Source organism: Pseudoalteromonas sp. 5Ae-yellow, assembly GCF_014077565.1.
In the GTDB taxonomy this organism is placed as follows: Bacteria; Pseudomonadota; Gammaproteobacteria; order Enterobacterales; family Alteromonadaceae; genus Pseudoalteromonas.
Map to the genome: position 1 here is coordinate 1 of NZ_JACGWD010000033.1, position 44,541 is coordinate 44,541.

Annotated in this window: 29 protein-coding genes and 1 pseudogene; 13 read left to right on the plus strand and 17 right to left on the minus strand. The window is 38.7% G+C overall.

Annotated elements, in window-relative coordinates:
* Positions 1-315: 315 nt before the first annotated feature.
* Positions 316-2,505 (minus strand): malate synthase G, encoded by a 2,190-nt coding sequence (locus H4J63_RS10400; RefSeq protein WP_182196403.1) that lies wholly within the window; start codon positions 2,503-2,505, stop codon positions 316-318.
* 241 nt (positions 2,506-2,746) lie between these two features.
* Between H4J63_RS10400 and H4J63_RS10405 the strand changes: the two genes are divergently transcribed.
* Positions 2,747-4,348 carry an isocitrate lyase gene (locus H4J63_RS10405; protein WP_024591564.1) on the plus strand — a complete coding sequence of 534 codons (1,602 nt, stop codon included), beginning with the start codon at positions 2,747-2,749 and terminating at the stop codon, positions 4,346-4,348.
* An 817-nt stretch (positions 4,349-5,165) separates the two neighbouring features.
* On the opposite strand, the gene H4J63_RS10410 is transcribed toward H4J63_RS10405, so the two are convergent.
* From H4J63_RS10410 to H4J63_RS10425, 4 genes are all read right to left on the minus strand, one after another.
* Positions 5,166-7,184: a S9 family peptidase gene (locus tag H4J63_RS10410; protein ID WP_182196406.1), complete on the minus strand. Its 2,019-nt coding sequence runs from the start codon at positions 7,182-7,184 to the stop codon at positions 5,166-5,168.
* 153 nt (positions 7,185-7,337) lie between these two features.
* The gene (locus H4J63_RS10415; protein WP_024604653.1) at positions 7,338-8,072 is read right to left on the minus strand and encodes a 5-oxoprolinase subunit PxpA; all 735 of its coding nucleotides are present in this window, start codon (positions 8,070-8,072) and stop codon (positions 7,338-7,340) included.
* Position 8,073: 1 nt separating this feature from the next.
* Complete coding sequence (locus tag H4J63_RS10420) at positions 8,074-9,885, minus strand: glycoside hydrolase family 3 protein (protein WP_182196408.1); 1,812 nt, start codon at positions 9,883-9,885, stop codon at positions 8,074-8,076.
* 797 nt (positions 9,886-10,682) lie between these two features.
* Complete coding sequence (locus H4J63_RS10425) at positions 10,683-11,207, minus strand: hypothetical protein (protein WP_182196411.1); 525 nt, start codon at positions 11,205-11,207, stop codon at positions 10,683-10,685.
* Between the two features lie 149 nt (positions 11,208-11,356).
* On the opposite strand from H4J63_RS10425, the gene H4J63_RS10430 reads away from it, so the two are divergent.
* Entirely contained in the window at positions 11,357-15,376 is a 4,020-nt protein-coding gene (locus H4J63_RS10430; protein ID WP_182196414.1) for a rhombosortase-dependent M36 family metallopeptidase, read from the plus strand.
* A gap of 446 nt (positions 15,377-15,822) precedes the next feature.
* Entirely contained in the window at positions 15,823-17,346 is a 1,524-nt protein-coding gene (locus tag H4J63_RS10435; RefSeq protein ID WP_182196416.1) for a sensor domain-containing diguanylate cyclase, read from the plus strand.
* A gap of 687 nt (positions 17,347-18,033) precedes the next feature.
* Here the strand turns inward: H4J63_RS10435 and H4J63_RS10440 are convergent.
* Complete coding sequence (locus tag H4J63_RS10440) at positions 18,034-20,115, minus strand: TonB-dependent hemoglobin/transferrin/lactoferrin family receptor (RefSeq protein ID WP_182196419.1); 2,082 nt, start codon at positions 20,113-20,115, stop codon at positions 18,034-18,036.
* Between the two features lie 139 nt (positions 20,116-20,254).
* Between H4J63_RS10440 and H4J63_RS10445 the strand changes: the two genes are divergently transcribed.
* The 4 genes from H4J63_RS10445 to H4J63_RS10460 are packed head-to-tail and all read left to right on the plus strand — an operon-like array spanning position 20,255 to position 23,614.
* Positions 20,255-21,064 carry a hemin ABC transporter substrate-binding protein gene (locus tag H4J63_RS10445; protein WP_182196421.1) on the plus strand — a complete coding sequence of 270 codons (810 nt, stop codon included), beginning with the start codon at positions 20,255-20,257 and terminating at the stop codon, positions 21,062-21,064.
* Positions 21,061-22,113, plus strand: coding sequence for an iron ABC transporter permease (locus H4J63_RS10450; protein ID WP_182196424.1), 1,053 nt, complete (start codon positions 21,061-21,063; stop codon positions 22,111-22,113). Before H4J63_RS10445 ends, H4J63_RS10450 begins: the two co-directional genes overlap by 4 nt.
* Positions 22,110-22,898: a heme ABC transporter ATP-binding protein gene (locus H4J63_RS10455; RefSeq protein ID WP_182196427.1), complete on the plus strand. Its 789-nt coding sequence runs from the start codon at positions 22,110-22,112 to the stop codon at positions 22,896-22,898. Before H4J63_RS10450 ends, H4J63_RS10455 begins: the two co-directional genes overlap by 4 nt.
* Positions 22,895-23,614 carry a HugZ family protein gene (locus H4J63_RS10460; protein ID WP_182196429.1) on the plus strand — a complete coding sequence of 240 codons (720 nt, stop codon included), beginning with the start codon at positions 22,895-22,897 and terminating at the stop codon, positions 23,612-23,614. The genes H4J63_RS10455 and H4J63_RS10460 overlap by 4 nt, the downstream gene beginning before the upstream one ends.
* 66 nt (positions 23,615-23,680) lie before the next feature.
* Here H4J63_RS10460 and H4J63_RS10465 read toward each other — a convergent pair whose 3' ends face one another.
* Entirely contained in the window at positions 23,681-24,613 is a 933-nt protein-coding gene (locus H4J63_RS10465; protein ID WP_182196431.1) for a ChaN family lipoprotein, read from the minus strand.
* A 723-nt stretch (positions 24,614-25,336) separates the two neighbouring features.
* Between H4J63_RS10465 and H4J63_RS10470 the strand changes: the two genes are divergently transcribed.
* On the plus strand, positions 25,337-25,717 hold the full coding sequence (locus H4J63_RS10470; RefSeq protein ID WP_182196433.1) for a hypothetical protein: 381 nt from the start codon (positions 25,337-25,339) through the stop codon (positions 25,715-25,717).
* A gap of 226 nt (positions 25,718-25,943) precedes the next feature.
* Here H4J63_RS10470 and H4J63_RS10475 read toward each other — a convergent pair whose 3' ends face one another.
* A complete protein-coding gene (locus H4J63_RS10475) occupies positions 25,944-26,444 on the minus strand; it encodes a lactoylglutathione lyase family protein (RefSeq protein WP_007583656.1) in 501 nt (166 codons plus the stop codon).
* A 114-nt stretch (positions 26,445-26,558) separates the two neighbouring features.
* On the opposite strand from H4J63_RS10475, the gene H4J63_RS10480 reads away from it, so the two are divergent.
* On the plus strand, positions 26,559-27,434 hold the full coding sequence (locus H4J63_RS10480) for a LysR family transcriptional regulator (protein WP_182196435.1): 876 nt from the start codon (positions 26,559-26,561) through the stop codon (positions 27,432-27,434).
* Positions 27,435-27,495: 61 nt separating this feature from the next.
* Here the strand turns inward: H4J63_RS10480 and H4J63_RS10485 are convergent.
* A pseudogene (locus H4J63_RS10485) lies at positions 27,496-28,173 on the minus strand (haloacid dehalogenase type II).
* An 80-nt stretch (positions 28,174-28,253) separates the two neighbouring features.
* Positions 28,254-29,030: a class III extradiol ring-cleavage dioxygenase gene (locus H4J63_RS10490; protein WP_182196437.1), complete on the minus strand. Its 777-nt coding sequence runs from the start codon at positions 29,028-29,030 to the stop codon at positions 28,254-28,256.
* A gap of 105 nt (positions 29,031-29,135) precedes the next feature.
* On the opposite strand from H4J63_RS10490, the gene H4J63_RS10495 reads away from it, so the two are divergent.
* The gene (locus H4J63_RS10495; protein ID WP_024605185.1) at positions 29,136-30,041 is read left to right on the plus strand and encodes a LysR family transcriptional regulator; all 906 of its coding nucleotides are present in this window, start codon (positions 29,136-29,138) and stop codon (positions 30,039-30,041) included.
* A gap of 1 nt (position 30,042) precedes the next feature.
* The gene (locus tag H4J63_RS10500) at positions 30,043-30,201 is read left to right on the plus strand and encodes a LysR family transcriptional regulator (RefSeq protein WP_231619959.1); all 159 of its coding nucleotides are present in this window, start codon (positions 30,043-30,045) and stop codon (positions 30,199-30,201) included.
* 101 nt (positions 30,202-30,302) lie between these two features.
* Here H4J63_RS10500 and H4J63_RS10505 read toward each other — a convergent pair whose 3' ends face one another.
* The 6 genes from H4J63_RS10505 to H4J63_RS10530 form a co-directional block, all read right to left on the minus strand.
* A complete protein-coding gene (locus tag H4J63_RS10505; RefSeq protein WP_241764485.1) occupies positions 30,303-30,518 on the minus strand; it encodes a hypothetical protein in 216 nt (71 codons plus the stop codon).
* A gap of 234 nt (positions 30,519-30,752) precedes the next feature.
* Positions 30,753-30,944, minus strand: coding sequence for a DUF3185 family protein (locus H4J63_RS10510; protein WP_024605355.1), 192 nt, complete (start codon positions 30,942-30,944; stop codon positions 30,753-30,755).
* 51 nt (positions 30,945-30,995) lie between these two features.
* A complete protein-coding gene (gene rmuC / locus H4J63_RS10515) occupies positions 30,996-32,462 on the minus strand; it encodes a DNA recombination protein RmuC (RefSeq protein ID WP_182196439.1) in 1,467 nt (488 codons plus the stop codon).
* An 876-nt stretch (positions 32,463-33,338) separates the two neighbouring features.
* Positions 33,339-36,485: a DEAD/DEAH box helicase gene (locus H4J63_RS10520; RefSeq protein ID WP_182196440.1), complete on the minus strand. Its 3,147-nt coding sequence runs from the start codon at positions 36,483-36,485 to the stop codon at positions 33,339-33,341.
* Between the two features lie 426 nt (positions 36,486-36,911).
* Positions 36,912-37,874, minus strand: coding sequence for a transcriptional regulator (locus H4J63_RS10525; RefSeq protein ID WP_182196443.1), 963 nt, complete (start codon positions 37,872-37,874; stop codon positions 36,912-36,914).
* 15 nt (positions 37,875-37,889) lie between these two features.
* Complete coding sequence (locus H4J63_RS10530) at positions 37,890-39,128, minus strand: AAA family ATPase (protein ID WP_166376676.1); 1,239 nt, start codon at positions 39,126-39,128, stop codon at positions 37,890-37,892.
* Positions 39,129-39,901: 773 nt separating this feature from the next.
* Here H4J63_RS10530 and H4J63_RS10535 point away from each other — a divergent pair.
* The gene (locus H4J63_RS10535; RefSeq protein ID WP_024591590.1) at positions 39,902-41,116 is read left to right on the plus strand and encodes a hypothetical protein; all 1,215 of its coding nucleotides are present in this window, start codon (positions 39,902-39,904) and stop codon (positions 41,114-41,116) included.
* A gap of 69 nt (positions 41,117-41,185) precedes the next feature.
* On the opposite strand, the gene H4J63_RS10540 is transcribed toward H4J63_RS10535, so the two are convergent.
* Positions 41,186-42,061, minus strand: a complete 876-nt coding sequence (locus H4J63_RS10540) for a DNA replication terminus site-binding protein (protein WP_182196446.1) — start codon at positions 42,059-42,061, stop codon at positions 41,186-41,188.
* A 994-nt stretch (positions 42,062-43,055) separates the two neighbouring features.
* Here H4J63_RS10540 and H4J63_RS10545 point away from each other — a divergent pair.
* Positions 43,056-44,405: a class II 3-deoxy-7-phosphoheptulonate synthase gene (locus H4J63_RS10545; protein ID WP_182196448.1), complete on the plus strand. Its 1,350-nt coding sequence runs from the start codon at positions 43,056-43,058 to the stop codon at positions 44,403-44,405.
* The last annotated feature ends 136 nt before the right edge of the window (positions 44,406-44,541 follow it).

Below are 44,541 nucleotides of genomic sequence, written 5' to 3' on the forward strand. Positions count from 1 at the left end.
TCCATGTCCCGTCTGTTAACATTAATCTTGGCATGTAGGTTCGGTGTAAAGTTTTCTGGCGAATTCAATTATACCTTATCTTCATGCTGTTTGTTTTTCATACCACAAAGATCAACACGCCCTAGCTAAAAGATTTAAAAAGCGTGTTTTGTGTATGCAAAACACGCTTTTTTACGTTTGAATAAATGTTAGATATTCATGTGTATTATCTATATACCTTTAAAATGCCTTAAAAGTGATGTTATTCTAATTTTAGGCGATAAAAAACCAGCTTAAAAGCTGGTTTAGCACTTAATCTGAACTTTGCTTAAGCGGTTAAAGCGTATTCGTTTTTTGTGCTTTATATTTTATACGGTAGCTATGTAGTAGTGGTTCAGTGTAACCACTAGGTTGTGTTACACCCTCCAAAACCAGTGCAGTAGCAGCTTGAAACGCAATGCTGTTATTAAGGGTTTCTTCGTTTATTGCCATGGGTGTATACGCAGTGTCGTGCTCGTTTTGACCATCAACTACTTTGGCCATTTTAGCCATTGTTGATTTTATTTGCGCCTGTGAACACACGCCATTTAGCAACCAATTAGCCATATGCTGGCTTGAAATACGCAGTGTTGCTCTATCTTCCATTAGCCCGATATGGTTAATGTCGGGTACTTTTGAGCAACCAACGCCTTGATCAATCCAACGTACAACGTAACCTAAAATACCTTGTGCGTTGTTTTCTAGCTCACTTTGAATATCTTCTTTTGAAAGCGTTTTAGCATCTGTCATTAGCGGCGGTGTAAGCAGGTCATTAAGGCTCGCAATAGCACGTTTAGCTATACTTTGCTGCTCGGTAAATACGTTTATATCGTGATAATGCATTGCATGCAGAGTAGCGGCTGTAGGGGAGGGCACCCATGCTGTATTAGCGCCTGATTTAGGGTGAGCTTGTTTTTGCTCCATCATTAATGCCATTTTATCTGGCATTGGCCACATGCCTTTACCTATTTGTGCTTTATGACTTAAGCCACAAGCAAGGCCAATATCGACGTTGCGATCCTCATAAGCTTGTATCCATGATTGCTGCTTAATCTGTGCTTTTGGAAGCACAACGCCCGCTTGCATAGAGGTATGAATTTCATCGCCTGTGCGGTCTAAAAATCCAGTATTTATAAATACAACACGCTCTTTAGCTGCATAAATACAGGCTTTTAGGTTTACAGAAGTACGGCGTTCTTCATCCATAATACCCATTTTAAGCGTGTTTTTAGGTAAGCTTAGCGCTTCCTCTACTAAGCTAAATAAAGTGTTAGTAAACGCTACCTCTTCAGGGCCATGCATTTTTGGTTTTACTATATTAATACTTTGCGCGCTTGAGTTTTTTATACCTGTTTTTTTATTTAGGTCGTGCAGGGCAGCGGTAGCAGTAAACATCGCATCCATAATGCCTTCAAATACCGGTTGATTGTACACATCGGTAATAGCTGGGTTCGTCATTAAATGGCCAACGTTTCTAACAAACATCATGCTACGGCCTTTTAAAGTAACTGTGCCGCCATCGAGTGCGGTGTATGTTTTATCACTTTGCAGAGTGCGCTCTACGGTTTTATCGCCTTTTTTAAACGATTCAACTAGGTTACCTTGCATCAAACCAAGCCAATTTTTATAAACTTGTACTTTATCTTCTGCATCTACCGCAGCTACAGAATCTTCACAATCCATAATGGTTGTAAGCGCGGCCTCTAACACTACATCTTTTAAGCCTGCTTTATCTGCTTGGCCAATAATGTGGTGGTGATCTATATGTAGCTCTATGTGTAAATCATTGTTTTTTAATAACACTACGGTTGGGTTTTGTGCTTCACCTTGATAGCCAATAAGCTGAGATGGGTCAGCTAATGTGGTTTGAGAGCTATCACGTAACGTAATTAAAAGTGCGCCATCTACTACTGAATAATTAGTGCTTTCTATATGCGAGCCATCAGTTAACGGCAATGCTTTATCTAAAAACTGGCGAGCGTAGGCCATTACCTTAAAACCACGAACAGGATTGTAGGTATTGCCTTTTTCGGCTCCATCGTCTTCGCTTAACACATCTGTACCGTATAAGGCGTCGTATAACGAAACCCAACGTGCGTTAGCGGCATTAAGTGCAAAGCGTGCGTTACTTACAGGCACAACCAACTGAGGGCCTGCTGTAAGGGCTACTTCGGGTTCTACATTTTTGGTTTCAATTTCAAAGTTGGCAGGCTCTTTAACTAAATAGCCAATATCTTGCAAAAAGGCATGGTACTTAACGCTATCCCACGTTTTATTAGCAAGATGGTAGTCATCTATTTGCTGTTGAAGCAATTCTCGCTTTTCAAGCAGTGCCTTATTTGTAGGGGTAAGTGTTTGAACTATATGTGCAAAGCTTTGCCAAAATTGATGCTCACTTAAGTGAGTGCCTGGTAGTAATTGATTTTTAACAAAATCAGCGAGTTGTGTGTCTACGCTGAGTCCTGAATGTGTGAGAGTGTGGGACATAATTGCCTTCCTTAAACGGTCGCGATGTTGTTGTGTGCTTGTGCGTTAAGGCAACAATAACTCAAAAAGGCAATGTTGAGTGCTTTTTAGCCATTCACAAAATGTATAGCCACAATAACAACTATAAATTTACTAAATCTAGAAAAGGAGCCTAATGTTGAATCAAGCGAAACGGAGCACACACTCCTAGCCACTCTCACAACATTAAAATAATTTACACACTCGTTCGAAGGATTTTATTATGACAACATATCAACGCGAAACAGACACACTCTCTACTCTTTGCCAATCACAAGGCAGCGCATGGAAAGCTATTAACCCTGAATACGCAAGCCGTATGCGTTTACAAAACCGTTTTCGTACAGGGATTGAAATTGCGCAATACACAGCAGACGTTATGCGTGAAGATATGGCTGCATATGACGCCGACACAAGCCTGTACACCCAATCTTTAGGGTGTTGGCATGGCTTTACTGCCCAACAAATGATGATGGCTATTAAGCGCCATCAAAAAACAACTAAACGCAGCTATGTATACTTAAGTGGCTGGATGGTTGCAGCACTTCGCTCTGCATTCGGTCCGCTGCCAGATCAAAGTATGCACGAAAAAACATCAGTACCTGCATTAATTGAAGAAATTTACACATTTTTAAAGCAAGCTGATGCACGTGAACTAGACCACTTGTTTAACGACCTAGATGCAGCAAAAGCGAATGGCGGCGATGTTCAAGCTGTTATTGATAAAATAGACAACTTTGAAACTCATGTTGTGCCAATTATTGCTGATATTGACGCAGGTTTTGGTAACGAAGAAGCAACTTACTTACTGGCTAAAAAAATGATTGAAGCCGGTGCGTGTGCCATTCAAATAGAAAACCAAGTATCTGACGCCAAACAATGTGGTCACCAAGCGGGTAAAGTTACCGTTCCACACGAAGACTTTTTAGCAAAGATTAACGCAGTACGTTACGCCTTTTTAGAACTTGGTATTGATAACGGTATTATTGTGGCACGTACAGATTCATTAGGTGCAAGCCTTACTCAAAAAGTACCTGTGTCGCAAACACCAGGTGACTTAGCAAGCCAATACAATGCATTTTTAGAAACGACGCCAATTAACGGTGTTGATGACTTAAATGAAGGCGACACAGCAATGAAAATTAATGGCCAGTTATGTAAACCAACTCGCCTAGATAACGGTTTATTTCAATTCCGCGAAGGCACTGAAAAAGACCGCGTAGTACTAGATTGTATTACGAGCTTGCAGTCGGGCGCTGATTTACTGTGGATTGAAACAGAAAAACCTCATGTTAAGCAAATTGCAGAACTGGTAAATCGTGTTAAAGAACACGTGCCAAATGCAAAACTGGTATACAACAACTCGCCTTCGTTTAACTGGACGCTTAAGTTTCGTGAGCAAGTATATCAAGAGTGGGAAGAAGCAGGCCGTGACCTTAGTGCTTACCCAAGCTTTGGCGACAATAAAGGCCTTATGGCACCAGAAATGGATGCAACAGAACTTGCGCAAGCAGCCGATTTACTAGTGCAAAACTTCCAGCGCGATGGCGCACGTGAAGCAGGTATTTTCCATCACTTAATTACTCTGCCTACGTACCATACAGCTGCGCTGAGCACTGATATTTTATCAGAAGGTTATTTTGGCGATATGGGTATGCTGGCTTATGTACGTGATGTACAACGCCAAGAAATTCGCCGCGAGCAAGCTTCTGTTAAGCACCAAGACCTAGCAGGGTCTAACATGGGCGATACACACAAAGAATACTTCTCTGGTGATAACGCGCTAAAAGCCGGTGGTGAAGATAACACCATGAACCAATTTTAACTTCCTAACTAGATAGTGTTACTCAAGGGCCAATAGGCCCTTTTTTATTGCTTTAAGTAAAGTTAGAACATTGAAGCATAATTACAGATCAGACTTTAACTAGGGCGTGTTGATCTTTGTGGATTGAAATTTGTTCAATCTAGGGGCGATTAAATCGCGGCGCGAGGTTTGTAACCTAGTGGGCTAAGTAAAAACCGAGCAACAAAGAGTTTATCGCCCCTAGAAAGAACCCAAAGGGCAGCGCATGTTTGGTATTTATGCTACGTTATCGCCTATTCATGGGGAATAACCACACTACATAAGCTCCGCCTTGCCTAAAAACCAAACATACTGCTGCAAATTAACCCACCAAAGTTCAACACGCCCTTGCCAAATAATTTTGGATCACTATTTAACTACCTGAGTGAATTTACAGATCAGAGTTTAACTAACCTTTCATAAAACGGCATATTTGGGGTGATTTTGCTGTAAAAAGCGTTTACAACAACTTTAAAAGGCAGGTAAGTGACTGATTTTTGCTTTAATAGGCAAACTTAGCGAATTTATAAACCGATTTTTTACTAACTTCTCTGTGCTATAAAACAAAATTTTACTAACTGATAGGCTATAAACAGTGACTCAAACCGATTTTTTACCAACTCAAGTTACAAAAAATGCTATAAACCGAAATTTTACTAACTGAAGTTTTAGCTAAGTCCGATATTTAACTGTCACAGAAGTGTAAAGGGGGTTTACAGTTTGAATACTAAGGCGGTAAATACAAAAGCAACTTATTTGAAGTGGCTTTTATTTGAGCTATAAATTTATTACCCAGAGTTTATTTAGTGTGTTTATCAAACCACCATTGAATATAAGCTACTTTAGTCATTAAGTTTGATGGGCGAGCTGTAATACCATGCGATGCATTAGGAATGCGCACCATTGCAGTATCAACGCCTTGTAGTTTTAATGCCTGATAAAACTGCTCAGTTTCTGATATTGGTGTACGGTAGTCAGATTCGCCAGTGAGCAACATAGTAGGAGTTTTAACGTTTCCAACATAACTAATAGGCGAGCGCTTCATGTAATGCTCGATGTGATCCCACGGTTTACCCGGAAACCAGTAATCAGCAAAAAACGGGGAAAAATCGGCAGTTAGTACAAAGCTGATCCAATTAATAACAGGCTTAGCAACTACAGCCGCAGCAAAGCGATCGGTATGACCTACAATCCAAGCTGTTAGTACGCCACCGCCAGAGCCACCGGTTACAAACAATTTAGACTCGTCAATAAAGCCTTTCGCTATTAGCGCATCAACGCCAGTCATTAAGTCATCAAAATCGTTACTTGGATAATTATGATGAATAGTTTGTGCAAACTCTTTACCGTATGAATCACTACCACGTGGGTTCATGTATAAAACGACATTTCCTTTGGCTGCAAACAGCTGAATTTCAGCGCTAAAGTGTGGACCGTAATTAGCTACTGGACCGCCATGTATTTCTAGTATTAGCGGATATTTTTTGCTGCGGTCAAATTCTGGTGGGTAAGCAATCCATCCTTGAATAGGTAACTCATCGTGACTTGATTTAATCCAAATTTCTTCCACTTTAGCCAAAGCTTTGTCGCCCAATGCATCTGCATTAAGGGTAGTTAAACGCTGCGCGTTACCGCGTTTAATTGTTGCTATATCAGCAGGGCGCTGAGTATCGGCAAGGGTAAAGGCTACTTCGCCATCCTCGCTTACATCAAAGTCACCACCAGAATAAGGGCGACCAAAGGCAACACTGCCAATTTGAGTTGTTATTATTTTACGCTTGCCGCTGCGTGGTTGATAGGCGAGGGCGGTTTGACCTTTATCTGCATAGCTAAAGTATATGCCTTTGGAGTTTGCACTCCATTTTATTTGACCTACGCTACGATCAAAATTTGGCGTTAAGCTTGTTGTGTTACCTGTTTTTAAATCACGAATATAAAGCTGAGCGTTTTCGTAGTTAGTGCGTTTATCATCGTAACCTGTGTACGCTAAGTAACGACCATCGGGCGATACTTTAGGCTGCTCGTCAGGTCCGTTTCGGTCAGTAACTTTAGTTATATTTTGTGTGGCTAACTCGAGTTGATAGATTTCACTGTTTGTGGGTTTTAGCTGGTTGTTTGTGTGCCTGTTTGCAGAAAAATAAAGCGACTTACCATCGTTACTAAAACTTACATCGCCTGCGTTATCAAATTCATCATGAGTGAGTTGTTTGGCATTACCACCGTTAGCATCTATGGAAAATAATTGGCTAAAACCTTTTTGTGTGTAACCGCCACCATCTGAACGATAATAAACATCATCAATAAATTTAGCGGATTCTGCCCAGGTTGCGCCTTTTGGTTTGCCTGGTAAGCTCACTGGCGCTGAATTAGCGCTTGGAACAAACATGCTAAATATTAATTGGTTAGTATCAGGGCTCCATGTAATCGAACGTGGACTACTCGTTAAGTTACTAATTTTTGCCATAGCACCTGTTTTAAGCCATTTTATATATATTTGGCTGCTGCCATCGCGAGTTGATATAAACGCAAGGCGTTGACCATCAGGAGAGAGGACTGGCGAATAATCCATATGCACGCCAGAGGTTAGCGGTTGCATTTGTTTGGTTTTGTAATCAACAGACCAAATATTACCAACTTTGCGGTCGGTTTTTATATCCATGCGGTTACGCACAAAATAAACAGTTTTACCGTCTTCGGTTATATCTATTTGATTGGCATATTCTAAATTAAACACGTCTTGCAGTTGTAGTGTATTTGTTTCAGCGTAGGCTAAATTGCTACAACCTAAAACGAGGCTAAGTGTTAAAAGCTTTTTCATTTTTATCCCTGTTGTTACTTTTTTTAATTTTCTAAGTAGTTATATGTTAGGGATTATTAAATTAACAGTAGGATGCGATGAAGCTCTTATTTAACTCTATGAGTTAAAGCTGTAAAGGGGGTTTACAGCTTCTATTCGAGGTTGTATAAAAGTTTAGTTAGCTGAGTTGCACAGGGCTTTTATATCTTTTATAAGCACTATGCCATCAGCGTTGTCGCCATGTACACATAAGCTATGGGCGTTAAGCGTTAGTTTTTTTCCAGTTCGTGTTGTCACGCTACCATCGGATAAAAGCTGAGTTACTTGCTCTAGTAATGCAGCTTTGTTGTGAACACTGCCCTCAAGTGTTCGTGACACTAAATGCCCGTCGTCGGTGTACTGCCTGTCGGCAAATGCCTCGAGTATTAGATCAACCCCTGAGCTTTTAGCTATTTGAATGTGCTTATTGGCATTTTTAGTCGCTAAAACCATTAGTTTTAAATCTGTTGGGTAGTTGGCAATTGCATTTATAACGGTTTGTAATATTTTCTCATCAGCCATCATGTCGTTATAAAGTGCGCCGTGGGGTTTTACATAGCTAAGTGTTAAACCTTGTACTTTTGCCATGCCCTCAATAGCGGCTATTTGATAATGCAGGCAATTTGTAAGCTCTTTTTCGCTAAGTACCATTGAGCGCCTACCAAAGCCTTGCTTATCTGGGTAACTTGGGTGAGCACCAATTTGTACGTTATGTTGCTTGGCAAGTATAAGAGTGTTTGCCATTACGTTGGCATCACCTGCATGGAACCCACACGCAATATTAGCCATATCAATATGTGGCATAACGTCATCGTCTAGCCCCATTTTCCACGCGCCAAAGCTTTCGCCCAAATCACAATTGAGTTTCATATTAGTGCGCCTTTTGCGGTTTTATTGTGACAGGTAATACGCCGTTAGCCGGTGCTTCTCCTAGTAACACTTTTGCAAGTGCGGTAAAAGCAGGGCCAGATACAATATCGTTTTTATCTACATCAATATTATATGCGTAAGATGCAAGTACAGCATTTGCATAATTGCCAAATTTAGCAATGTCGTAAGGCGCTCTTAGGCTTATAAAAACAGTGCTTTTGTTTTCCTCTTTTGCCATATTTAATAATGACTCAAGTGCTTTTGGTTGCTCTGCATTATTAAGTGCAAAATTAGGATCGTCTTTTAAATCATCCATACCGCCAATTTCTACCGCACTTTGATTAGGCGTTGCATTGCCGGCTATAACTACATCAGCAGCGTGTATTTGTGTTTTAGCTTGTGCAGGGTTAAACCCTTGTAGGCTGCTACAGCTATAGTTTAGTTTTTGCTGGCTGATAGCTTCAATCGCTTGCTGCATTGCCATACATTTACGCGTGTCGGGCATAATAATATGAACATTACTTCCTGCTTTTAAATTAAGCGGCAAAGTACTGTTATTATTTTTAACCTGCGTTATTGCCTCTACAGCAAGCTGCGCTTCTATTTCGCGATGTGCTGCACTGCCGATTGTTTGCTTTGCATTTATGAGCGCGGTAATAGGGTCAAAATTAGTGCTTAATCTAAATTTATTTTTAAGCGTAATTATACGCATCGAAGATTGTGCTATTTCTTGCTCATCAAGTTGGTTTGATTTAACCGCTGCAACAAGCTCTTTAATAAGGTCATCGAGCTTGTTTAAATCATCCGGTGTTCTAATTTCAACGGGCATTAGGGCAATGTCAGCCCCAGCCGCAAACGTATTTATTACCGCTTGAGTTGGTGTGAAAAAGTTACTAATGCCAGCCATATCAAGCGCATCAGTTACTACAACACCTTGGTAATTAAGCTCACCACGTAAAATATCAGTAATGATTGCGCGCGACATTGTTGCCGGTTTTATCATCGTTTTGCCATTAACACTTATAAACGTTGTGCTATCGAGCGCTGGGTATTGAATATGCGCCGTCATTATCATGCCTGGGTTTTGCTTGGCGATAATGTGTTTAAAGGGTGCTAGGTCTTGCTCGTAAATAACTTCTTTTGCATGGTTTACTTTAGGCAAACCTGTATGGCTATCTACGTTTGTATCGCCGTGGCCCGGGAAGTGCTTTAACGAGGTAATAACACCGTTGTTCTCAAATCCTGCTACCTGTGCGGCGCCTAATTTACTCACTAATGCAGGGTTTTCACCAAACGAGCGTACATTAATAACAGGGTTATCGGGGTTCATGTTTACATCAACCGTGGGCGCGTAGTTTACATTGATACCTAGCGAGTTTAGCTCTTTAGCTATAACAGTTGCTGTTTTTGTCGCAAAGCTCGTACCGTGTTTTTTGTAGGTTGCGCCAATCGACATATTACCGGTAAATGATGTAGCAACATCGCGTGGTAACCGTGCTACACGTCCGCCTTCTTGATCTATTGATATAAATAGCGGCAGCTTACTACTGGATTTACTTGCAGCTGTTTGCAATTGGCTATTAAGCGTAATGGTTTGTTCTATTGATTGGGTATTTTCAGAAAATAAAATAACTCCACCAATATCGTATTTAGCAATAGCGGTAGCAAGCTCATTAGGTAACTCGGTCATTGGAGTTCGGCATTTATTACTTGCTCCTTGCTGACAGAAGTAGCGAAAGTCGAGTATTAACTTTTGCCCAAGTTTTTGTTCAAGAGAAAGCACGGGTTTAGCAAACGAGGATTGTAATGGCATTAAACACCCAGATAAAAAAATGATAGACGGTACAATACACTTATTTAGCAAAACACACTCCAAGGCTAAATAAAATAGATAAGTTTATGCAGCTTAACTACTTTTTAAAGTAACTGCAAAAGAAGGTTTTCTTTACAAAAACCATTAACGTATTGTAAAAATTGAAGAAAAATTATAGTTTTGAACTTAGTGAAAAGTTATATTTTTTCTGGCTTTATTGATATTAGGTAATAAATTTTTAATAGGGTGTAATTGCAGGCTTTATGCTCAATTATAGGTGCAAGTATTGAATGCCTAATACTTAGGATGGCATTCATTTTCGAAAGAATTATTAATAGCCTTAATCTTCGATTTCTTATTTTTTATTTAACGATTACAGCCTTTATTAGTACTTTAGTAAGTCGCTTTTATTCTACCTACCAAGCACAAAAGGAGCAGTTAAAAACTTACACTAAAAAATAATTATGCCTACGCTAATAAACTAGCATCAGCAACTTATACTCTTTAGAATCAGCAATGCAATAACCTGCCTATTCAACTAAAAATCATCTTGAAAAGACAATATTGTGGCGCATTTAGGTAGATAAGAATTTGTATTTTTTTACCTAATAAGAACAGCAAAGTGCGCAAAATAGCAGAGCGATTACGTCAAACCGTTGAGTCTATAAATACGTAAATTCCTATTGGCATTGCAACTTGGTCTGAGCATAGTAATGAAATAGACCAAGTTTACAAATGTGCTGACAAAGTACTTTACCATGTTAATAATATGGTAGTGATAAGTGCATTGTTGCTGATTAAAAGTGTGTTTCGATAGGTGAGTAATCAATTGCAACTTCTACATTGCTCACTGAGCTATAGTTGTTTAGATCTTTAGATAACCCTGCAATATCAACATCCTTTTCAACAAGTAATGTGTAATTGTGAGCTGTCGACTTAACTAACTCATAATTATTTTTTAACTCATCAGGCAAAGTATCGGTATTTAATGTAATGGTAAGAGTACCTGTTACTACACCTTTTTGCTTTAAGTTCTGATTATAAATAACGTCGCTTTTAAATAACTGCTCAGAGTTAAAAATAAGCTTATCACCAGATGAATTTATGCTTTTAGATGCTTTTTTCATAATACCTTGACTGCTTTCTTTTTTAGGGAAAATAGTGTCAGTTTTCTGGTTCTTAGATGGTTCTTTTATAATGATTTCTGCTGTTTTAGGTAGCGCCTGAGAGTTGTTAACCTCTGTTTTTTCACTGTTATTACATGCAGATAGTAATAAAGCTGCAATTATTGGCACTGAACTTGTAAAAATTATTTTTTGCATTCGTTTACCTTTGTTTACTTTTCTTTAGATTTAAAGCTATTCAGCTTTATTTAAGTCTGTATATTAACAGCTTAACCATGCGTTTACATAAAACAATCAATTTAAAAACATTAAGTGCTTAAACACAACAAACACAAACAGGTGGATACATGTCTCAATTTAAATTAACAACTATTGCCATAGTTGTAGCATCAACATTAGCAGCAGGTGAGCTAACGGCCGCTGAACAAACTCAATTTTATGATGTAAGTGCTACAAATGCAGTTACTCAGGGTACTTCTTTAGCTGCTGTTCAGCAGAGAACCTTAGCCGAACGCGCCACTGTATCGGGTCAAAAATCTATTTACGATGCACAAATGGGTAAAGCAACATTTTTATGGCAAGCAATAGGTCAGCGTAAGCCTGACATGGCTTTAATCGCAGCTGATAACCGTAATCAATATGCTGCTGACTTTTATATTGAAACTTTAACAGGTATTAGTAACCGTAAAGCAACAGCATCTTCTGCTGTTATGGTTGATTTATCAGAGCAAAAACGTGGTTCTATTAGTGCTAAATATAAACAACAAGTAAACGGTGTAGAAGTTTTTAACCGCGAATACAACTTGTTAATGGATAAAGAGTACAACCTAGTAGCAAGCTCGGGTTATTTTGCTGATACGTCGTCATCTAAAAATAAACTTGCTGCATTAACGGGTTTTGTAAGCTCTGAGCAAAGTATAAAAAAAGCATTTAGTGAATTAGCAAATATTGATGTCTCACTTCGTAAAATTGGTAATGAAGGTGGATATGCAAAATATGAAGCTAAATCATTAGATGATTCCAAAGTTGTTTTAGGTACACCACGTGCAAAAGAAGTGTTTTTTGAAGTTGCAGGCGAGCTTAAATCTGCTTACTACATTGAAGTAGAAGTAGCAGAAGTTGGCTCTTTAGAAAGTGACTACTTTAGTTATGTAGTAGATTCGAATAACAGCAAAGTATATTTTGCGAAAGATTTGAAATCTCATGCAGCTGACTTTAATTACCGTGTTTATGCTAACCAAGATGGCTACCCAATGGAAAGCCCGCACGGTGATGTAATCCCTGCAGATGCCCCAGGACAAGTAGACGAGACCGAAATTTTAGATGCGCCAATGGTATCTCTGTCTTACTACAGCAAACTAAGCACAATGGACCCATGGTTAGCAGACGATGCAACGACTACGTCTGGCAATAACGTATTTGCTTACGCAGATGTGGTTGCACCTCAAGACTTTAGTGAAGGTGACTTTACCGCTGAAACAACAGCAGACTTTACATTTGACTACCCTTATAAAGTAGATGAAGTTGCAAATAGTTTCGCAAACCGTAAAGCGGCTATTGTTAACTTGTTTTATATGAATAACTTTTTACATGATTTCTTCTATGACCATGGTTTTGATGAAACATCAAATGTAGCTCAGGTATCTAACTTTGATCGTGGCGGCGTAGAAGGAGACCCGATTGAAGCACAGGCTCAAGATAACTCAGGTCGTAATAACGCAAATATGTCTACACCAGCTGATGGTGCTAGCCCACGTATGCAAATGTACTTGTACAACAGTAAAGATGCCGTTGTTGGTGTAGATTTTGGTATTACAGTAACTTCACATGATTCTTTGGGCCTTCTAGCTTCTACAAAAGAATCTGGCTTTGGTAAATACCAATTTAGTGATGTAATTGCAGACGTTGTTCGTTTAGATGATGGAAATACAGCAGATTCAACAAGTGTTAATGATGGTTGTGAGCCAGCTATAAATGCGGCTGAACTAGCAGGGAAAATTGCAATTGTAGATCGTGGCTCATGTGCTTTTACGATTAAAGTAAAAAATGCACAAGATGCAGGTGCAATAGCAACTATCGTTGTTAATAATGACCCAGATACGGCAGAACCGGCACCAATGGGCGGTGAAGACGATACTGTAACCATTCCAAATATGGGTTTAAATTACGCTGATGGTCATGCAATGTATGACCTAATTGATGCTGGTGAAGTTGTTACTGTAGACATGTTTACTAAAGCAACATTAAAAGATGGTACGTTTGATAATGGTATTATTGCTCATGAATGGGGTCACTACATTAGTAACCGCTTAGTCGGTAATTCATCAGGCCTTATTAACTTCCAAGGCCGCGCAATGGGCGAAGGCTGGGGCGATTTCCACTCATTAATGTTTATCGCTAAAGAAAGCGATATAAATATTACAGGTAACGATAAGTTCCAAAAAGCATATGGTAGCGGCACATTTGTAGAAGACTTCTACTTCGGTATTCGTCGTCTTCCTTATTCAACTGATACAGATGTAAATGCATTGTCGTTCCGCCATATTACTGAAAATGCTGGTGCAGATATTGGTATATCACCAACAAGCGTGGCTTCTCCTCATGCTGCTGGCGAAATTTGGGCAACTGTATTATGGGAAAACTACGTAGCGCTTATCAACGAGCATGGCTTTAATGAAGCACAAACTCGAATGGCAGATTACTTAGTTGCAGGTTACAAATTAACACCTATAGCACCAACCTACACTGAAGCACGTGATGCTATTTTAGCTGCGGCCTATGCAGTAGACCCTGCTGATTACAAACTAATGGTGGGTGCATTTGCTAAACGTGGTATGGGTCTTGGCGCAGTATCGCCAGATCGTTTCAGTGAAGACCTTACTGGTGTAGTTGAATCGGATAAAACACAGCTTTCTAGCTATGCATTTGCAAGTGCTGACTTAAACAACATGTACAATGGTACAGAGCTTGGTTTTTGTACTAACGACAATATTTTAGATAAAGGCGAAACGAGTACGGTTAGCGTAACAATTACTAACCGTGGTAGTGAAGTACTTAGTGGTACAACAGCACAACTGACTGTTATAAGCGATCATGATGTAACATTTGAAAATGATGGTTTACTTACTTTTGGTGAAGTTCAACCGTACGAAGCAATAACTAGTAACGATATTAAAGTTACTTTGAACGAAGCGGGTACAGCTGAAACACTAGAAATTGAAGTCACATTCCCTGAAATTGAAACGGACGATGATATCGTTGAAGCACTTGATCAAACACTCACGTTTGAAGTAAATATGGGCTTTAAATCAGAAATGCCTGTTGGAGCTGTAGTTTCAGATGATATGGAAGTAGCAAGTTCATCACTATTAGATTTAAAAGAAAACGTAATGTTTGGTGGTGATTTAGCTGCTGGCACTCAAGTAATGGATAATAGTAGTAATATTGCATTCTTTGAACAAGGTGGCTTTGGGCTAGGCACACAAGCAATGCGCCTTGTAAATAATGGCTTCCAATCAGATGTAGCAGTAGAAAGTAAGGCGTTTGAAGTCGGTTACTCTGGCGACTTTGAAATTTCGTTTTGGCATTTCTATAGTATCGAGCAAGACTGGGATGGTGGTGTTGTAGAAGTTAGTGTTAATGGTGGTGACTGGGTTGATGCTACTGAAATTGGCGGCACATTTGATGTTGGCTATGACGCTGTTCTAACCGAAAACGATTCGCAAGAGCTTCAAGAGCGTGAAACCTTTACAGGTAATAACATTCAAGATAGCGGCACATATGGTAATTATGAAACTATCAACTTTGGCGATGCCCTAAACGGCAACTTAGTAAAAGTACGCTTTAGAATTTCATCAGATGGCGCAGTAAGTGATTTAGGTTGGTGGATTGATAACCTAACTATGTCTAACGTGCTATCTCCTGTATTTTCAGAGCTTGTAGCGGGTGATTCACTGGCATGTGATAACGCAGCTCCACTTGTTTTAGTCGAAAGCGCGGCGGAAATCACTGAATCTGCTACAGGAACAATTACTGCAACAGCTACCGATCGTAATGGTCAAACACTAACTTATACTTGGACTCAAGTTAGTGGTAGTACTGCGACCCTTTCTGGTGCTGATACAGCAACTTTAAGCTTTACACCTGCAGCAATTACTGCAGACGAAGAGCTTGTATTTGAAGTTGCAGTGAGCGATGGAGTAACCACGGTTACTCAGCAAAGCACTGTAATGGTTAAGAACGAAGCTGCTGAAATAACACCTGTGACAGAAACCAAATCTAGTAGTGGTGGTAGCTTTGGCTTTATTGCTTTATTACTTACTCCATTAGTATGGTTTAACAGACGCCGTAAAACAGTTAGTAAATAAGTTTAAATAACATACCGTCTTTAAACACATGACGGTTTTAATGAAAGGCCAGTCGCTTTTGCTTCTGGCCTTTTTATGTACTTAGTTTGGTGTTTTTAGTCCTGACCTCATATTAACTTTTTGATGGCTATACACATTGATTTATTGGTTACATTGACTTTTTATACACCGTTAACAACCTATATATCAAAGTTTAATAAACAACCTCGGCGCCACTAAGTCATATTGAGTTTTACTGATTTGAGGATAAAAATGCAATGCTGGAATATATTATTTATCACTCCATAGCATAGCGCTTAGTCACAGAATCAAACAAACCATCTTAACTAAAAACACTTAAATGGGTATAATAATTAGCTTCGTATAATACGCGCTGAATATTGTGCTTTGGGATGCAAGCTTTGCTATATAAATTATTACCTGCTTTAAATTTAAGATTTCTTATATTGCTACTCGCATTCTCTGCAGCACTAAGCACATTGGTAGGGAGTTTTTACTCTAGCTATCAGGTTCAAAAAGAGCAGTTAACATCATATACACTAAAAAGTAATTTAGCCTATGCACAAAAACTAGCCTCTGCTACTGATAACTTTTTAAAGTCTGCGCTTCAGCAGCTTGAATACTCAGCTAAAATTATTGAACAATCACCAAATAATTCTCAACTACTAAACGATGAAGCTATTCGTTTAAATCAGCAAACTGATAGTTTTAACTCTGTTGTTATTAATTTACATGGCGTAGTTGCTGCTACGTCACCTCGTTTAGAAAGTATAATAGGCCAACAAATACAATCACCTGGTGCAATAGAGGCGTTAAAAGAAAAACGCCCATTAATTAGTGAGCCTTATTTATCAGCAGCTAATAATTTAATTGTTTTTATATCGCACCCGTTGTTTGATTTTGAAGGTAAGTATTTAGGTTATATTGGAGGCTCTCTTTATTTAAAAGAGAAAAATATTTTAAATGAGCTTTTAGAACAACATTTCTACAAAGGTGGCTCATACCTTTTTGTTGTTAGCTCAAATAAGCGCATTTTATATCATCCAGAACCGTCAAGAATAGGTAACGTTGTTACTAATAACCATGTAATTGACGCGGTTACAAATGGCGAAATGGGTACTTCAACCGTTATTAATAGCCTAAATAAACCAATGCTCGCAGGCTACGCACCCATTACTTTATCTAATTGGGGAATAGTGGCGCAAAGACCATTAAAATCAACGCTTTCCTCTCTTGATACATTAACTATTGAAGTGGTTAAACAAACAATACCAATGGCATTAGTCACGTTTATTTTTATTGGTTTATTTGCACACTTTATAGCAAGGCCACTAAAACGCTTAGCCGATAACGCAAATACACTCGACGATCCAAAAAGCTTAGAAAAACTTAAAAGTGTGAAGTCGTGGTATTTCGAAAGTCAAAAACTAAAATTAGCAATGTTGAGAGAAGTAACTTTATTACAAGCTAAAATTGGTGTGTTACGCCATGACTCACAAACAGATCCCTTAACAGATACGCATAACAGAAGAAGCTTAAACGGCTTACTTAACCAGCTTATGCTAAAGCAAACCCCGTTCGCTATATTAGAAATTGATATCGACTTTTTTAAACGTGTTAACGATACTTTTGGGCATGACAAAGGTGACGAAACTTTAGTTTCGCTAACAAATATAATTAAAAAACTATCAAGAAGAGACGACATAGTATCGAGAATCGGCGGTGAAGAGTTTGTCCTTGTGTTACCTAATGAAGACAGCCAAAGCGCTTTTAAAATTGCAGAGCGCTTACGTAAAACAGTAGAATCAACAGAGATGGACACTATTGGCAACATCACTATCTCTATAGGTATTGCAACTTGGCCTGAGCATAGTACTGATATTGCCCAAGTATATAAATGTGCCGATAAGGCGCTATACCATGCTAAAGAGCATGGCCGTAACCAGTGCGTAGTGGCCAATATTAGCTAACCACAGCTTTGTTAAGTAATACTCTGTATTACCTTAAATTGATAAATACTTTACACAGAGTGCATGAGTTTATTAAGCCAGCCATCTTCTTTTGATGGCTTATAAATCATTACAATATCCTCACTGTAGTGACTGTTAACCCCCTTTACAGTTAATTTTGCAACCCTAAATCGTCAATAACAAAATTTGGTAAATACGCTAATGCCAAAGCAGTTTTACTACCAAACTAACTTTTTAAAACCCGTTATATGTTGAAAAATCACGACTAATAAAACACAAAAATGCATTTTCATTAGTAAAACTAACGCAGCAACAAGGCTTGGTAATTCATAAAATACAAAGTAAACCAAGCTATGACTCGTTAAGCTTAGTGCCGCTTACTAGGGGGAAGTATAACGGGTAATTAGAGTGCGACAGCGCAATAAATACAACGCTTGCAAGTAAGCTAACGGCATGTTTTAAAAACGCCCCCAGCTATTTAGAAACCCAAGACTTTGCGATTAATTAATTTATAAATAACGGCGATTTTGGCTTTAAAAGTGCTGTTTATATAAAGTGTTAATGGGCATTAAGTATGTAGAAGTGTACCTGAATATACTCACCATTAAGTAATTTGACTTAAGTAAATATGTGGCAGGCAAACGCTGCATACCCATGCAGCGTTTATTGCCATTTGTTTAGCCCTAATTAAAACTGATAGCTTACCCTTGCTGAAAAGTTACGCCCAGGTTGGGTGTATTGGCTAAAATCAGCACTTTGCGATTGACCTGCAATCAACTCAAAAGGTACATATTCTTTATCGAGCAAGTTAAGTACACCTACATTTAGCTGCCACGCTTGCCATTCGTAGTTTGCGTATAAATCAACAACGCCGTAGCCATGCCCTTGCGTAGTTTTATCATCGTTTGCATCAAGTACTACATCCGATTGCGATTTAGCTAAACGCAACGCAGCGGTCCAGTTAATATTACCCAGTTCTGTACTTAACAATATTGAGCCATTTAACGGGCTAATGCTGGTAAGTGGCTGATTGGTTTCTTTGTTTTCACCATCAACGTAAGCCACGTTTGCCTCTAGTAGTATATTTTCAGCTACATACATGGCAATTCCTGCTTCAACACCGCTTATTTGTGTTTCGCTAATATTTTGGTACTGATACAGCGTTTTGTTTACGCCAGGAATGTACGTTGGCTCAACACCCACTACGGCGGTTTCTATAAAGTCATCGTATGCTGCATAAAAAGCACTTAAATTTACACTAATATCGCTGCTTGCGTATCTAAGCCCAAGCTCAAACGAATCGCTGCTTTCAGGGTCTAAATCAGCGTTGGGGAGTATTTGATAAAACGGCTCTACACCGTGGCTTTGATAGGCTTGGTCGTGTGGTGGTATTTTAAAGCCTCGTACGTATTGCCCGTACCACGATAAGTTATCATCTACTTGGTAAATAACACCTAGCTTAGGCGAAAAGGCAGATTCGGTAATATCATCAAGCTGTGCATCGGCGTATAGCTCATCACTTTTAGCCTCTAGGGTGTAGTAATCATATCGCACACCTGCAATAACCGACCACGCGCTATTATTAAAAGAAATACTGTCTTGTACATAAGCGCCAATTAAAGAGGTATCAGCCCCTGGGAATGCTTTTTGTTTTTGATCGGTAAAATCAACGGTGCCATCAGCTAAAATACGTGTTTTAAAACGTGGGCGGGTGGTGTCGTATAAGTCTATATCAACTCCGTATACCACTTCGTGATCGGTGGTTTCTCCTTTAAGTCCTTTATTAAATACTGCTTTTAAACCTAAAATATTTTGCTCAAAACGGTAGTCGTTATAATCGGTGTAGGTGCTTGCACCACTAATTTGATCGCTTTGTTGCTCGTAACTACTGTAAGACACTTGGCCGTACCATTTATCAAACGCGGCTGTTGCTACCTCTGAATGATAATCAAGCGCCAGCGACCAACTCGTGTCGTCTTCTTCGGTTTCTTGAACGGCGGGAGTTATTACTTGCTCAATTGTTTGATTAAAGTAATCCAGGGTGTATTTAAGTGTGCGTTTTTCATCAAGCTGTTGCTCAAATTTAACTAATAAAGCATCCGACTTTGCATCGTAGCCGGGTAGGTTTTCGTCATAGTTTTGTACTTCTTCACTGTCGCGGTGGCTATAAACTGCGCTTACAGCAAAGTCGCCTAAGTCTTTTGCCGCAGTAATATCGGCGGCAACTTGATTACTTTGACCTTGATACCCCAGTGCCATTTTTACAAAGCTGTCGTTATTTTTTAAATAATCACTAGGGTCTTTAGTAGTTATAACAACAATGCCACCAAGTGCGTCAGAACCATATAAAGATGACGCAGCACCTTTGGCGACTTCTACTTGTTTTACACCTGCTACATCAAAGTAATTGCGGCCAACTAAATAGCCCCCTCCGCCTGCGTAACCATCGTTAGTGCGTCGGCCATCTTTTATAAATACAACGCGGTTACCGCCAACACCACGTATAGTAAGTGTTTGCGCGCCTGCGCCACTGCCTGTGGTTGCAATGCTTGAATCGTATTTAAACATGGTTTGTAAATCTACAGCTAGCTGGCGCTCTATGTCTTGCTCGGTAATAACAGTAACTGAGCCTGTAACATCTTTAAGCTTTTGTTCAAAGCGTGAGCCACTCACAACAATATGATCGTCAATTATGTTTTCGGCAATGGCAGTGCCCGAGCCGAGTAGTAAGGTTGCTATAGCAGTAAATCTAAACGCAGAGGGATTCATTTTAACTCCAAATGATAATAGTTATTATTTATGGCGGAGATGTTACAACTAAGGCAAAATGAGATCAATTAATTATAATAATCATTTTCATTTAGATTTAGCTGGTTATAATAGCCAAAAAATAAAACCGGAGTGTGTAATGAAATACCTATTTATATTGTTTGCTTTAATGGCCCAATCTGCACTTGCACAAGAGCGCGTTATTAGCGCTGGCGGCACCCTTACTGAAATAATTTATGCGTTAGGCAAACAAAATACCCTTGTAGCTGTTGATCAATCGAGCATGTACCCGCACCAAGCCACGCAATTACCGCAAGTGGGCTATTATCGCGATTTAGCTGCAGAAGGCGTACTTTCAATGCGTCCAACCACCTTGTTAGCGCTTGAAGGCGCAGGGCGAAGCCAAGCACTTAAGCAAATTGAGGCAACAGGGGTTAAGCTAATTCATTATAAAAAGCCGACCTCAGTTAACGAGCTACTTGAGCTAATAAAACGCTTAGGTGACGATTTAAACGCTAAGCAAAAAGCACAAACACTTATTACGCACATTACAAAATCATTACCTGAAAAAGCAAAAGCGCAAACACACAGCGCGCTATTTTTACTCTCAGCTAATGAGCGCGGGCTTGTTGCCGCCGGGCAAGAAACCGTCCCTAATTTATTATTTAGCTATGCAGGCATTACCAATATAGGCGCTACGCATTCAGGCTTTAAAGCACTTAATACTGAAGTACTGGCTGTAAATCAGCCCGACTTTTTAGTAGCCCCAGCCCATGTTGTACGCAGCCTTGGCGGTAAGCAGGCTTTTTGTGAGCAACCTACACTACGCTTATTAAAAGCGGCGCAAACCTGTAACTTACTTGTAATGGATAGCCTACTTTCGCTTGGCATGTCGCCACGTATTGTCACAGCAATTAATGAGCTTAACGAGTATAAAACCCACTTATGAACACCCTAACATTGAGCCGTTTTAAGCCTGTAACACTTAGCCAAACCCATAAATGGATGCTATTAGCCTCTGTGTGTATTTTTGCTTTGGCGCTACTTAGCATAGGGTACGGGCCAGCAGGGTGGGATTGGCGTTTAGCCATTGCTTGGCTTGCGCCCGAGCGCTTTAATCAGTTTGATGCGCTGCAAATAAATGTCGTAATGCAAATACGTTTGCCACGCTTTGTCCTTGCAGTGCTTGTAGGGTTGGTGCTTGCCCAAACAGGGGCGTCAACGCAAGCGCTGTGCCGCAACCCATTGGCCGACCCATCTATTATAGGCATTAGTGCGGGTGCGGCTATGGTTGCTGTGGCGTTTATAGCACTTAGCGCGCAGTTTAATTTTAACGCGCAGTTGTATTTACCTTATGCGTCGTTTTTAGGGGCGCTTGGTGTTACCTCGCTGGTATATTTTATTGCCAAGCAGCAAGGGCAAATTAATATCACCACACTTATATTGGTGGGGGTTGCTATTAACGCATTAGCATTTGCGGTTATTGGGCTACTGAGTTTTTTTGCCGATGACAGTGCATTACGATTAATAAATTACTGGACCATGGGCTCATTAGGCGGAGCAAGCTGGAGCACGATTATTCAAGCTGCGCCGTTACTGTTTATCAGCCTAATTGGCCTGTGGCGGTTAAAAAAGCCCATGAACTTACTCCTTATTGGCGAGTCACAAGCTCAGTACCTAGGGGTAGACACCAACAAGCTCAAACTATATGTAATTATACTTGTTGCACTAGGAGTAGGGGCGGTTGTGGCACTTACCGGCTTAATAGGGTTTGTTGGCTTGGTAGTCCCGCATATTGCCCGCTTAATGGTGGGGCCGCATTTACGTAATATGCTGCCGCTTTGTATGCTAATTGGCGTAGTGGTATTGCTACTTTCTGACTGGTTAGCACGTATTGTTATAATCCCTGCTGAGCTACCTATTGGCATTATTACTGCGCTTTTAGGTGCGCCATTGTTTATTTATTTAATCGTTAAAAATAAACGAGGTTGGTCATGATCGCATTTAACAACCTAAGTGTTGGCTTTGGTAACCATAACGTTTTAAACACCATTAATGGCAGTGCTAAACAAGGCCAACTTGTTGCACTACTTGGTGAAAATGGCGCAGGTAAATCTACTTTACTGCATACCTTAGCAGGTATGCATTCCTTTACAGGCAGTGTACTTTTTAATGCTAAGCCGCTGGCTGCTCATGCTAAAAAGCGCCTTGCCACACAGCGCGCAGTGATGATGCAAGCTAACCACGTAGGGTTTGATTTTACTGTATTTGAGCTTATTGCAATGGGCCGTTACCCGTATGTAGAGTCATTAAAAATGCAAAGCGAAAAAGTACATAAATACGCCGCTATTATGGATTTAAACCAGTATTTAAATCGCCGCGTAAGTGCGCTTTCGGGCGGGGAGCAACAACGCGTACATATGGCGCGTACTTTAGCGCAGCTAAACGCTTTTACACAATCGGCCGAGCCAAAACTAATGCTGCTCGACGAGCCTACATCAGCACTTGATATGCGCCATCAACATGCTTTGCTCAGCTGCGTTAAAGCGTTTGTAGAGCAGGGTAACAGCGCCATTATTGCAATACACGATCTAAATTTGGCCAGCCTTTATGCAACCGATGCTATTTTACTGCACAACAAAAAAGTGCTGCAAAGTGGGCCTATAAACACCGTATTAACTGAACAAAACTTACAACAAATTTACGCCATGAAACTGCACGTAAACCCTCATCCTTATAACGATGCACCCATGGTTTTTTCTCAACGTCAGGAGTTTTTATGAGAGAGCAAGCGTTAAACGATGCACGCACCTTGGTTTACAAAACCAATGCCGGTGTCATGTCGACCATTTCTAATAATTTACGCGGTTACCCGTTTGGCTCAGTAACCCCCTATATGTGCGACGAACAAGGCCGTGTTTACTTTTTTATTAGCGATATAGCCCAGCACACTAAAAACCTAAAGCACGACTCTCGTATGAGCCTTACTATTTTTGATGCCGCCGACTACGGCGATCAAAACGAGCACGGGCGAGTAACGCTTGTAGGCGATGGATCTATTGTGCCAAGTGAGCAAGCACACACTTTACTTGATAACTATATTTCCCTATACCCCGAAGCCGCTAGCTATCGCAACGCGCACGACTTTCAATTATGGCAATTAGACGTAGTGCGAGTGCGTTACATTGGCGGGTTTGGCAAAATATTTTGGCTTGAACAAACCGAGTGGCAAAACGAGGCAAAAGCCTGGGACGAAAGCCAACAGCAAAGCATGATTAACCATATGAATGAAGATCACCAAGATGCTATGTCGCTCATATTAATGCAGCACTACGGCGTAGCTGATAACACCCCAATAATGAGCGGCCTATTACCCACTGGTTTTTATATACAAAGCCAAAAGCGTAATTACTTTATTAATTTTAAAACCCAGTGCAACAGCCCGTTAGAGGTACGTAAAGCGCTGGTTACGTTAACCAATCAAGCCCGAAATAACTAAACTAAATACATGACGACATAGTTAACCTGAGCCCTGGTTAAGAGATTCACTAACTATGTCGTTATTTTATAAGCAAGCTGTTTGCTCGCCTCGTTTGGCTAACGCTTTAAAAGCGGCTTGCTGATGTTCTTTTTGCACATAACGGGGTGGCAAAGAGTTAACTTGCAACTGATACCCTGTTTGGTTAGCTTGCACACTTGTAACCGGCGATATCCACACAACATTTAGCTCTGGCGCTAAACGCTTAATAACGCGCGCTATACCTTCGCCATTTTTCACATGAAAATCGCCCGCTATATGCATTACCTGCACATCTTTATGATTATTTAAATAGTTAACGATAGACTCCCCCATTGTTTCATCCCAGGTAACTTGCGCAGCATAATAATTCTCGTTTTGACTCGGCGAGCCGTGGTGCATTGAGGTCATAAAGCGTTGTTTATAATCACTGGGAGACGTATCAATAGCGGCTGCAATGAAGCTCTGCTGTGTTTCATCAAGTTTATCTAGGTAACTTATGCCTTGCCTGCCAATACAGGTGACTATATTTTTAGGGGCATTTGCAGCTATTACATCGCTATTGTTCGTTTTTGCCAGCTCTACCAGCGCACGGTAATCACTTTTGTAGTTAGGCCACGCTTGGGTGTTATCAATTAAGTATTGCTCACCAATTTCACTCTTAACGTACTGGTTTAAAGTATGCTGATCCGCGCGGCTAAATTGCTCAAGCGACAGGGCTGAGCGTTTATTACTTTTGCTTAATTGCTCAAATAACTCAGCCTGAAATAAATGCACGCCCGGATGTGTATGCAATTCACCCACTAAAATCACATCGGCATTTAATAACTTGGGCTCTAATAATACAGAGCTAACAGGCTTTGCTTGTGCATTATAAAGCGCAGTGTAATAAAGCGATGGGCTTTTATTAGGCACCGTGACTGTTGTGCTACAACCACTCAAACCCGTAACTAACGCCAGAGTTAACATAGACTTTTTCATACACACCTTTAAAACACTTTAATGCAAATAATTATCAATATCATATACTTGTAATACCTATTAAGCCAGCCAAACTGCTGCTTACTTACATAATCAAGGAAATGAGCGAAACGCGCATTTATATGCCTTAACTTTGCTTGTAAATATTAAATAGCTTTTGATAGCAATGCCTTAGGTAATTTGTTAAAACTGTGTAAAGTAGAAAATGAGCGTGACATCGGCAGAAGTATGCTCGATTCGCGGCCTATAAAATTGTTAGATGTTAAATGGAGCTCTATGAAGCATCCACTTTTTAGTGAAAACATGGAAGATGGTTTTAGCCTATTCTTACTAAAATTTTCAGAATCAAGAAGCTGTCTCTTATTTGGTACCTCAGCTCTTTTGTTATTTATATTTGCAAGTCAAAACACCAGTTTTATGAGTTTCCTTAATGAACACTGGTTTGGTAACATTCTTAAGATTTTATGTGTAATTGGAGCTTTATTAAGTTGGTTTTCAGCACAAGCACATTCATATAAAAATGGGCACTTTAAACTAGTAGCTTCCATATTCTTACTTTGGCCCATTAGCTATATATACTTGTTTTATATACAGTTAACTAAAAAACTAACGTAAATATCAAATGAAAGAATTATAGTTGGCTGTTTTTTGTTCCTAAAACCATTTTGGTCAACTATATTTTTCCGCTTATGTAAGCGTTAGGCACTGGAGAAGGTTTAATAGATGGAACCAAATTATTCAGAATATTCTGTTACCGAATTGCAAGAAGCTATTACGTCTATTGATAGGGCTTTGTACCCTGAACGCTTTGAGCTATTAAAAGCCGAACTATTAAATAGAGACGAAGAAGAGCATAATGCTTCTCAATTAGTAAGTCTTTCATCAAAGGACTTACTTATTAAGCTCAGCAATACATTTTTTGTAATTCCGTTGATGATCTATATAGGAGTAGATGCACTTAATAGCGGTGAAATACTCCTTAAAGGAGGAGCTATATCAAAAAATGAAAACTTTATATTATTTACATTAAGCGTAATGTTTTGTTTTTTAATCTCAGCGGTACTGACATGTAGCCTGTTTGTGGATAAGAGCAAAAGTTCCTGACAAATACATTATGTTGTTCATAAATTCACTAGGACACAGTTCGATTGGTAGTGCTTTTCTGGAGGTTGATAATATTTTCAACTCAGGGAAAAACATGCTGCACAAGCTAAGCAAAAACAAGTTATAGAGAATAAGAAGACGGTGAAGTGTATTTAAAAACTCTATAACTGAAACAAAAAGGCCGCAGTAATAAATACTGCGGTCTTTGTTTTTAGCTAAGTGCTATTTAATAAGCGCCTGCGCTGTAAATAAGCTCGTAGCTGTGGCTGTAAATTTCAAGGATATTACCAAACGGGTCTTCCATGTAGATCATGCGGTACGGCTTTTCACCTGGGTAGTAATAACGAGGGGCTTGCATACGTTTTTTACCGCCAGCTTCTACAATACGCTCAGCTAAGCCTTCTACATCGGGGTCTTGAACACAAAAATGAAAGATGCCTGTTTTCCAGTATTCAAAATTGTCTTTTGGGTTTTCTTGGTTTTTAAATTCGAAAATTTCGACACCAATACGATCACCTGTAGATAGATGCGCAATTTTAAATTTTTCCCACTTTTCGCCAAATACTTCTGTGCACATTTCGCCAATTGGGCTTTTGTCTTCGGTAATTAAAGTGGGTTCCATTATTGTGTACCAACCCATAACCTTAGTATAAAACTCGACTGCTTTTTCAACGTCGGGAACCGAAATACCAATGTGCGAAAAACTACGTGGATATGTATGACTCATAATACTTCCTCTTTAACTTGTGACTTATCTTGTGACTAGTTGATGGAGTTAGTTTACGAATTGAACAATATTAAGTAAAATTATCATTAATCATCATTTTGAGTACGTTTTGTAATGATAAATCCAACATGGTTAAATACGTTTTGTACTTTGGTTGAGGTAAATCATTTTACCCAAACAGCTGAGCGCCTTTATATGACCCAATCTGGTGTAAGTCAGCACATTAAAAAGCTAGAGCAACAAGTTAACTGCGCTTTACTTGAGCGCCATGGTAAGCAGTTTTCGCTTACCCCTCAGGGCCAAAACTTATATCAGCAGGGCAGCCTACTTCTTAAAGATTGGCAATTTTTAGAACAACAATTAAAAGATGACTCGCCGTACAGCGGAGTGGTAAAGATTCAATCTCCAGGCAGTTGTGGTTTAAAGTTTTATAATCAATTATTAGCACTACAATCTGAGCATAAAGAACTAATTATTGATTACCGCTTTGCGCCCAATGTAAGTGTTGAACAAGCTGTAGCAAACCACAGTGCCGACATCGGTTTTTTAACTCAAGCTCCAACATTTAGCGAACTAACCAGCCATAAAATAAGCCAAGAGCCACTACTACTTGTAACGCCTGCAGGTATAAACATGCCTAATTGGCAAACCCTGTGTGAGCTAGGGTTTATTGCTCATCCCGATGCAAGCCATCATGCGCAGCTACTACTAAGCGAAAACTACAGTGAGTTTGAGCATATTGACCAAATAAGACGTACGGGATTTTCTAACCAAATTAGTTTAATACTAGAACCAGTAAGTTTAGGGTTGGGCTTTACGGTATTACCTGCTCATGCTGTTGGCGCATTCAATAAACCACAACTTATAAAAACACATCATTTAGAATGTCCGGTTAGTGAATCTATTTATGTGTGCCATCACCGAAATAGGCCAATGGCAAAACGTATGAATACAGTGATTGAGCTAATAAAGGCGGGAGTAAATAGTTAAAACGTAAACCCCCTTTACACCCACGGCACTTAATACCATAAGCAAAAGGGGGAACAGAAAATTAGTTAACGCTTTCTAATTTTGCTTTTAAATCGAGTAAGTCGGTTGCGATAGTATTTGGCTGTATTTCCCACGGATCGAAGATTGATTCTTTAGATCGTTGAATCCACGCCGCGCGCATACCGTGCGATATGGCACCGGTTACATCAAACGGGTTACTTGATACAAGCCACGTGTTTGCGCCTGTTGAATTGGTTTCGCGTAAAAAGTGACTATAAACCCCTGGATTTGGTTTAAAGGTTTTAATGTCGTCGGCACTTACTACCCCTTCAAAAAGTTCACTAATACCTGCGGTTTCTAATAAGGTATGAACTGCGTCGGCAGCGCCGTTTGAAAATGCAAACAAACGGTAATCCTTCGCTTTTAATTGCTCAAGGCCTGCTTTTACATCATCGAACGCAGGAAGCGTTTTATAAAGCTCTAGCAGTTGCCCCTTTTGATCTTCACTTAGCTCGGTTTTGTGCGCTAAGCAGGCGTAATCGAGTGCGTGTTTTGTACATAGCGAGAAAGGAATATAATTTTACATTAATCCACGTCTAAATGAATACTCTAATTGCTTTTCGCGCCATGTATTTGAAAATGCTTGGGCGTTATCGCCAATCATGTCGTCGAGTAAGGACAGTACGCCGTGAGTGTTTATTAGCGTACCGTATACGTCAAATGCAAGTGTAGTTGCCATGTTTGCTCCGCAATAAAATAAATTAAGTTGGTTTTAGAGTACTTGCTTACAGCTTAACTTAATTTGAACGAACGCTCAAATTAATAAAACTTATAAGCATCGAGTGCCAAAATATCCATTTCTATATTCTCATGTATTTTTTCGGCTTTACCGTCACTACTTCCAAGCGCTGCAAAAAGAGGTAAAAAGTGCTCCTGGGTAGGGTGATTAAATAAAGCATAGGGTGCTTCATTTAAATAGTTAAGTAACGCTTGGGTGTTTTGCGTTATTAACTTTTGCTCAACCCAATGGGTAAACTCATTAACCATTTGAACACGGTTAGGTGTAGCAGGGCTTTTAAATATTTCACGTAGATTGTGACTAATACCGCCTGAGGCAATAATTAATACGTTATCGCTGCGCAGTGGTGCAAGTAACTGCCCGTACTTATACATTGCCTGAGCGCCCAAACGCGTGTTAATAGACACCTGAACAATGGGAATATTAGCTGCTGGGTACATTAAGCGCAGCGGGATCCACACACCATGATCCCATCCTTGATCTGCATTTTGCACCGTTTTAATACCCGCTTTGTAAAAGTACTCACTAATAGTATTAGCAAGCTTAGGGTCTCCTGGTGCTGGGTATTGAATTTCATACAGAGGCTTGGGGAAGTTATAAAAGTCGTGAATAGTATGCGGCGCATCTCCTGATGTAATAACTATATCGTGCGCTTCATCAAAGTGGGCAGAAAACACCACAATAGCTCGTGGTTTACTAAGCGTTTGACCTATTGATGCAAGAAAATCTGACGTAGCCGATTGCTGTACAGCCATCATTGGCGAACCGTGAGATATAAATAAAGCAGGCTGAGTCATACTAAAACCTTAAACAAATAGACGTGTTATAAACACTATATAAGTTTCTAATTTGACGATAAATATGATACTTATTTATACATTATCAACAAAGTATTGTTAAAGATGGATAAACTCACCACCATGAAGACCTTTTTAGCCGTTGTGCAAGAAGGATCATTTTCAAAAGCGGCCGATAAACTCGATATTTCGCCGCAGTTAGTCAGCAAATATATTTCTGCGCTGGAAGATAATCTACGCACGCGTTTATTACACCGTACAACGCGAAAAGTAAGTGTTACAGAGGCTGGAAATCAGTATTATCAGCGTTGTCAGCAGGTGGTTATTGATATTGAAGACATGGAAAACTCACTCAATAACTTAAGCGAAAATGTATCGGGTTTGCTTAGTATTAGTGCGCCTATGTCGTTTGGTACTAAGCATTTAGCAGGTTTGTTGGTTGATTTTCAAAAGCAGTATCCAAATTTAAAGTTAGATTTACGGCTCACCGACCAATATGTAGATATAGTAGAGCAGGGTATTGATATTGCTCTACGTATTGGCGTATTAAAAAACTCAACGCTCATAGCTAAAAAAATTGCCCCTATACGTTTAGCTGTATTTGCGTCACCCGACTATTTAGAACGCCATGGCACGCCACAAACGCTTTTAGATTTACAGTCACATAATTATTTACGCTATTCCCACAGCGAACCCACAAAGCGATTATTTGGGGTTAATGAGTTAAAAAGCGAGCTAAAGCTTGAAAGTAACTTTGTGGCTAACAATGGTGATTTGCTACTAAATACAGCCATTGCGGGTGGTGGTATTGCTATGCAGCCTACATTTATAGCAGGGGAAGCACTGGCTCAAGGTAAAGTAGTGCGCATTTTAAAAGACTATGAACCCGAGCCAATGGGGCTTTACATGGTATACGCTAATAGGCAGTTTTTACCCAGTAAAGTACGTGCGTTTGTTGATTTTGCAAGTGGCTATTATGGCGATACACCTTACTGGGATTTAGGAGAGTGATATGTCGATAACTAATCAATTAACGTTATTTGTAGATGTAGTGCAACAAGGCTCATTTGCCAAAGCCGCAGCACTGCATGATATGGATAATTCGTCACTATCTAAGCAAATTAAAAAAAAGGACAAAACACCCAATTATTATGGAAGTAAAAATCCATAATAAAATAGGAATATAATTAAAATACAGATTCATATTACTGTGAGCGCGTTAAATTAATAACGCCCATTTACTGTAATGGGGGTTTACAGTAAATTTTTGCGTTATACATTTAGCTCTTTTAATTTATTCCAGACGCTCTCGCCGCCAGGGTGAAGCGCTGCATGGTACCGATACGCATAATATGTAATAGGTACGCAATGATGCTTTTGGCCAACTACAACTAAACTTTTCTCTTTTAGCTCTTTAGTAATGACATAGTTTGGTAACCAAGCAATGCCATTACCCTCTAAAGCCTGTATTTTTAAAAGCTCTGTCATCGACGATACAAATACTTTTTTAAGTTTAGAGCCCGATATTATAGAAGCGTTTATTATTAAAGGTTTGCCTTGCAATACACGACGTATTTGTCTCTTTCACAATGCCATTGCTGGCAGGCCTGTAAGAGTTTTATCTTGCTAAGTAACACTGTGCAGTGCAGACTATTACAACTAAATTCAACGTAGTTAGCGCTGAAAATAGCTGCTTAAATAGATCTATTATTCAAGTTCAGGTTACTTGAGCTTTTTAATACCAATTAACACACAGATGGTACCGCCAATAATACCCGCCCATGCTTCTATTGGTGTGCCGCCACTAAATGCACGGCTAAGCTGCGAAGCCGCCGCATCATACACGTCGTATCCCCACATAATTAAAGCGATACCTATAACGATTAAAACAATTCCTACAATCTTATTATTCATAAATATCCTTAAGGTTTAACTTACATAAACTAAATAAAAAATAAATCAGAGTTAATCTAACTCTAATTGGGCACGTTCTACGCTCTCACTAGGTAGCTCTTTTTGTACCGACACACCTAGCTCTTTAAACTCTGATGCTTGTTTAATTAAATTACCTTTACCACGGTATAGCTGCGAAAATGCTTTATCATAACTTTCTTTCGCTTTATCAAGCTGCTTACCTACGCCTTCCATACTCAATAAAAAACCATTGAGCTTGTTATAAAAACGCTCCGCTCGACTTGCCAGCTCTTTTGAATATTTGGTTTGCTCTTCAAAACGCCAAAGCTGTTTAACAATATTAAGGCTAGTAAGCAGGGTAGTGGGTGTAGCTACCAGTATATTTTTTTCGATTGCTTGTTGGTAAATATCGCTTTGATATTTGAGTGCTTCTACAAAAGCTGATTCTATTGGTACAAACATAACCACTACTTCTGGCGAGTTAATACCTGGTAAGCGGTCGTACGATTTACTCGCAAGTTCATTAATACGCGCTGTAACGGCGTTTACATGCTCTTTAATTGCTTGATTAGCATCTAGATCATTTTCAGCGTTCACGTAGCGTGTATAGGCATTTAATGAAGTTTTAGCATCAATAACTAAGTGGCGACCCTGTGGTAAGTACACAACTACATCAGGGCGCAAGCGGCCATCTTCAGTGTTAAACGACACTTCGCGCTTATAATCAACGCCTGCACGTAAGCCAGCACTATCTAATACGTTTTCGAGCATAAGCTCGCCCCAATTACCTTGGGTTTTCTTTTGCCCTTGTAGGGCGTTACTGAGCTTGTCGGCTTGATCTGTTATAGCTTGGCTTTTAGCTTGCAAATGCAGTAGCTCGGTTTTAAGTGCAGTCCGTTGTTTTATGTCTTCAATGTGCATTGATTCCATTTTTTCTCTAAAGCCTTTTAGCTCGCCTTGAACTGGTTTTAATAATTGCTCAATGCTTTCTTGATTTAAGGTTTTAAAGCTTTGTGATTTTTCTTCTAGAATTTTATTGGCTAGGTTTTCAAACTCTTTTTTGAGCGTATTTTTACTTTGCTCAATTTGCGCGAGTTGCTCGCTAAAGTTTTGCTGTTTTTGCTCAAGGGTAGTGCGCATATTATTATATTCAACATCGCGCTGATTATATTGTTCACGAAGCGCTGCAAGCTCGCCTTCGGCTTTACGCCAAAAGTGATTGTATTGAATGCTTTGTTTTTCTTGTTCGCTAAAACGCGTTTTAAAATGCTGGGCTTCATCGCGCTGCTCTTGGTGAGTATGTTCTAGCAGTTCATGATCTTCTAGCAAGGCGCTGTATTGCAGCTCTTTATTATCAAATTGGTTTTGTAACAGGGAAAGCTGTTGCTGCTGTTCGCTTATTTGTAGATGTAGCTTTTTGCGAAGCCGTGTTGACACAGCGCCGTAAAATAGGGCGCCTAAAGCAACACCAGCACCAGCGCTTAGCCAATCAATATTAGTGAGTACTTGAGTGAGCATAAAATAAACTTATAAAATTTAGAGACATGCCATCATAACCAATAACCAACAACAGAAGTAGGGGAGTTAAGAAATTACAGACATAAAAAAACCAGCTTAAAATAAGCTGGTCAAATATTACTAAGTTAAGTAATCAAAGGGATAAACAACATGTGCCCGAGCAAGCTGCAACTTAAATACATAATCACCAAAATAGCTAATATTATTAGGTGAGGCTATATAACAACAGGCATTAGAGTAGACCGGATAACAAAATAATTAATTCAAATTAATTTGCGGAAGATCATTTATTTTTATTCGGGTTGATTTAAACAAATCAAATTATGGGCATAAAAAAAGCCAGTTCAAAATGAACTGGCTCAATCATTACTAAAATTAGTAACTAAATAGGGGGAATCAACATGAAAACTTGTATTAACTGCAATTAATCAACAAGCATAATAGTAGACGCGTCTTTTTTAATTAAGTTCAAAAAAATAAAAAACTTTTAAAATAAGTGCTGAACGCTAAATTTTAGATATAAAAAAAGCCAACTCAAAATGGGCTGGCTCAATCATTACTAAAATTAGTAACTAAATAGGGAATCAACATGAAAACTTGTATTAACTGCAATTAATCAACAAGCATAATAGTAGACGCGTCTTTTTGAATTAAGTTCATAAAAAAATTAAAACTTTTAAAATAAGTGCTGCACGCTAAATTTTAGACATAAAAAAAGCCAACTCAAAATGGGCTGGCTCAATCATTACTAAAATTAGTAACTAAATGGGAAATCAACATGATGCTTGTGTTAACTGCAATTAATCAACAAGCATAATGATAGACGTCCGCTTTTTAATTAAGTTCATAAAAAGATCAAAACTTTTTAGATCTTTTTTAGTTTTTAATTAAAGACAACATTTGCTGCTCATCAAACTTTGTAAAGCTCATTGATTTATCAGTAAATAATGCATCAACAAGAGCTTGCTTGTCTTGCTGCATTTTAAATACTTTTTGCTCTATTGAGTTACTCATTATGAGCTTATAAACAAATACAGGATTAGTTTGACCAATACGGTAGGCTCTATCAGTCGCTTGCTTTTCTACTGCGGGATTCCACCATGGATCAAAATGAATAACAGTATCTGCTTGTGTTAAGTTAAGGCCTGTTCCACCGGCTTTTAAACTAATTAAAAACACGGATGTTTTACCACTGGTAAACTCGTCGATTACTTTATCTCGTTGACGCGTTTGCCCTGTAAGCATACTAAAGTTAATGTTTATTTCTTCAAGGCGTTGGGCTATTAAATCGAGTGCCGATGTAAACTGACTAAATATAATAATCTTACGACCTAGGCTTAGCATAAGCGGTAAGTGTGTTGTTAACCATTCAAGCTTAGCGGAGCCTGCTTGAGTATCTGGATCTATTAATTTAGGGTGGCAACAAATTTGCCTTAACTTTAAAAGCGCCTCTAAAAATGCAAGCTTACTTTTTTGTGCGCCTTGTTCGGCAAATAAGTCTATTAGCTTCTCTTCTAATGAACGTGTAATGCCTTGGTACATTTCTTTTTGCTTAGGCTCAAACTCAAATTCTTTAGTTAGCTCTGTTTTTTCGGGAAGCTCTTGCGCTACTTGTGCTTTAGTGCGGCGCATTATAAAGGGCATAATTAACGCTTTTAACTGCTCAGCTCTGTCCATATCAGCTTCACGCTCAATAGGCGTTTGAAAATGCTGCTTAAAGTGAGCTTGAGAACCAAGTAAAGATGGCATAGCAAAATCGAGTAACGATTTAAGCTCAAGTAAATTATTCTCGATTGGAGTACCACTTAAACAAAGTTTAAAGTCGGCATTTAAACGTTTCACTAATCGCGACACCTGTGCGGTATCGTTTTTAATGTATTGAGCTTCATCGAGAATTATATTTTCAAAATATAATGGCGAGTAATAAGCTATATCACGTTTTAACAATGGGTATGTAGTGAGTATGCATTGGGCTTGTGCTAAGTGTTGTAAAGGTTCGTTACGGTTTGATCCAAAAATAGTGGTAACTTTTAAACTTTTAGCAAACTTAGTAATTTCATTTTCCCAATTACTCACCAAGCTAGTTGGACATACAATTAGTGTAGGACCCGCTTGCGGACGATTAAACGTGCTCGCTAAAAACGCAATAACTTGCAGTGTTTTCCCAAGCCCCATGTCATCAGCTAAAATACCACCTAATTGATGACGCTTTAAAAAACTAAGCCAGTCAACACCTTGCTGTTGGTACTCACGAAGCGTTACCGAGTCATTCAAGCCATGTAAAGAAACCTTTGGCATTGCGGTATCGGTATTGTTTAGCTCTTGTAAGTATCGCTCAAGCGAGTCGTCATGCAACTCTACGTTTATGGCTGTGTGCTTTACAAGCTCAGGCAAGTACGAAAGCGGAATATTAAATTCGTCCCGTGTTTTTACAAACTCAAAACGCTCTTTAAATTCATCTAATAAGTTAATTGCAGACTTATTAATAACCCCAAACTCACGACCAAGCGGATAGTAGTAAAATAGTTCACTTTGGCGATTTAATGACTGATATAGCGGGTCAGTATTAGTAAACAACAGCGATGCTTTGGCATCACATAGCAATACTTTGCAATGCATTTGATGCCCTGCTGCGCGGTGTACATGTAAACTAACTTCACACTGCGGATTAGGACTCGTTACTTTACTTACACTTACTTGCCAACCGCGTTGCTTAAAGCCAGGGAATACTTCGTATATTAGCCAATGCAAATGGATTGAAGACTGCTTTGTAAATACCAGTTCACTTTGTAAACCCCCTTTACAAAATTCAAATCCTAAGTTAATTAGTTCGTTAGTTACAGTATTTTCAAATGCACTATTAATCGTACTTGCAGGTGCAGCACCCGCTAAATAGTTTTTATTTTTATACTTAAATAACAACGAAAGAGATAAACCTTGATCGCCCATAGTTACTTTTAAAACAGCATTACTAGAGATTTTAGGCAATGTTGGCTGTAAATTAGTAGGGTGGGGTATTACACCTGCACCAAAGTTATCGGCAAGCTGCTTGTATATTCTATCAAAATTAGCGTCATGCAAAGCAGGCATAGTTTGTAAATGTGCTATTTCGTCTGCACTCAATGGGGTGCGAAGACGGCCCGCTTTTAAATGATCTAAATCGAGGTAAGTAGGTGGTGTTGTTTTTAATAAAGCCCAGTTTTGTGTTTGCTCAAGCTTAATAACTAATTGTGAGAGATCTTTCTCTTGCTCCCAACTAAAACTTAATGCTTGGCCAGATTGCGCTTTAATTGGTACTCGAGAACGCTGGAAAAACAGGCGTTCTGTAGCTATCAACTGTTGTAAGGCACTAAAACCCCACTGGCCTTTTAGCTCAATACATCCCACTGCATTTTGTGAGCGTATCCAACTAAATAATCTAAAATCACTTTCGAGTAAGTCACTCGGCGTTACAAAACTATTTAACTGCTGCTCAGTCAGGTTTCGACCTAGCGTGTAATTTTTTTTAGTCTCAACATTCGCTATTTTAGGTGTTAAGAATACTTTGTTATTTTCAATATCTAATACAAATAATAATACTTGCGATGGCGTGTTTTGATCACCACTTTTAAGTGCGCTTAATTCGCTAAACCAGTCATTAATAAAATAATCTTCGCCATATTCACCAGAGTGCTCTATTTTGAGCTTAAATAAAATAGCAGCTAAGTGTCGGCATTTAGTTTTTGCATTACACGTACAATGCGTATCAACAGAATAGCCAGTTGGTACTTTACTGATCTCAATACGTTGGTTAAACGATGATCCATTATCCACTTGTACAGTAGAGTCGACTACAGAAAAATTAGGGGTGTGTTCTAGCCAAGTGATTTGACCTTTCTTGTAATATTCTTTGCCTTTATCTAAAACATTTTCACGGAAAAGTTTTTTAATAAAGCGTTCAGACAGAGGAAACTGGGTAGCCTGCTCATTTTTAATTTCTTCAAAAATAGCCATTAAATCATTTTTTGATAAGTTAGCAGACATGTCACTCTAAGCATTAAATTTTAAAAATAATCCTGCCAGTATATGCCTTATGTGCTCTGAGCTAAAGCACTATTAACAAGATATAAACTGGTTGGAGCTGATAACTTAGTAAAAAATCGGTTTGTAAGTAAAAATAAGCATCCAATTTTACAAAATAATATTTAAAACAACTGCAATGGTAGAAGTTACATATAGTTAGAAATATAAAAGTAGGCATTACAGATCACGATTTTACTAACAATAATAATAAATGAAGGAATGTAGCTAAAAAGAGGAGATTAGTTAGTAAAAAAGTGATCTTGAAGAAGGAATATGATTATTTAAAGAGGAAATAGGCTAGTAAAGATCAGATTTTTACTAACAAAACAATCTGCCAGATCACTATTTAACTAAGTAAACATGCCTGACAGATCATTATTTAACTAACTAATTAAAGGCACTTAATAACTTAGTTAATTGCTCTAAGCGTTTGTCTGTCATTACTTTATTATCAATTTTGATAGAGACATCACCGCTTTTTAAATTGCGTTGTACCGATATAAAGTTATTTTCTAGTACAGCTTCGCGCTTAACAGCTACTTGTGGCTCTGAAGTTAGGCATTTAGTGATCGCCATTGCACGCTTGTCGTCGCTTGTAATCGCATTTAACTCTTTATCACTAGCAAGGGCACTAACAAGTTGATTAAACGCCTCTTCGTCTCGCTCCTTTGCGCTAACAAGCTTTTTAGCGACTTCGCGGCCTACGTGATTAGCAGTCGGGTAAAGCGCAATAACATCAGCAGGAATTTGCTCATAAGCTTTAATTGCATCTGCAATTGCAGTATGCGATACACCTTCTACCGCGGCAATCTCTCTATAAGATCCTTTTTTACCTTGCTCAATAAGTTCATTTTTAGTTTGTTGGTATGCTTGGCCAAGCTCCCATAAACTCGGAGCAATGTATTGATCTGAAGATACCGCTAAAATTTTTGCATCTTGATCAGTAAAATCGCTTGAACTAAGTACTAAATAATCTGCGTTACCTAAAATACAGGCCATACGACGACGTGAACCTGCCAGAACTAAACTTTTGTCACCTTGATCCCAAAGTAAGGCAGGATGTTGATTTCGGCCATCCTCACGAATTGCAGGAAGAATGTCTGATACTGACTTTTCGTTTAGAAGTGCCTGTACACGACGATTTTTGCCATATACACCAGTGGTAGATTCAATATCAGCATGTGCGATCACTTTACAAACAAGCGTAATTTGACGAGCAGGGTCGCTCGGTGCAGGCATTCTAATTACATCGCCAGCATTCGCTTGTTCTAGTAATGCATCAAGGCTACTACTGCCTACAGCAGTTGCGAATGGATCTAAGCGGGTGTCATTTTTACGTTTTTTAGCCATTTTTATTTAACATCCTTACTTAGGGGTATTGAGTGTTGATTGAGTTGACTGCCAATTTGAACGAATAAGCATTTCTAGCTCATCGACCACATCTTTAATATTTTCTTGAGCGCGCATTAATGATTCGCGACTAGCTAAGCTGTCTGACGCTTTTTGATCAAAAATAGTGTTAAAAGAAGACGAACTGGCTGTTATTGCTGAGCTATGGTTAATTGGGTAACTCATTACTTGGCGACCAAAAGCACTACGAACATCTTTAACAATGTCGCGTTGTGAATGGTTGCCTTTTACATAGTTAGTTACTAAAAACTGCATAAAGTCCCATCCTTCATGGCCAAGGGCTGCAACTGTATGATAAATCTCGCCTAAACGTTTTAAGTATTTGTTATTAGCATCAAAATCTACAGCTTCAGGGTGAACTGGTATTAGCATCGCTGTAGAGGCCATTAATGCATTATAAAACATAAAGTTAAGGGTTGGAGCTGTGTCGATTAAGATAATATCAAACTCGTCTTTAACGGGATCAATTACTTTCTCAAGTAACTTATGGTAGTGGCGAGTTTGCTCATAATTAGAGGTATCTTTGAGCAATGTTGCTGTTTCGTGCTCAAAGTAAAAGTCATCCATACCCGATGGTAGTACACGAATATTTGGTATATGCGTTGGTAAAAATGAGTTAGACACAAATTCAGGCCATGTTTCACCCTCGTCTAAATCTATACAATCGCGCATTAAATCACCGACAGTAATCGGCTCGTGCTCACTTGAAGGAAAAAAGCTTGAGGATGAACCTTGTGGATCTAAATCAATAATACCAATGCGATAACGTTTTATATTTGTAGTTGCTAAGGCTGCTGCAATATTAACCATGCTAGTTGTTTTACCACAACCGCCTTTGAGGGAGTTAATAACAATAACTTGCAGTTTGTCATCACCAGTACGGTGATCTGGTTTAATGTCCATAATATCGGCCATAGCAAAAATATTTACTAATGTGTAAGCATAGTGACCGTTAGCACCGCGTTTTATGTTTAAATCATCGAAGTCGCCATTATCATGACGTCTTTTTAAAGTACGATTATTACAACCTAATAAATCAGCAGCTGCTTTTTGCGTATACGTTCTTAATTCTTTTTCTTCTGATTTAAGATGGGCACGGTAGTGCTGAATACGTCCTTCTAATGATTTTTCAGCAACTTCAGCTGTGGCTTTCAAAAGCCGATAGGTACTTAATGCGTTATTGTTGATAGACATACTTTCTTCCTCAAAGTTAGGCAGTTAGTATAATGTCCATTCAAATAGCTGTAAACAACTATTTAAGACGACATGCATTTTAAAAACAAGACATCTAAAAATATTTTTACACCTTTAATATTGCTTAGTATAAATAAAGAAGTTTAAAGGTGGTTAAATATATAAGGTAATAAAGGCTAAGGGTGTAAAAACAGCACATAACATTATGATTTATATAAATAATGTTTAAAAAAGCAGATCAGGTTTATACTTGGTTAAGATCAGATCTTTATCTACCTGCGGATCAGCTTTTTACTAAGGTCAATTTTAAATATAGAGTTATGCACAGGTTACGCATGAAGTTATGAACAAAAAGAGCCCTGCAGATCAGTTTTTTACTAAGTAAATTATAAAGTTATGCACTAGTCGCAACATAAAAATACGCTTTTAATTAGTATAGATCTGATCTGTACTTGGTACAGATCAGATCTATTCTAACTCGGTAAGGCTTTATCCACAGGGGAATATATTTTTTGGTGTATTTGTCGTGCTTAATTTTAAAATTAAGCCATTGTAATGGACAAAATAACAGCTGAGTTAGTAAAAATTAGATTTGTGATAGTCCAGTTAGTATAAATATGATCTGAAATCGTAAGTAATGTACATTACTTAGTATAATAGTGATCCAAACGTTTTATTTAAAGTCAGATCACTTTTATACTAACTTAAACATTTAACTTTTGTTGCTTAATGTGTTGTTATTAGCTGTCGCAATAAAAATGGAAATAAGAACAATGAGCCGAAAGGTCAACATCTCGGTAGATAACTTGCCCGATACACTTAGGGGCCAAATCCACGGGGTGGAAAGTGCAATAGATAACGAAAGTTTAGCACTATTTACAGACAACAAAGACGTGCGAATTTCTATTGAAAATGCAGCACATGGATTACGTGCATATTCAAACACGTTTAATCACTATGATTTGTGGGGACGCTTTGTTCGCTCGGGCTATAAAAAATTGCCACTTGAAGAAGCGCCTAAAAAAACAATTATTACGCGTAAAATATCTGAAAAAGTAGATGGTATTTTGTACGATGGCGAAATAAAAATAACGCCAGCTGTTGTAAGTACACGCAAAGATGGCGAAGATGTTGAATACCTTGTTTGGCCATCAGATAGAGAAGAAAAAGTAGAGCGAGCACTTATTCGTTTAGCTTCTAAAGGCAAAATAGTTAAAATTAATTTTAAATCCGGTATTCAATACGCGGTTGTTTTTTCTATGAACGAATTAGCACAAGAACTCAAAGCGGTAGGGCAGTCAATGCCATATCCTGCAATAAAAGAGTCACTTGAAGCATTGCAAGGTTCTAAACTTTCATTTAAATATTCGGCAACAGATACTAAAAATTCTGATATAGATGATTCGTTTTACGAGTCAAACATGAACTTTTTATCGTCACTGCATTTTAGTGGCAAAAAAGGTCAGGGTGGCAATGTAAAATGCGTCGCCTGTTTAAATGCATTTGTTCATAACATGATTGATAACCTTGAATACAAAGGGTATTACTTTAATAGCGCACAAGAATTAAAACGTGGATTATCGCGTTGGATGATGCTTCGTTTGTATCACCTTTGGCGTTATGCAGCACCAGGTAAAACGTACCATTTTAGATTACTTTCTATTATGGAAAAATACGGATCTATTTATTCAACTGATGATATTACCGAAAATAAATTAAAAGCTCTTCGTCGTGATATGACCACCACAATGAAAGATTTGATTGAAAAAGGTGCAATATCAGAATACAGCATTACAAACGTTAAAGATGACAAAACCGGTAACATTATCGATTACACATACGAAATGCACCCGTCTGATCAGTTTTGCGATGAAATACTTACATTGAACAAACACAATAAACGCATTGAAATCCAAGGCGGTAAACGCATTGTTGAAAATGCAGTGTTAATTGATGAAGATAAAATAGAAGAGATAGTAGAAAAATAATAAACGTTATTTAAATACTGTACATATTTACTAAAAAGGCCACATATTGTGGCCTTTTTAACATAATAGCTATCGGTCAACTTGTTCTAAATATAGCCTATCAACTAAAAAATCATACTCACGTTTTCGAGGATGAGCTTCGGGTTTTTTATAATCAGGTAAGATACCTAGTTTAACGTCTGGTTCTGGATTAATCAGAATAAATGGTAATGCGGCGCTCACATGATAGCGGTTTTGTGCTGTGTATCTCACATTAACTTGAGGGCTTACGCGAGTAGGGCGACGAATTCTTAATTTTTCCTTTTCACCTAAACTAGCAACCCGTAATTGTTCTTGAGCTACAAGTGATTGCCATTTTTGCTGATCTATCATTCTTGGATTTCGATAACTGGCCGATTTGTCGAGCATTTCGAGGGCCATTTTTTTAGTCAACGTTTTAGTTGCGTGCTTGTGCATCCAAGTAAACCTAACAGAAAATGGTGATTCACTCTCACTGTGAATCTTACGATAGGCAGCAAGTGTTATTAAATTTGGTATTGCATTATGAACAGCCTCAAATCGGGCATCGTTATTATCAATTGCCAATATACACTCTTTGAAACTAGCTTTAGCTTTGTTAACCTGTGCTATACGATTATTTAAAGCTTGTTTATCTGCATTTTTAATAACAAGTAAACCAGGGTGCCTTTTTAACACGCGACTACTTAAGCCCGATTTTTTATAAATGTCTGAAAAAGAGTTTAGGATTGCTTTTTGAGCAGGTACTCCAGTGATTTTAGAAACAAGTATAGATTCTGGAACTTTACTCTCATCGAGACTACTTACATCTGGTAATTGATAATATTCCGCTTTGGAGAATTCACACTCTTTTAGTTCTTCAATCAACCTCAAAGTTAATTCGTTCATTAAATCAAACTGACTTCTAATTTGTACCTTAGTTACCATTACACACCTCAAAGAACACATCTTACTAGCTTTATGTTATAACATGCACTTTGCTTTGTCTAAATTAATAATTAATAGTATTCGGTGCTTATATCTATACTTTAATTAAATTAAGTATGATGTGTTCTTTATAGTGAAAATATATATACTAAGAAAGATTGAAACTCCTTACTAATTCATATGATATTGGAGTATTTACTTTGTCGTATATAAAAAGGCTAATACGCCAAGTACTAGATTATCTACGTAGTAGGTGATAAAACTAAGTTTAGAAAAATGAGTTAAGCGGAGTTATATAATTTTCATATATTTATCTAACAGTCTTAGTATTTATAATTACTGACTCATATTACACCGTGTTGGCAGTACGGTGATCAGGCTAAAGGTTACAATGACTACAAATGCTTTTTGATATCAGTTCCTCTTTAAGGATACTTCAAGCAGTAGCGGCTTTAATCATGATGAATTGTAAATTAGCACTATCACTTTGAAGAGAAAACTTAATGGCCTACCACACCTTTAAGTTGTGGCACTTGTGAATATAGTCCTGCATACGAGTGCTATACAAGACTATGCGTCTAGGATTTAAAGCGCAGATAAATGATTACCACAAACGCTCATATCATACATTAAGGTCTGCACATAGCACTTGATAGCTATTAATTAATTATCCGCGTAAAGTTAAGATTACAGAAGCTGCTATTTAAGTATGATGTGTTCCTATAAAAATTACGTATAACATACCCTTATGTACTATTTATTCTCAATGCGTTAAAATTGTAAATAGTTAGCTCTAAACGCATGTATTTAAACACTTTAGTTTCTTCGAAATAAAACTAAAGTGTATGTTATATAACCACCTAGGTTAAGTAAGATTACTATTATACTTAACTCATAACTAAATAATTGGAAAATAGTGAATTTAGTCCTTGAACATAGGGGTCTGCATACGTTAATTTCTTCTTATCAGGTAATGTAGGAATGAGGAAAAATTATGTCATCGTGGAACCCAAATAGCTGGAGAGAGCTGCCAATACTGCAGCAGCCACAGTACCCAGATCAAGAAATACTTAAATCAGTAGAAGGCCAATTAAAAACGGCTCCGCCTCTAGTTTTTGCAGAAGAAACAAGAAGCCTATTCAAACAACTTGAAGACGTGTGCGAAGGTCGTGCATTTTTACTTCAAGGTGGTGACTGTGCCGAGTCGTTTAGCGATTTTAATGCCGCTAATATTCGCGATACATTCAAAACAATTTTACAAATGGCTGTTGTATTAACTTATGGCGGTAAATGCCCAGTAGTTAAAATAGCGCGTATGGCTGGTCAATACGCTAAACCTCGTTCAGCAGACTTAGAAACAATTAATGGCGTTTCTTTACCATCTTACCGTGGCGACATTATTAATAATATTGAGTTTACAGAAGAAGCGCGCATTCCAGACCCACAACGTTTAATGACTGCATACCATCATAGTGCTGCTACGTTAAACTTATTACGTGCATTTGCACAAGGTGGCCTAGCCGATCTTCACCAGGTTAACCGCTGGAACATGGGCTTTGTTGCTGCAAATCCACTTAAAGAAAAATACCAACAACTTGCAGATAAAATTCAAGACGCACTAGAGTTTATGGAAGTGTGCGGAATTAACTCTACAATTGCGCCAAGCTTAAAAGAAACCGATTTATACACTTCTCACGAAGCTTTACTACTTGGTTACGAAGAGGCACTAACACGTCGCGACCATTTATCGGGTGACTGGTACGATTGTTCTGCTCACTTTGTTTGGATTGGTGAACGTACACGCCAACTAGACCATGCACATATTGAATTCTTTAAAGGCATTAAAAACCCAATTGGTGTTAAAGTTGGCTCAAGTATGGACCCTGACGACCTAATTCGTTTAATTGACGCATTAAACCCAGATAATATTCCTGGTCGTTTAACGCTAATTACGCGTATGGGTGCAGACGTACTGCCAGAAAAACTCCCAGCACTAGTAAGAAGAGTTCAACAAGAAGGCCGTAAAGTAATTTGGAGCTCAGATCCAATGCACGGTAATACTGAAAAAGCGACTTCAGGTTACAAAACGCGTAACTTCGATAATATCATGCGCGAGATCAGTCAGTTCTTCGCTGTACACAAAGCTGAAGGTTCATACGCAGGTGGTGTTCACTTAGAAATGACAGGTCAGCACGTAACAGAATGTACAGGCGGTGCTTACGGTTTATCTGACGATGACTTAGCACAGCGTTACAAGACGCAGTGTGATCCACGCCTTAACGCCGACCAAGTATTAGAGTTAGGCTTTTTAGTCGCTGATTTACTAAAAGACGCACGTAAATAATATTTATTGATACATCGAGTAGGGTGAGGCTTTTGCCTCATCCCTCTCACAGAACCGTACGTACGGGCCTCGTATACGGCTCCTGTATTCTTCTATCCCTTCGGCTTATTTTCTAAACGCCGATTGAGCAAGCCAT

Bases quoted from the DNA above. Each gene is read 5' to 3' on its own strand.
- H4J63_RS10475 (WP_007583656.1), bottom strand. From the start codon at position 26,444: ATGAGTCATACATATCCACGTAGTTTTTCGCACATTGGTATTTCGGTT.
- H4J63_RS10430 (WP_182196414.1), top strand. From the start codon at position 11,357: ATGTCTCAATTTAAATTAACAACTATTGCCATAGTTGTAGCATCAACA.
- H4J63_RS10460 (WP_182196429.1), top strand. From the start codon at position 22,895: ATGAGAGAGCAAGCGTTAAACGATGCACGCACCTTGGTTTACAAAACC.
- H4J63_RS10420 (WP_182196408.1), bottom strand. From the start codon at position 9,885: ATGCCATTACAATCCTCGTTTGCTAAACCCGTGCTTTCTCTTGAACAA.
- H4J63_RS10480 (WP_182196435.1), top strand. From the start codon at position 26,559: ATGATAAATCCAACATGGTTAAATACGTTTTGTACTTTGGTTGAGGTA.
- H4J63_RS10510 (WP_024605355.1), bottom strand. From the start codon at position 30,944: ATGAATAATAAGATTGTAGGAATTGTTTTAATCGTTATAGGTATCGCT.
- H4J63_RS10440 (WP_182196419.1), bottom strand. From the start codon at position 20,115: ATGAATCCCTCTGCGTTTAGATTTACTGCTATAGCAACCTTACTACTC.
- H4J63_RS10495 (WP_024605185.1), top strand. From the start codon at position 29,136: ATGGATAAACTCACCACCATGAAGACCTTTTTAGCCGTTGTGCAAGAA.
- H4J63_RS10525 (WP_182196443.1), bottom strand. From the start codon at position 37,874: ATGGCTAAAAAACGTAAAAATGACACCCGCTTAGATCCATTCGCAACT.
- H4J63_RS10520 (WP_182196440.1), bottom strand. From the start codon at position 36,485: ATGTCTGCTAACTTATCAAAAAATGATTTAATGGCTATTTTTGAAGAA.
- H4J63_RS10545 (WP_182196448.1), top strand. From the start codon at position 43,056: ATGTCATCGTGGAACCCAAATAGCTGGAGAGAGCTGCCAATACTGCAG.
- H4J63_RS10415 (WP_024604653.1), bottom strand. From the start codon at position 8,072: ATGAAACTCAATTGTGATTTGGGCGAAAGCTTTGGCGCGTGGAAAATG.
- H4J63_RS10540 (WP_182196446.1), bottom strand. From the start codon at position 42,061: ATGGTAACTAAGGTACAAATTAGAAGTCAGTTTGATTTAATGAACGAA.
- H4J63_RS10490 (WP_182196437.1), bottom strand. From the start codon at position 29,030: ATGACTCAGCCTGCTTTATTTATATCTCACGGTTCGCCAATGATGGCT.
- H4J63_RS10465 (WP_182196431.1), bottom strand. From the start codon at position 24,613: ATGAAAAAGTCTATGTTAACTCTGGCGTTAGTTACGGGTTTGAGTGGT.
- H4J63_RS10400 (WP_182196403.1), bottom strand. From the start codon at position 2,505: ATGTCCCACACTCTCACACATTCAGGACTCAGCGTAGACACACAACTC.
- H4J63_RS10450 (WP_182196424.1), top strand. From the start codon at position 21,061: ATGAACACCCTAACATTGAGCCGTTTTAAGCCTGTAACACTTAGCCAA.
- H4J63_RS10410 (WP_182196406.1), bottom strand. From the start codon at position 7,184: ATGAAAAAGCTTTTAACACTTAGCCTCGTTTTAGGTTGTAGCAATTTA.
- H4J63_RS10530 (WP_166376676.1), bottom strand. From the start codon at position 39,128: ATGTCTATCAACAATAACGCATTAAGTACCTATCGGCTTTTGAAAGCC.
- H4J63_RS10455 (WP_182196427.1), top strand. From the start codon at position 22,110: ATGATCGCATTTAACAACCTAAGTGTTGGCTTTGGTAACCATAACGTT.
- H4J63_RS10470 (WP_182196433.1), top strand. From the start codon at position 25,337: ATGGAACCAAATTATTCAGAATATTCTGTTACCGAATTGCAAGAAGCT.
- H4J63_RS10445 (WP_182196421.1), top strand. From the start codon at position 20,255: ATGAAATACCTATTTATATTGTTTGCTTTAATGGCCCAATCTGCACTT.
- H4J63_RS10505 (WP_241764485.1), bottom strand. From the start codon at position 30,518: ATGACAGAGCTTTTAAAAATACAGGCTTTAGAGGGTAATGGCATTGCT.
- H4J63_RS10405 (WP_024591564.1), top strand. From the start codon at position 2,747: ATGACAACATATCAACGCGAAACAGACACACTCTCTACTCTTTGCCAA.
- rmuC (WP_182196439.1), bottom strand. From the start codon at position 32,462: ATGCTCACTCAAGTACTCACTAATATTGATTGGCTAAGCGCTGGTGCT.
- H4J63_RS10535 (WP_024591590.1), top strand. From the start codon at position 39,902: ATGAGCCGAAAGGTCAACATCTCGGTAGATAACTTGCCCGATACACTT.
- H4J63_RS10500 (WP_231619959.1), top strand. From the start codon at position 30,043: ATGTCGATAACTAATCAATTAACGTTATTTGTAGATGTAGTGCAACAA.
- H4J63_RS10425 (WP_182196411.1), bottom strand. From the start codon at position 11,207: ATGCAAAAAATAATTTTTACAAGTTCAGTGCCAATAATTGCAGCTTTA.